Raw genomic sequence first — 57,082 nt, forward strand, 5'->3', positions numbered from 1 at the left:
AATAACGACAACGGCGCGGTGTTCACCCTCACCCTGCCCATCGATCCGGAGGCGCCTGGCGCATGCTGAATTCTGTGATGGTGGTCGACGACGAAAGCAGCATCCGCAGTGCCGTCGAGCAATGGCTGAGCCTGTCGGGTTTCGAGGTGCAACTGTTCAGCCGCGCCGATGAATGCCTGGCGCAGCTGCCGAAACATTTCCCCGGGGTGATCCTCAGCGACGTGCGCATGCCCGGCATGACCGGGCTGGAACTGCTCGCCGAAGTGCAGCGCCGCGATGCCGACTTGCCGGTGATTCTGCTGACCGGCCATGGCGATGTGCCAATGGCGGTCGATGCGATGCGCGATGGCGCCTACGACTTTCTCGAAAAACCTTTCAGCCCGGAAACCCTGCTCGGCAGCCTGCGCCGCGCGCTGGACAAGCGTCGGCTGGTGCTGGAAAACCGCGCGTTGCATGAGCAGGCCGATAACCGCGCCAAACTCGACGCAACCTTGCTAGGCGTGTCCCGTGGCTTGCAGACGTTGCGTCGGCAAGTGCTGGACCTGGCGGCGTTGCCGGTCAACGTGTTGATTCGCGGTGAAACCGGCAGCGGCAAGGAGCTGGTCGCCCGCTGCCTGCACGACTTCGGCCCGCGTGCCGACAAGCCGTTTGTCGCGCTGAACTGTGCGGCGATTCCCGAGCAATTGTTCGAGGCCGAGCTGTTCGGTCACGAGAGCGGCGCGTTCACCGGCGCTCAGGGCAAGCGCATCGGCAAGCTTGAATACGCCGATGGCGGCACGCTGTTTCTCGATGAAATCGAAAGCATGCCGTTGGCCCAGCAGGTGAAATTGCTGCGGGTGTTGCAAGAGCAGAAGCTGGAGCGCTTGGGTTCCAATCAGAGCATTCGCGTGGATTTGCGCATCATCGCTGCGACCAAACCGGATTTGCTGGATGAGGCGCGAGCCGGGCGTTTTCGCGAGGATCTGGCCTATCGGTTGAACGTCGCCGAGTTGCGCTTACCGCCGTTGCGTGATCGACGTGAAGACATTCCATTGTTGTTCGAGTCGTTTGCGCACAGGGCTGCCGAGCGGCTGGGCCGCACGTTTGCGCCGCTGAGCGGCCCGCAGTTGAGCCATCTGCTGAGCCACGACTGGCCGGGCAATGTGCGCGAACTGGCGAACGTGGCCGAACGGCAAGTGTTGGGGCTGGAAGAGCCCACGCCTGCGGGCATCGATCCGGGGCAGTCGCTGGCAGCGCAGCAGGAAGCGTTCGAAGCGCATTGCCTGCGCGCGGCGCTGACGCGGCACAAGGGTGATGTGAAAGCGGTGCTTGAAGAGCTGCAACTGCCGCGCCGCACGTTCAATGAAAAGATGCAGCGGCATGGACTGACCCGCGAGATGTTCACACTGAACCTGTAGGAGCCGGCTTGCTGGCGATGGTGTGTCAGTCGACACACCCATCGCTGACACACCATCGCCAGCAAGCCGGCTCCTACAGGATTGTGTCCGTGCGCGGAAATCCGCTTGACCACCCGAATCCAATAAGCGGATTTCCGCTCATTCAAACCTCTACCCCCCCTCTAAACCGGCCCTCCCCCCGTTGGCACAGCTCCTGCTATAGCCCTCGCAGGCTGCGTTTAAACGCGCTCCACAAAAACAATTAAACGAAGGATCCTTCAATGGATAACTCCAACGCCCTGCCCCTTGGGTCGGCTGCCGTGCCGGCCAAAGAAAGAACCACCGCCAGTCGTATCAAATCGATCTTCAGCGGTTCGGTCGGCAACATGGTCGAGTGGTACGACTGGTACGTCTATGCCGCCTTCTCCCTGTACTTCGCCAAAGCATTTTTCCCCAAAGGCGACACCACCGCTCAACTGCTGAATACCGCCGCGATCTTCGCCGTGGGCTTCCTGATGCGCCCGATCGGTGGCTGGCTGATGGGCCTCTACGCCGACAAGGCCGGGCGCAAACGCGCATTGATGGCCTCGGTGTACCTGATGTGCTTCGGCTCGCTGCTGATTGCCCTGAGCCCCGGTTATGAAACCATCGGCATCGGCGCGCCGATCCTGCTGGTGTTCGCCCGTCTGCTGCAAGGCCTGTCGGTCGGTGGCGAATACGGCACCTCGGCCACCTACCTCAGCGAGATGGCGACCAAGGAACGTCGCGGCTTCTACTCCAGCTTCCAGTACGTGACCCTGATCTCTGGCCAGCTCATCGCACTGGCGGTGCTGATCGTGTTGCAACAAGTGCTGACCACCGAAGAGCTGTACGCGTGGGGCTGGCGTATTCCGTTCGCCATCGGCGCGCTGTGTGCCGTGGTCGCGCTTTACCTGCGTCGTGGCATGGAAGAGACCGAGTCGTTCACCAAGGTCGAGAAAGAGAAAAAAGAAAGCGCCATGCGCACGCTGATGCGCCATCCCAAGGAACTGATGACCGTGGTCGGCCTGACCATGGGCGGCACCCTGGCGTTCTACACCTACACCACGTACATGCAGAAATACCTGGTGAACACCGTCGGCATGAGCATCTCCGACTCCACCACCATTTCCGCTGCCACGCTGTTCCTGTTCATGTGCCTGCAACCGATCATCGGCGGGCTGTCGGACAAGGTCGGTCGTCGGCCGATCCTGATCGCCTTCGGCATCCTCGGCACGCTGTTCACCGTACCGATCCTCACCACCCTGCACACCATTCAGTCGTGGTGGGGCGCGTTCTTCCTGATCATGGCGGCGCTGATCATCGTCAGCGGCTACACCTCGATCAACGCCGTGGTGAAAGCCGAGCTGTTCCCGACCGAAATCCGCGCCCTGGGCGTTGGCTTGCCGTATGCGCTGACCGTGTCGATCTTCGGCGGCACCGCTGAATACATCGCGCTGTGGTTCAAGAGCATCGGCATGGAAACCGGTTACTACTGGTATGTCACCGCGTGTATTGCCGTGTCGTTGCTGGTGTACATCACCATGAAGGACACCCGCAAACATTCGCGGATCGAGACGGACTAAGCTCGCCAGCGCAACAAAAAAATGGGGCAGACCTTAGCGGGTCTGCCCCTTTTTCGTTGAATAAACACAATCCCCCTGTAGGAGCCGGCTTGCTGGCGATGGAGTGTCAGCCGACATCAACGTAGCTGACACACCATCGCCAGCAAGCCGGCTCCTACAAGGGATTGCGTGCGCTGGAAATTATGGGGGCATCCTTGCACTATGAACGCCACACCAACAGGAATCCCTTCATGCCCGACGACATCCACTACTACGAACCCGCCAACGGCCACGGTCTGCCGCATGACCCGTTCAATGCCATCGTCGGCCCGCGCCCCATCGGCTGGATTTCTTCGCAGGATGCCGACGGCCGCCTGAACCTGGCGCCCTACAGTTTCTTCAACGCCTTCAACTACATTCCACCGATCATTGGATTTTCCAGCGTCGGACGCAAAGACAGCCTGAACAACATCGAGCAGACCGGCGAGTTCGCCTGGAACCTGGCAACCCGGCCCCTGGCCGAACAGATGAACCAGAGCTGCGCGATGGTCGGGCCAGAGGTCAACGAGTTCGAGTTGTCCGGGCTGACGCCCGTCGCGTCGACAATCATTCAGGTGCCACGGGTCGCCGAAAGCCCGGTGTCCTTCGAGTGCAAGGTCACGCAGATCATCCAGTTGCAGCGCGCTGACGGCAACGTGGTGCCGAGCTGGCTGATTCTCGGCGAAGTGGTCGCCGTGCACATCGCCAAATGGCTGTTGAAGGACGGGGTGTACGACACCGCCGCGGCAGAACCGATTCTGCGCGGTGGCGGACCAGCGGATTACTTTCAACTGGGCCCGGAGGCCTTGTTCAAGATGTTCCGCCCGGGAGCGGTCAAGTAATTACCAGATCAACTCGCCGTCTTCGCCGACGCCCTTGAGGTGCGTCAGTTGCAGGGCGGCAGCTTCGTCCGCATCTTTGGCGGTCTTGAAAGTCTGGTCTTCCAGCAATTTGTTGAAGCGCGGTGCGCCCGAGCCACCGATGGCTTTGGTGGCAATCGCCGCATAGTAACCGCCCTCGCGGGGCACTACGGCGGATACGGCTTCGAAGGTTTCAAAGGCTTTGCGTGCCATGTCGCGGATCCTGGCTGATTGAGAATGGCGTCATTAAACCCTCAACCCGCCAGTTTGTGTACCCGCGACCGGGACTGCCACTGCGCCTGGGCCGCCGACACGTCCTTGAAGGTATGGAAATCCAGGCTGTTGACCACCAGCTCTTGTACCAGCTCAGCGAAAATATCCATGGCCGGCGTGCTGAAATAGGCCGTCATGGCTTGCTGATGGGTCCAGAAACCGGACACCAGCCACAACTCCGGATCGCACTGCGAATGCTGCAGGGAAAAACTCAGGCAGCCAGGCGCGGTGCGCGACGGCTCGATCAAGGCGCTGAGGCGCGCACCGAGTTCCGCCGAACACCCGGCGCGGGCGCGGACAAAGGCCATATGACTGACGGGGATCTGCTTAGACATGTTCAACCCTCCCATGTACTCGAGTGGCAGCCGTGGGACGGGCTGCGACAGGATCCAAGGTTAAGCGCCCGCACGCCGCCCCGTTAGTCGATTCCTGCCGGCTTGTTGCACAATCCTGCGAGGCTGCATTCGGTACCTGTAACAATGTGTGAATACTGTCACAGGGCTGAAACACGAGGTTCGAGCAAGTTTTCCCTGCCATGGACTGTCTTGGCAGCACACCTCTTCAACCCCGTGCAGAATCAGGCAAGCTTTTCGCAGGATGTGTCTACCGCTGCGCCTTGCACAAATTTAAGCTCAGCTCATTCCCACTGCTTCGCCGAGGATGCCCTGCATGTCGTCGCTCGATCACTTTCAAGCCCCGCTGGACGCCGACATGGAGAAACAGCGCGCGGAACTGGCTGCCATCATCCGTCGCAACACGATGGAGGATGGCACTTATGCCACTGCCGTCGCCTCGCTGTTCATGGGCAAACACAGCCAGTCCCATGAGTTCGCCCCGGTATTGGCGCAACCGGCGTTGTGCATCATGGCGCAGGGGCGCAAAGAGGTCAGGCTGGCCGACGAATACTTCAATTACGACCCGCTGAATTACCTGGTGGTATCGGTCTCCATGCCCCTGAGCGGGCGGATAGTGAACGTCACCTCTGAAGAACCGATTCTCTCGGTGCGGCTGGACATTGATCCGGCGGAAATCACTGCGCTGATAGCCGACGCTGGCCCCTTGGGCGTCCCAACCCGCCCCACCGGTCGCGGTTTGTATGTCGAACGGATCGACACCGCGATGCTCGATGCGGTGTTGCGCCTGGCGCGATTGCTGGACACGCCGAAAGACATCGCCATGCTCGCACCGTTGATTCGCCGGGAGATTCTCTATCGGTTGTTGCGAAGTCAGCAGGGCCATCGCTTGTATGAGATCGCGATTGCCAATAGCCAGAGCCACCGCATCAGCCAGGCGATCAAATGGCTCAACGGCAACTATGAGCAGCCGCTGCGCATTGATGATCTGGCCAAGGAAGTGAATTTGAGCGTGTCGACGTTGCATCACCGGTTCAAGGCGATGACGGCGATGAGTCCGTTGCAGTATCAGAAGCAACTGCGCTTGCAGGAAGCGCGGCGGTTGATGCTGGCCGAAGGGCTGGAAGCGTCGGCGGCGGGGTATCGCGTCGGGTATGAAAGCCCGTCGCAGTTCAGCCGGGAGTACAGCCGGTTGTTCGGGGCGCCGCCGTTGCGGGATTTGGCGCGGTTGCGGTTGACGGTTTGATCCGGATTTTGCGGTGTTGCAAATGAAGCCATCGCTGGCAAGCCAGCTCCTACAGGGGATCCGCGTTCACCGCAAAACCCTTGTAGGAGCTGGCTTGCCAGCGATGAGGCCAGTGAATCCAGCCAATATTTATGTCAGGCACCGAGTACTCGGCAAGCCTCTGCCGGCAACGTCACCGACACAGGGTTGCCAATGCTCAACCCAAACCCCTGGCACGGCGTGCTCAACGCGGTAAACGACACCCCGGAACACTCCACGGTCGTCTCGATCGTCGCGCCGATATCACGCACGAACGTCACGGTGCCCAGCAAACGATTCCCCGCCGTCGCCTGCGGATGCGACAGTTGCAGATCCTCAGGGCGGATCAGCATCTTGACCTTCTCCCCCGCCGCAATGCTCGTGCAGATCGGCACTTGCAGCGCATCGCCCCCCGGCAGGCTGACCTGGCCGTTACCCAGCGCGGTCGCCGGGAAGATGTTGCCCGAACCGATGAAGTCCGCGACAAACTCGTTGGCCGGATGACGATAGATCTCGATCGGCGTACCCACTTGCTGCACGCGATGCTCACCCAGTACCACGACGATATCGGCCATGGTCATCGCCTCACGCTGGTCGTGGGTAACCATGATGGTGGTGATGTTCAGACGTTGTTGCAGCTGACGGATTTCCACCTGCATCGACTCGCGCAGCTTGGCGTCCAGCGCCGACAGCGGTTCGTCCAGCAGGAGGATTTTCGGGTGGTTGGCAATCGCCCGGGCAATCGCCACACGCTGGCGTTGACCGCCAGACAGTTTCGCCACCGGGCGGTCAATCATTTCCTGCAACTGGATCAGTTCCAGCAATTCCACTACGCGCTTGTGCTGGTCAGCCTTGCTGACCCCGCGCAGTTTCAGCGGATAGGCGATGTTTTCCCCAACGGTCATGTGCGGAAACAGCGCCAACGATTGAAACACCATGCCGAAATTACGCAGATGCGCCGGGGTTTGGCCGATGTCTTCACCGTCCAGGCGAATCTCGCCGCCGGTCAGGGTTTCGAGGCCGGCGATCATCCGCAGCAAGGTGGTTTTACCGCAGCCCGAAGGGCCGAGGAAACACACCAGTTTGCCTTCCGGCAAATGCAGGTTCACATCCTTTACCGCGCAGGCCGAGCCGTAATGTTTCTCGACGTTTTCCAGAATCAGACCAGACATATGAATCACCTCAAGAATCAGAACGAAACGCCACCTTCACCGACCAGCTTCTCCAACGCCCAGATCAGGACGAAGTCGATCAGCACGATCAGCACGGCAAACGAAAATACGGTAGGGTCGAGCGACGACACGGTGCGGCTGTACATCCAGATCGGCACGGTCATCACGTCGATGGTGTAAAGGAAATAGGTCACGGTGAATTCGTTGAACGAGACGATGAACGCCAGCAGCATCCCCGCCAGAATCCCCGATTTCATCAGCGGCACCACCACATCGATGATCGCCCGCGTTGGCGAAGCACCGAGCATTTGCGCGGCCTCTTCGACTTCGCTGCCGATGGACAGCATTGCCGCCGTGCAGTTTTTCACCACGAACGGCAGCGCCAGGATCACGTGGGCAATCACCAGCCGCGAGGTGGTCATCTGGAACGGCAGGCTGTCGAACACCAGCAGCAATGCCAGGCCCAATACCACCATCGGAAACACCAGCGGCAGCGACATCAGTTGCAGCGCCACCGCTTTGCCGCGGAACTCGCAACGGGTCAGCGCATAAGCCGCCGGCACCGCGATGATCGTGGCGAAGACCATGGTCAGGCACGACACCATCAGGCTGGTGGTCATGGCTTTGCCGAGGCTCAGCACATCACTCGCGTCCGGCGACACGAAGGTGTGCCAGGCGGCCTTGTACCATTGCAGGCTGTAGCTGCTCGGCGGGAAGTCGAGGTTCGACGCACCGCTGAACGACATGACGATCATGGTCAGGATCGGCAACACCGCCAGTAGCAAAATGAACCCCGAGAGGATGCCGGCAAACTTGCCGGTTTCGCCTGGCAGCAGCGAATAACGCTTCTTGATCACAGAGTTCATTGCGAAGCCTCCAGCATGCGCCGACGACGGCCAGTGATGTATTCGGACAAAGTCATGATCGCGAGCGTGGTGACAATCAGCACCACACCGGCGGCGGACGCGGCGGGCCAGTTCATCAGCGGGGCGATCTGGTCATGAACCATCACCGCCAGCATCGGCACACGTCGGCCACCCAGCAGCAACGGCACCACGAAGCTGCTGGCGTTGTAAGCGAAAACCAGTGTCGCGCCGGTGATGATCCCCGGAAAACTCATCGGCAGAACCACCTGGCGGAACACCTGAAAGCGACTGGCGCCCAGCGTGGCGGCGGCCTCTTCGTAAGTGCGGGCGACGCCGCGCATGGCGCTGGCAATCGGCAGCACGGCCAACGGGAACGCGGTTTGCACCAGGCCCATCAACACGCCGTTCTGGTTGTACAGCAGCATGATCGGGCGCTTGATCAGGCCCAGGCCCATCAGTGCCTGATTGAGCATGCCGCCCGGGCCGAGAATCACCAGCCAGCCGTAGCTTTGCAGCAGCAGGTTGACCAGCAATGGCAGCAGCACCGCAGCGAGGAAGATCCTGCGCACAAACGGCGACGTCAGGCGCGACATGGTGTAGGCCACCGGGATCGCCAGCACCACGGCGATCACTGCGCTGATCAAGGCCAGGCGCAGGGTCAGCAGCAAGGATTTGAGGTAATACGGTTCCAGCAATTGGGCGTAGCTGGCCAGGCTGAACCCGGTCCATTCCGCACCTTTGGTGCCGACGCTCATGCGCAGCACCAGCAGGCTGGCGGCAATCAGCACGCCGAGAAACAGCATCGACGGCGTAAGAAAAAACCAGGCGCGGGTCGTCGGCGAAACACCCCGGTTGGCGCGCGCCGGAGCGGTAACGACCGGATGAGTCAGAGGTTGGTGTTCCATAGCAAGGGTCTCGTCAATGGAAAGCAGCTGACAAACACAGGACCTCAAAACCACATTGGCCCCTTGTGGGAGCTAGCCTGCTAGCGATAGCGATCCGTCAGTCGACATCACTGCTGAATGTCAGACCGCAATCGCTAGCAGGCTAGCTCCCACAGGGGTTTGCAGTGTTCTAAAGACTTGTGTTCGCCACTCGATCAGGAAGAAAAGATTTCCGTGTAGCGACGAATCCATTGGTCATGCACGGAGGCCAGGAAGGCGTTGTCGTGCATGATCGCCTTCTCGGCGATCTGCTCCGGCGTGAGGATGTACGGGCTCTTGCGCGCTTCGGCGGAGATGATCGCCTTGGCATTGACCGGGCCGTTGTAAATGTCCTCAGCCATCTTGCCCTGCACCAGCGGGTCCAGAGAGTGGTTGATGAACGCGTAGGTCAGGTCGGTATCGCCCGGACGGTTTTTCGGCATCACCGACAACATCAGGTCGGTGTAGAAACCTTCTTTCATGCCGAACGTGGCGCCCAGGCCGTAGGCCGGATCACGGATCTGTTTCGGGAAGAAGGCCGGTGCGTACAAGCCACCCATGTCCAGGGAACCGGTGCGGAACAGCTCGGCGATCTGGTTCGGGTTTTCACCCAGGGTCACCACACGATCCTTCAGCTCGGCGAGTTTCTTGAAGCCGGGTTCGATGTTGTGTTCGTCACCACCGGCCAGTTTGGCAGCGATGATGATCAGGTCCATCGCTTCGGTCCAGTTCGGCGGCGGCAGGAAGATGTTCGGCGACAGCTCGGCGTCCCACAGGGCGGCGTAACTGTCCGGTGCTTCCTTGATGGTACGGGTGCTGTAGACCAGGCTGTTGCACCAGAGCAGGTAACCGATCCCGTGGCCATTGGCGCCGGTGCGGTATTTCTCCGGGACATCCACCAGGTTGGGGATGCGATTGAGGTCGGGTTTTTCCAGCAGGTTGGCGGCGGCCAGACCTTCGGCGCCAACGCCCGCCAGGGTGATGATGTCGTATTGCGGACGATCACCGCCGGCCTTGAGTTTGGCGACCATTTCCGAAGTACTGCCGGTGCGATCAGCGATGACCTTGCAGCCGTACTTGTCTTCGAACGTTGCGGCGATGTTGCGCAGTGCAGCCAGGCCGGTGTCATCGGACCAGGTCAGCAGGCGCAGGGTCTTGCCCTGGAAGCGCGTGTCGCTGGCATTGGCCTTGACGAAGGGCAAGCTCATGGCTGCCGCGGCAACCGAGGCCACGCCTACGGTTTTGATGAATTGACGTCTGTTCAGATCATGCTCGCCCATTACGGACTCCCTTTGTTTTTGTAGGTATAAGGCAGGTCGAAACTGTTGCATCCGCGCGGCCGGATCAGTGTTATCCCCCGTATTTTCGGGGGCTTGGCTGAACCAGTGAGTTCATCCTGAGGTCGTGTAAAACACCTGACTATCGATAAAAATTCATTGAAGCCATGACGCCAGCGCATGCCTCCTTTGAAGGCATGCGCTCACCTTTTTCGTGCCGTCAAACGGCGCGAATCACGTGTTTGATTTCCTGGAAAGCCTGCAAGCCCCATGGCCCCAATTCGCGACCGATGCTGCTTTGCTTGTAGCCGCCCCAGGCGGTCTGCGGGAAGATCACTTGCGGCGCGTTGATCCACACAAGCCCCGCCTGCAAAGCGTTGGCAACCCGATCCGCCGCCTCGGCGTTGCGCGTCACCACGCTGGCCACCAGGCCGAACTGACTGTCGTTGGCCAGGGCAATCGCCTCGGCTTCGGTGGCGAAACTGCGCACGCAGATCACCGGACCGAAAATCTCTTCACACCACAGCGCACTGTCGAGGGGCACTTCGGTGAAAATCGTCGGCTGCAAAAAATAGCCGCGTGGCAGGTCTGCGGGGCGATTGCCGCCGCAGATCAGCTTGGCGCCAGCACTCAAACCGCGATCGATGTGGCCGAGCACGCGCTGGTATTGCGCCTGATTGACCAGTGCGCCCATTTCCACGCTCGGGTCAAACGGGTCGGCCACGCGGATGGCTTCAGTACGCGCCTTCAGGCGCAGGAGGAATTCGTCGGCCAGTTCATCGGCGACCAGCACGCGGCTGGTGGCGGAACACATCTGCCCGGCGTTGAAGAAACCACCGCCACAGGCCACTTCCACGGCCAGTTCGATGTCAGCATCGGCCAGCACCAGCAGCGAGGATTTGCCGCCCAGTTCCAGGCTCACGCCCTTCACGGTTTCTGCCGCGCGCTGCATCACCTGCACGCCGACCGCATTGCTGCCGGTGAAGGAAATCTTGGCGATGCGCGGGTCCGCCGACATCGGCGCGCCGACCGCCAGACCGGTGCCGCAGACCACGTTGAACACGCCCTCCGGCAAACCGGCCTCGGCGATGATCGCCGCCAGTTCCAGCTCCGGCAGCGGCGTCACTTCGGAAGGCTTGAGCACCACACAGCAACCGGCGGCCAGGGCCGGGGCAAGTTTCCAGGCGGTGGTGACCATCGGGAAATTCCACGGCACGATCAGGCCGACCACACCACACGGCTCACGGCGCACACGGGCGCTGAAGTCGTCGGAGGGCAGCTCGACGTTGCTGTCCTGTTTGGCGTCGAGGCCTTCGGCCAGGCCTGCGTAGTACTCGAACGTAGCGATCACGTCATCGACGTCGATGGCCGCTTCGAACAACGGTTTGCCGTTGTTGCTCGACTGCAAGTGCATCAACTTGTCGCGACCGGCCTGCACGCCCGCAGCGATTTTGCGCAGGATGGCGCCACGCTCGGCACCGGTGGTTTGCGACCAGGCCTTGAAGGCTTCGGAGGCTGCGTTCGCGGCTTGATCGACGGCGTGTACATCGCCGCCATTCACGGTGGTCAGCAACGCTTCGGTGGCCGGGTTGATCACGCGCAGGTGTTCGCTGCCCGCCGACCATTTTCCGTCGATGAACAGACCGTCAAGCGTAGTGGGGAAAGTCATTTCGACACCGCCTTCATCCATTGGGTCTGATCGATTTCAATCAGGGTCGGGCCTTGGCGATCGGTGGCTACACGCAAGGCGCTGCGCAGTTGTTCAACACCGTTGACCGCTTCAGCCGCACAGCCCAGTGCCTTGGCGACACCGATGAAGTCCGGGGTGTAGATGTCTACGCCGACCGGCTCGATGGCGCGGTTGACCATGTATTTCTTGATCTCTTCGTAGCCCTGGTTATTCCACAGCAGGACGATCACCGGCGTGCGCGCTTCAACGGCGCTGGCCAGTTCCGGCAGGGTGAATTGCAGGCCACCGTCACCGATCAGGCACACCACCGGCGGACGTGCGCCGTTTTCAACGCTACCGCCGAGCCAGGCGCCAATCGCCGCCGGCAAGGCATAACCGAGGGTGCCGTAACCGGTGGACGAGTTGAACCAGCGGCGCGGGCGCTCCGGGTTGAAAGTCAGGTTGCCGGTGTACACCGGTTGGGTCGAATCACCAACGAACACCGCGTTCGGCAATTCGTGCAGGACGGTTTCGAGGAAACGGGTCTGGGCCAGTGTCGGCGCGTCCCAAGTGGCGGCGAGGTCTTCGCGCAGACGTGCGGCGCGGACCTGGCCCCAATCGTTGCGGCGCTCGGCCAGCGATTTGTGAGACAGCGCGCTCAGCAAGGCTTGGGCTGCGTTGCGCGAATCGGCCACCAGTGCGATGTGCGGCGGGTAGTTGCGCACGGTCTGGTCCGGGTCGATATCAACGCGCAGCAGCTTGCCGGGAATTTCGAAACCACCGGCGAAAGTGACGTCGTAGTCGGTCTCGGCCAGCTCGGTGCCGATGGCCAGCACCACATCGGCCTCGGCAACCAGGGCGCGAGTCGCGACCAGGCTCTGGGTCGAACCGATCAACAGCGGATGGCCGGACTCGAGCATGCCTTTGGCGTTGATGGTCAGCGCGACTGGCGCGTCCAACAATTCAGCCAGTTCAGTCAATTCCGCAGCGGCATCGATAGCACCGCCACCGGCGAGAATCAGTGGGCGCTTGGCGCCGGCGAGCAGTTCGGTCATGCGGCTGATGGCGCTTGGCGAAGCACCGGCGCGGTCGATGTTGACCGGCAGGCTGCTGAGCAGGTCGTCGGCTTCTTCAACCAGAACGTCCAGTGGAATTTCGATGTGAACAGGACGCGGACGACCGGCCTGGAACAGCGCGAAAGCGCGGGCCAACACGCCCGGCAGTTCGGACGCCGACATCAGGGTGTGGGAGAAAGCCGCCACGCCGCCGACCAATGCGCTCTGGTTCGGCAGCTCGTGGAGCTTGCCGCGTCCACCGCCCAACTGGCTGCGGGTCTGCACGCTGGAGATCACCAGCATCGGGATCGAATCGGCGTAGGCCTGGCCCATGGCGGTGGTGATGTTGGTCATGCCCGGGCCGGTGATGATGAAGCACACACCCGGTTTGCCGCTGGTGCGTGCATAACCGTCGGCCATGAAACCGGCGCCCTGTTCGTGACGCGGAGTGACGTGGTTGATGCTCGAACGGGCCAGCCCGCGATACAGCTCCACGGTGTGAACCCCGGGGATGCCGAACACCTGCTCAACCCCGTAATCTTCGAGTAACTTGACCAATACTTCGCCGCACGTCGCCATGTCTTTTGCCCTTTTTGTTCGTTTGAGACGCCGGGCCTGCGCAGTGTTTATGATGAGCGGGCAGGTCCAGGGATGGCCTCATTGGAACGGGCGACACGTAGCCGCAACAATGGATAAAAAGTCATACTAGCCATGTCCTCACGTCATACCTTGGATCCCAATGAAACGATTGCCTCCCCTGCCGGCGCTGCACACTTTTCTGATTACCGCGCAGTGCTGCAACTTCACCCGTGCGGCCGAACAGCTGTTCATCACCCAGGGCGCGGTGAGTCGACAGATCGCCGGGCTGGAAGAACATTTGGGTTATGAGCTGTTCATTCGCCAGGCCCGCGGCCTGGATTTGACGGCGGAAGGACGGGAGTGGCTGCCACGGGTGCAGCAGATTTTCGGCTTGATCGACGAGGCGGTGGAGCAGATCGGCGAGAAGCGCGAAACCCTGCAACTCAAGGCGCCGACCTGTGTGATGCGCTGGTTGTTGCCGCGCCTGTTGCAGTGGCAACGGGAGCGTCCGGATGTGCCGGTGGAGCTGACCACCACGGTCAAGCACGGCGTGGATTTTCATCGCGAGCAATTCGATGCGGCGGTGATGTATGGCGCGCCGCCGGACAACGCGCTGACGTCTTATCTGCTGTTCGATGAGCAACTGACGCCGGTGTGTTCGCGACCGATGCTGGAAGGGCCACAGGCCTTGCAGTCACCGGCGGATCTGCAACAGCACTTGCTGCTGCACCCGACGCGGGATGAGCGCGACTGGAATGCCTGGCTGAAAGCGGCGGATCTTCAACTGAGCAATGTCAGCAAGGGTCAGCATTTCGAAACCCTGGACCTGGCGATGTCGATGGCGTCTCAGGGGACAGGTGTGGCGATTGGCGATTGGTCGTTGATTGGCGATGACTTGAGTGCCGGGCGGCTGGTCATGCCGTTTGAATTGAAGGTGAAAACCGGGTTGGCGTATTACCTGGTATTCCCGGAGAAACCTGCACCTTCGCCGAAGTTGCGTGAATTGATGGGGTGGTTGGTGGAGCAGGCTCAATCGCGTTGAGCCCAGAAAGCTGGGCGCGTACTCCCTGTGGGAGTGAGCCTGCTCGCGATAGCGGTGGGTCATTTTACAATTATGTCGACTGACCCACCGCTATCGCGAGCAGGCTCACTCCCACATTGGTTTTCAGTGGGACTCAATACCCGACAGTAAACCGCTGACGGGAGTGCTTCGGCGCTTCCACTTCATCGAACATCGCAATCGCATAATCAGCAAACGTAATCCAGCTGCGCCCCGCCCCGCTCACCAGCAAATCATCCTTGCCAACCCGGAACGAACCCGTGCGCTCACCCTCGACAAACTCAGCCGAGGGCGACAGGAAGGTCCAGTCCAGTTCTTGTTCCTGACGCAGGTTCTGCAGAAACAAGGCACCGGCACTCGCCTCGGCTTTGTATGCTTCAGGGAAGCCTTCGCTGTCGATGACGCGGGTGCCGTTCGGCAGCAACAGCGAACCGGCACCGCCCACCACCAGCAGACGTTTCACCTCGGCCTTCTTCACCGGCGCCACAACGGCAGCGGAGGGAATCGTGGCGAAATGTGCCGCGCTGATGACCACATCATGCCCCGTCACAGCGGCTTGCAAGGCGTCACCATCCAGCACGTCGACATTCTTGCTGACCACCCCGGCACGCTGGCCGATTTTCGACGTATCGCGCGCGATGGCCGTAACGCTATGACCACGACGCAGGGCTTCTTCCAACAGTTGGCTGCCGGCACGGCCGGTGGCACCGATGATTGCGATGTTGCTCATGACGTTCTCCAGTGTGGATCAGTGTGAGTGGGTGAATCGGGTTACCACTTCATCTCGCCCTTGGCGACTTTGGCGCTCAGCTCCAGCGAGCTTTCTTCGCCCAGTTTCGGGTAGCGTTTTTTCATCGCGGCGATCAGCGCGGCGGCGTCTTTGGCCTTGGCGGTTTCTTCGTCGAAGGCTTTGATGTAATCCGCGGTGAACTGCACGGCGGCCAGGGAGCGGGCACTTTTGCCGAGGTAGTGACCCGGCACGAGGGTGTGCGGTTTCAGGGTTTCGATGGAGTGCAGCGTAGCCAGCCAATCAGCGTGGGACTGCGCGGTTTGGGTATCGGCCATCCACACGTGAATGTTTTCTGCGACGACCACGCCACCGACCACTGCCCTGATCGACGGGATCCACACAAAGGTGCGATCCGGTTGTTTGCCCTCAAGACCTACCACCTGCAACTTCTGCCCTTCGAGCATCAGGCTGTCGCCCTTGAGTACGTCCGGCACGATGGTTTTGGCCGGCACGTCGGCACCCATTTTCGGCCCCCAGAACGCCAGTTTGCTGTCGACGGTTTGCTTGATGTGGTCCACGGTCGGTTGCGAAGCGAGCACCTTGGCGTTGGGGAACGCGGCGGTCAGGGTGTCGAGGCCGAAGTAGTAATCCGGGTCACCGTGGCTGATGTAGATGGTGGTCAGTTGCTTGCCGCTGGCGCGGATTTTTTCCACCACTTGCTCAGCCTGGGATTTGCCGAATTGCGCGTCCACCAGAATCGCGTCTTTCTCGCCGCTGACCAGCACCGACGTCACCGGGAAGATCGCTTTCTCGCCGGGGTTGTAAACATCCAGCGTCAGCGTCGATGCCGCCGCATGGGCTGCGAAACCGAGGGTGGCCGTGGCCAGCAAAATACGCTTGAGGTTGAAACCGATCATCTGTTGCTCCGTTGTTTGATAGACGCCCTTTGTGTAGGAGCCGGCTTGCTGGCGATGGATTTGAAGACGCCGCGTTTATCCAGGAACTACGCGTTATCGTTAACGACCATCATCGGAACGCCGCCCGCAGCAAGCCGGCTCCTACAGAATATGGACAGAGCTTAGTTGCCTTATTCATTACAAAAAATGCGATGCTTAGACATAGTTTGTTTCTGAAAGCGGGCAAATCATGGATCGTCTACAAGCAATGCGCGTATTCGTCACGGTGGTCGACCTCGGCAGCCAGTCGGCCGCCGCCGATCACCTGGACCTGTCGCGGCCGGTGGTTTCGCGGTATCTGGCGGAACTGGAAGACTGGGTCGGCGCGCGCCTGATGCATCGCACCACACGCAAATTGAGCCTGACCGCCGCCGGCAGTGAAATCCTGCCGCGCTGTCGGCAGATGCTCGATCTGTCCACGGACATGCAGGCCGCCGTCAGTGAGCCGGACGATGCGCCGCGTGGCCTGCTGCGGATCAGCGTCAGCACCTCGTTCGGCCAGGCGCAATTGGCGGATGCGATGGCCGCCTACGTCAAACGTTACCCCGGCGTCAGCATCGACCTGCAGATGCTCGACCGCACGGTGAACCTGGTGGATGAACGCATTGATCTGGCGATTCGCACTAGCAATGACCTGGACCCGAACCTCATTGCGCGACGGCTGACGGTCTGCCGCTCGGTGATCTGCGCCGCCCCCGCTTACCTGCAGGAGCACCCGACGCCAATGCGGGTGGAAGACCTGAGCCAGCACAACTGCCTGACCCACTCCTACTTCGGCAAAAGCCTGTGGCATTTCGAGCAGGACGGCGAACCGGTCTCGGTGCCGGTGCAGGGCAACATCAGCGCCAACGAAGCGAGCACCCTGCTGCGCGCAACAATCGCTGGTGCCGGGGTGGCGATGCTGCCGAGTTATCAGGCGGGTGTGCATATCCACAGCGGCGAACTGATCCGCCTGCTGCCCCAGGCCGAACCGCGCCAGATGAACATCTACGCGGTGTATGCCTCACGCAAACACATGCCGGCGGCATTGCGCAGCGTGCTGGATTTTCTGGTGCTCAGGTTTCCGGAAGAACCGGCGTGGGATGCCGGCTTGTGAATACGTTCCCTTGTAGGAGCCGGCTTGCTGCGGGCGGCGTTCCGACGATGGCGTCCGTCCAGTCAATAAACAGGTTGACTGGCCCACCGCTATCGTCGGAACGCCGCCCGCAGCAAGCCGGCTCCTACAGGGGGTAGTCCGTGTTCTGATGCATGACTGGCAACTCACTGCCGCTGACCTATGCTGAACTTAGTACCGAAGGGTATTCGTTCAGAGGTCAACGCCATGAACACGAAAACAAGAAGATACCTCGCCATTTTCATCACCTGCGCGGTGACGCTGGTGCTGTACGGCACCGCGGCGTGGCGCGTTGAGCAATTGCGAAACCTGCCCCGTGAGTACGCGAGCTGCAACTTCGAGCGCTGCATTCCCCACAACGCGACCCTCAACGCCCTCCGGTGATGAAGGGGATCAGGCCTCGTTGTCCTGATCGGCCTTCAAGCGGTCGCGAAACGCCTTGGGTGAGATCCCCACACGACGCCGGAACAGGCGCGTGAAGTTGGTCGGATCGGAAAACCCCAACACATCGGACATTTCATAAATGGTCATGCTGGTGTAGGTCAGCAAACGCTTGGCCTCCAGCAATTGCCGTTCGTGCATGATCTGCAACGCCGGTTGTCCCGCCAGTTCACGGCACGTGCCGTTGAGGTGCGACACCGAAATCCCCAGCCGATGCGCCAGGTCTTCGACCTTGACGTGCTGGCGATACGTCTCTTCCACCAGTTGGATAAACCCGTTGAGGTATTCCCGCGCACGTTGCGGGCGCTGACTGGCCGAGCGACGCTGCAACGCCTGCCGGCTGACCCACACCATGATCACGCTGACCAGCGAATGCATGAGCATTTCCCGGGCCGGTTGATGACCGGTGTATTCGCTTTGCAGCGCAGAAAACAGGCTGTTGAGGTACTCGCTGTCGTTGCCGGCCGGATAACTTTCGGCCTGGGCCAGGGCATTCACCGAGTTGCCCAGTTGCGCCTGAAGATGGGCGACCAGCGGCGCGGCGAGGGTCACGACAAAGCCTTCGACATCCTCGGTAAAACGATAACCGTGCACCGATAACGGCGGCAGAACCAGGATCGCCGGTTCGCCCAATTGCGTACGTTTGCCTTCGATTTCAAGCTCTGCCTGACCTTTGAACACGAAGAGCAACTGGCATAAATCGGCGTGGCGATGGGGTTTGATTTCCCACTGGTGTTCGCGGCTGCGTTTGGAAATGGTTTCACAGTGCAGCAAGTCCGGGGTCGGCCAGTCCAGGCTTTCACCGTAGAGCTTGAACACCGGTATCGAAGGCAGGGCAGGCTTGTTCATAACTTCAATCCAGGCCTCGGGAAGTGACGGGCGATAATCGCACCGATTGGCAGAAAGTACAGCTATCGGCTCAGTTTTCACCTTCAATTGACAGACCCGCAAGTGAAAAATGCAAGCACTCGATCCATAAAAATTATTCACCGACGCAGGTCGTGTGGAGCTTGCGAGTCATAAAAACAATGAAAACACTGAAAACCCAAGTCGCCATCATTGGCGCCGGCCCTTCCGGTTTGCTGCTCGGCCAATTGCTGCACAACGCCGGTATCGACACCCTCATTCTCGAACGCCAGACCCCGGACTATGTGCTCGGGCGAATCCGTGCCGGTGTCCTCGAACAAGGCATGGTAGAGCTGCTGCGTCAGGCCGGCGTCGGCCAGCGCATGGACGCCGAAGGGCTGGTTCACGGCGGCTTCGAACTGGCCCTCGACGGGCGCCAGGTGCACATCGATCTGCACGCCCTGACCGGGGGCAAAACCGTGATGATCTACGGGCAAACCGAGGTCACTCGCGACCTGATGGCCGCTCGTCGGGAGGCCGGCGCGCAGACCATCTATGAAGCCAGCAACGTCGTGCCTCACGGCATGAAAACCAATGAAACGTTCGTGACGTTCGAAAAGGACGGCGAAACGTATCGGCTCGATTGCGACTACATCGCCGGTTGCGACGGTTTCCATGGTGTCGCGCGGCAATCGATTCCCGCCGACAACCTGAAGGTGTTCGAACGGGTTTATCCGTTCGGCTGGCTGGGGATTCTTGCCGACACGCCACCGGTTCACGATGAACTGGTCTACGCCCGTCACGAACGCGGTTTTGCCCTGTGCAGCATGCGCTCGGCGACTCGCACCCGGTATTACCTTCAGGTCCCTGCCGACGAGGCTGTCGAGAATTGGTCCGATCAACGTTTCTGGGATGAGCTCAAATCCCGTCTGCCTGCTGCGCTGGCCGAGTCTTTGGTGACCGGGCCGTCCATCGAAAAAAGCATCGCGCCGTTGCGCAGTTTCGTGGTTGAACCGATGCAATACGGACGGATGTTTCTGGTCGGCGACGCCGCGCACATCGTCCCGCCGACCGGCGCCAAAGGCCTGAACCTGGCGGCCAGCGACGTCAGTACGTTGTTCAATATCCTGCTGAAGGTTTACCGCGAAGGCCGTGTCGACTTGCTGGAGAAATACTCCGAGGTCTGCCTGCGCAGGGTCTGGAAAGCCGAACGATTTTCCTGGTGGATGACCTCGATGTTGCACCGTTTTGACGATCACGATGCGTTCAGCCAGCGCATCAGCGAGTCGGAGCTCGATTACTTCGTCGACTCCGAGGCGGGTCGGAAAACCATTGCAGAAAATTACGTCGGACTTCCGTATGAGGCTATCGAATAGCCTGCTACCGACTTACACTGGCGAGCATACCCGCTCGCCCTTGCCTCCTGCGGGACCCTCACTGCCCGCAGGTTCTCCCGTGACCAATCTCAACCAGCCTGAAACGCCCAAACCGGCCATCCGGAGCGTGCTGATCGCCCTGATGCTGGCCATCTTTCTCGGGGCGCTGGATCAGACGATCGTCGCTGTATCGATGCCCGCCATCTCCGCGCAGTTCAAGGACGTCAGCCTGCTGGCCTGGGTGATTTCCGGCTACATGGTGGCGATGACCGTGGCCGTGCCGATCTACGGCAAACTCGGCGACCTGTACGGTCGGCGCAAGTTGATGCTGTTCGGCATGGGGCTGTTCACGATTGCTTCGTTCTTCTGCGGCATGGCCCAGAGCATGGAGCAACTGGTGCTGGCGCGGATTCTTCAGGGCATTGGCGCCGGCGGGATGATTTCGGTCAGCCAGGCGATCATCGGCGACATCGTGCCACCTCGCGAACGCGGTCGTTATCAGGGCTATTTCAGCAGCATGTACGCGGTTGCCAGCGTCGCCGGCCCGGTGCTCGGCGGTTACATGACCGAATACCTGTCCTGGCGCTGGGTGTTCCTGATCAACCTGCCGCTGGGCCTTGGCGCCTGGCTGGTCGCCCGTCACACCTTGGTCGGGCTCCCGGTGCCGCAGCGCAAACCGATCATCGATTACCTCGGCACCGTGTTGATGATCATCGGTTTGACCGCCTTGTTGCTCGGCATTACTCAGGTCGGCCAGGGGCATTCGTGGCGCAGCACCGAGGTACTGGGTTTGCTGGGTTGTGCGGTGGTGGTCCTGGCGTTGTTCGTCGGGCATGAGCGACGTGCACGGGAGCCGTTGCTGCCGATGCACCTGTTCGCCAACCGCAACGCGATCCTGTGCTGGTGCACGATTTTCTTCACCAGTTTCCAGGCGATTTCGTTGATTGTGCTGATGCCGTTGCGCTTCCAGAGCGTGACCGGCGCCGGGGCTGACAGTGCTGCGCTGCACCTGTTGCCACTGGCCATGGGTTTGCCGATCGGCGCGTATTTCGCCGGGCGCCGAACCTCGGTGACCGGACGCTACAAACCGATGATCCTCGCGGGCGCCCTCCTCATGCCGATCTCGATCCTCGGGATGGCGTTCAGTCCGCCACAGGCGGTGGTGCTCAACAGTCTGTTCATGGTGCTCAGCGGGATCGCCTCCGGTATGCAGTTCCCGACGTCATTGGTTGGGACGCAGAATTCGGTGGAACAACGGGACATCGGCGTGGCGACCAGCACCACCAACCTGTTCCGCTCCCTGGGCGGCGCGGTGGGCGTGGCGTTGATGTCGGCGTTGTTGCTGGCATTGCTGCAAGACTCGAGTTTCGCCCATCTGGCCGGCTCGACGCTGATTGCCGAGGGCAGCTCCGGGAACGTCTTGCTGGATGGCCTGAACGCCGCGCCGGGGGATGCACAGAACGCCTTGCGCGCCGAACTGCTGCTGACCTTCCGGCATTTGTTGATGGTCAGTGCGGCGGTGTCGTTGCTTGGGTTGGCCGCGGCGATTGCCATGCCGAACCGGGTGTTGCGTGGGCGGGAAGACAAGGCTCGGTAGTTGAACCGAGTCGCGGCCTTCGCGGGCAAGCCTCGCTCCTACAGGATCGCGTAGTCCTTGTAGGAGCGAGCGGTGCGGCGATCCGACTTGCCCGCGAAGACGTCATCCCATGTGATAGAGATTCAAGGGCTGTAATACCCCACAGCCACCAGAAAATGCCCGACCTTCTTCAGGTACGCATGCTTGTCTTCGACCTTGCCGGTCACCGGGTTTTTCCACCGGTACGCGTATTCGCCATAATCCTGCCCGGCCATCAACGCCAGGATCGGCTCGCCGACCGGCTTGCCTTCAGGGTCCTTGATCTTGCCGAAATCGGTGTTGATCAAGCGCAGATTGGTGCCATGGGCGACATATCGCTGGGTATCGAGGTTGACGACGAACACATACAAGTCATCCTGCAAATAACCGCCCTTGAGCGAGTTGATCGACGTGAGTGTGCCCTTCTCATCCTTGGCCAGATCGGTCGCCGCTTTGTTCAGCAACGCCATCGCCTGCTCTGCCGACGCCCTTGGCAAGTAGTACCCCACCGCCAGAATCCGCTGGCCGACCCGTTGGTAGAACACATGCTTGCGTTCGACCTTGCCGTCGGACCAGTTCTGCCAGCGATACTCCGCTTGCTGAATGCCATTGCCCTCCGGCACTTTCAACGCGTCCTTGAAAGCTTTCTGCAAATCCGGCCCGAGCACATCCGATACATCACGCCCGATCAACGCCGAAGAAGGCCCTCCGCTGGCGAGCATCACGCCTTTGGTATCGAGCACAAACACGTAGCGGTCCTTGTCGACAAACTCGCCCTGACGACTGAAGGCCGCGAACGCCTTGTCGCCATTGTCGTGGTAATAGGCCAGGGCTTTTTCCAGCAAGGCGATGGCGGCCTGGCTGTCGTCCTTCTCGGTGCCGGCGGCTTGTGCCTGCCCCAGGCACAGCAACAGCATCCCGCCCAGCAGGGCCAACCTGTGCAAAAACCCCATTGCGCATCCCTCGTTCTCTTCGGTGTTTGAAGAGCGTAGACGGCAATGGGGCATGTATGGATATTCAGCGAACCGCAGTCTGCAAAATGGTATTGCAGCGAATTACTGCGCCTTCAGCCTCAAGGCCTGGCCCGCAACTGCTGCTGCAAATTCTGAATCTGTGCCTGAAGGGTGTTGATGTTGCGGGTGACCTGGCTACGGAAGGCGTCGAACTCGGCGGTACTGGATGGGCCTGACGCGGCGGCCGGGCGGTTGTCCTGTTCGCTTTTGAGCACGATCATGTCTTGCTCAAGGCGTTCGATGGCGGCGCTCGGGTTGCCTTGTTTTTTCAGCGCGGTGATGTCGGCGCCGAGGCTTTTTAGCTGGGCATCAAATTTGTCAGTGTCCGCCGGGGCGCTTTTCAGGGCGGCCAGTTCACTGCTCAGGGCTTTGACCTGGGCCTGCAATTGCGTGTTGGCAGTCTGGTGCTCGGTGTTCTGGGCGGTGGCTTGCGCCAGGCGCTTGTCCAGATCGGCGGTTTGCGCAGTCATTTGCGCCAGACGCTTGTCCAGGTCCGACGTCTGGCCGGCAACGCCCTGCTGCTGTTTGCTCTGGTCCTGGAGTTTGCTTTCCAGCTGCCTGATTTGCAGTTTCAGCGCTTCGCTGTCGCTGGTGACGTTGGTCTGACTGGCGACCACCTTGCCGGAAATGTCCTGCAAGCGCCCCGCTGCATCCTCACTGATACGCGCGAAACTTTCCTGGGTCGCCACCAGTTGCTGTTCCATCAGCGAGATCTGCTGAAAGCTCCACCACGCAAGGCCGGCAAACGCAAAGAACAAGGCGCCGACCAGCGCCCACAACGGACCGGTGCTGGCCGCCCTGACCTTGACCACCGGCGGCGTGCGCGAATGCACGGCGGTGCGGGCGGTGGGCACAAAATCATCGTCGTCGAGGCTGTCGGCACGCAGGCTCGGTACATCGTCGAAGTCGTCGTTGGCATCGTTACGCATGGACATTGAGTCAACCTTTGTGGAACGCGGTGATGGCTTGATGGGGCGAAGTATAAACCCGTCAGCCGCATCGATTGACCCTGAACCCCACTCTGCGTTCAGTAACGGGATTTGTCAGTGAATGTCCTGAGCCTTCCACCAGCCGCAGAATTCATCGAGGGCCGTCCAGAGACTGACCTTCGGGTCGTAGTCCAGATAATGCCGCGCGCGGCTGATGTCCAGGGTGAAATTTTTGTTCATCACTTGCATACCCAGGCGCGATAGGGTCGGCTCGGGACGACCCGGCCACAGTTTGCACGCGCCCTCGTTAAGCGCCGCTACGGCGTAGGCCAAGCCGTAGGAACGGTAGCGGGTCACCTGTGGAACGTCCATTTTGCGCATGACGTAGTTGACCACGTCCCACAACGGAATCGGTGTGCCGTTGCTGATGTTGTAGGCCTTGCCCAACGCCGAACCGCTGGCCAGCAAGCTGCTGAGCAACGCTTCGTTGAGGTTTTGCACGCTGGTGAAATCAACCTTGTTCAAACCGTTTCCGATGATTGCCAGGCGACCTTTGCGTTGCATGTTCAACAGTCGCGGGAAGATGCTCATGTCACCGGCACCGGTCACGAAACGCGGGCGCAGGGCCAGGGTTTCGAGGCCGAACTCCTGGGCGCCGAAGACCTTTTGCTCGGCCAGGAATTTGGTCGCGGCGTAGGGATGCTTGAAGCGCTTGGGCACCTGTTCTTCGGTCAATCCGAGGTGATCGCGGCCGTCGAAGTAGATCGACGGCGAGGACAAATGCACCAGTCGCCGCACACGTTGCTTCAGGCAGGCTTCGACCACGTTTTCGGTGACCTGCACGTTGCCTTGATGAAAGTCCTGATAACGTCCCCACACGCCGACAGCACCGGCGCAATGCACCACGGCTTCGACATCGGAACACAGATCGCGCGCCAGTTGCGGGTCGCTCAAGTCGCCCGCAATGAACTCGGCGCCACGGCGCACCAGATGTTCGACGCTTTCGGCCCGGCGACCGTTGACCCGCACGTCCAGGCCCTGCTCCAGGGCGAAACGCGCAAAGCGCCCGCCGATGAAGCCGCTTGCGCCGGTGACCAGAATCTTCATGTAGTGCTCCGAATATTTCGTTTTGCGTAGTGCGTGAGGTCTTGACGCTGCCGGTCAGGTCAACGGCACCAGCCATTGCTTCGACGAGCGCACCAATTGATCGGTCAGCAACCCCAGCAACTGACCGCCATTGCGCCAATGATGCCAGTACAGCGGCACATCGATGGGCTTATCTGGCAAAAGCTCCACCAGAACGCCGCGCTCAAGTTGCTCGCGCACCTGCAATTCCGGCACCAGTCCCCAGCCGAGACCGGCTTCCGCCAGGCGAATGAAGCCTTCGGATGACGGGCATAAATGGTGTTCGAAACCGCCGTCTACGCCGAGGGACGCGAGGTAGCGATGCTGTAGGAAATCGTCCGGCCCAAACACCAGCGCCGGCGTTTTCGACAACTGATCGGCGCGCACGCCATGCGGAAAATGCCGGGCGATGAACGCCGGGCTGGCCAGCGCGCGATAACGCATGGCGCCCAACAGGACGCTGCGCGCCCCGGCCACCGGACGTTCGCTGGCACAGACACACGCCGCCACTTCGCCTGCACGCATGCGTTTGAGGCCGACGGTCTGGTCCTCGACCACCAGGTCGAGCAGCAAATGTTGCTCGGCACAAAAGTCGCCGACCGCCTCGGCCCACCAGGTGGCGAGGCTGTCGGCGTTCAGCGCGATGCGCAGACGTTCCGGCAGGCCTTCTTCATCCAGCGCCGGCACCAGTGTCTGGAGGTCGCGCTCGAGCAAGCGCACCTGCTGCACGTGGTTGAGCAAGCGCCGACCGATTTCAGTCGGTGTCGGCGGCGTTACCCGCACCAGCACCGGTTGGCCGACCCGCGCTTCCAGCAGTTTGATGCGCTGCGAGATCGCCGATTGCGACAACCCGAGAACCTGCGCGGCACGTTCGAAGCCGGCCTGCTCAACCACCGCGGCCAAGGCAGACAGCAATTTATAGTCGAACATCAGTTCTCCTAATGAGCGATCAGCATGATTGGTTTTTCTTATACAGGTTAGCAGCAGAGAATGCCCGGCAAGAACTCTTGAACAAGGATTACCGACATGGCTGGCGAAACTTCACTGGCAACACTGCTACGCAGCATGAGCCCGCAACTCAACGCTGGCGAATACGTGTTCTGCACCCTGCGGGACGGTCAATTGCCATCGAACCTTGAGATTGTCGGCAGCTTTCGCGAGCAGGAAGGTCTGACGGTGATTCTGGAACGCTCCCACGCAGAACGGGCCGGTTTCAGCTTCGACTACGTCGCAGCCTGGATCACCCTCAACGTGCATTCGGCCCTGGAAGCCGTCGGCCTGACCGCCGCGTTCGCCACCGCGTTGGGCCAGGCCGGGATCAGTTGCAACGTGATCGCCGGTTACTACCACGATCATTTATTCGTCGGCCAGGCCGATGCCGAACGCGCCCTGCAAGTGTTGCGGGATCTGGCAGCCAACGCGGAGTAAAACTTATGTGGCAAAGCTATGTGAACGGCCTGTTGGTGGCCGCGGGGCTGATCATGGCGATCGGCACTCAGAATGCGTTTGTGCTGGCCCAGAGCCTGCGACGTGAACATCACCTGCCGGTGGCAGCGCTCTGCGTGACCTGCGACGCGTTGCTGGTAGCGGCCGGCGTATTCGGTCTGGCGACCGTTCTGGCGCAAAACCCGACCTTGCTGGCCATCGCTCGCTGGGGCGGCGCGGCGTTTCTGCTGTGGTACGGCAGCCTCGCGCTGCGCCGGGCCTGCTCGAAGCAAAGCCTGCAACAGGGTGAAAACCAGACGGTCCGTTCACTGCGCGCGGTGATGCTCAGCGCCTTGGCGGTGACCTTGCTCAACCCGCATGTTTATCTGGATACCGTGTTGCTGATTGGCTCTCTCGGTGCGCAACAAACCGAGCCAGGGGCTTACGTTGTCGGTGCGGCCAGCGCTTCGCTGCTTTGGTTTTTCACGTTGGCGCTGGGCGCCGCATGGTTGGCGCCATGGCTGGCTCGGCCAAGTACATGGCGGATTCTTGATTTGTTGGTGGCAGTGATGATGTTCGCCGTTGCCGGCCAACTGATCATCGCTACCTGATATTCCAAATGGCTCTGGAACCTCTATTCCACACAGTTGTTGCGTGGTTATGCCGCACCCCCGGTGCTATGATCCGGTTCGATGCGCCGCAAAGAGTACAAACTCCCCGGCGCTTGTCTGGCCGCCCGTGATCGGCCTTGCGCTCACCGCAACTGACCTGATTAGGAGAATCATCATGGCTTTCGAATTGCCGCCGCTGCCTTACGCACACGATGCCCTGCAGCCGCACATTTCCAAGGAAACCTTGGAGTACCACCACGACAAGCACCACAACACCTACGTCGTGAACCTGAACAACCTGGTGCCAGGCACCGAGTTCGAAGGCAAGACCCTGGAAGAGATCGTCAAGTCTTCCTCGGGCGGTATCTTCAACAACGCCGCTCAAGTCTGGAACCACACTTTCTACTGGAACTGCCTGGCGCCAAACGCCGGCGGTCAACCAACCGGCGCACTGGCTGAAGCCATCAATGCTTCCTTCGGTTCGTTCGACAAGTTCAAGGAAGAATTCAGCAAGACTTCCATCGGCACCTTCGGTTCCGGTTGGGGCTGGCTGGTGAAAAAGGCTGACGGTTCCCTGGCCCTGGCCAGCACCATCGGCGCCGGCAACCCGCTGACCAACGGCGACACCCCGCTGCTGACCTGCGACGTCTGGGAACACGCTTACTACATCGACTACCGCAACCTTCGTCCAAAATACGTCGAAGCGTTCTGGAACCTGGTCAACTGGAAATTCGTGGCTGAGCAGTTCGAAGGCAAAACCTTCACCGCTTAAGCTCGACGCCAGTCAAAAAACCCGGCTTTTGCCGGGTTTTTTTATGGGTTTGGAAACGTACAAAGCCAGGTGTTTCCGTAGAACGGGTCGGCTGTAAGGCCGCCATCGCCGGCAAGCCGGCTCCTACACAAGCAGACCCGCGCCCCCACCCGCTTCTCACCACTCATCAGGCCGAGCGTTAGCTCGCCTTCAGCTTTTGATCTGAGCGCCCCTTCGGGAGGCCGAGTGGAGGTTCTGCGCAGTGGGCACCGCGGCAAGGATGCCGCGGTAGCCGCCCCCGGCCATGGATGGCCGATGGCGGCGGGCCCACGGAGCAGGACCGGAGCGAGGGAACGCCGAGCCTAAGCGAGGGGCCGGACGCCGGGGCGAAGCCTTTTGCTTACTTTTCGGCGTTTGGAAAAGTGAGTCGCCGTAAGGGCGAAACCCTAAGTGGCCGTTACCGCAGCAATGGATATGTACACCCCAAAAAAAGGGTCCGCCATGACGCCGCCATCGCCGGCAAGCCGGCTCCTACAGAGAAACAAGTTGAATCCAGAGAAGGCCGATTTCCGATAATGAAACCAGTCTTCCCCCCCTTGCCCCAACGCCATACCCGTCTACCATCAACCAAATGGAAAATAAGTCCAAATCCCCCTCAAGTTGAAGGACTCGACTACCGACACAGTACTAATAGGGCAAATACTCCAGGCAACAGCATTTCGGCCAACCCACAGGCAAATTCCCCTGTGTTTGATTGTCCCTTTGACTGCCATCACCGGATTGCCAATACTCATGGCAACTTGATGCTACCTGCACGGAACAAGGAATGACTCTTTGAAGCTGGAACTCAAGAACAGCTTGTCGGTGAAGTTGCTCCGGGTCGTGCTCCTGTCGGCATTGATCGTCGGCGTGGTCTTGAGCTGCGCGCAGATCGTTTTCGATGCCTATAAAACACGCCAGGCCGTGGCAGGCGATGCCCAGCGCATCCTCGACATGTTCCGCGACCCCTCGACCCAGGCCGTCTACAGCCTGGACCGGGAGATGGGCATGCAGGTGATTGAAGGCCTGTTTCAGGACGACGCCGTCCGCCAGGCCTCCATCGGCCACCCCAATGAAGCCATGCTGGCGCAAAAATCCCGCGAGTTGCAGCAATCCAACAGCCGCTGGCTGACCGACCTGATCCTCGGCAAGGAACGCACCTTCACCACTCAACTGGTGGGTCGCGGCCCGTACAGCGAGTACTACGGCGACCTGAGCATTACCCTCGACACCGCCACCTACGGACAAGGGTTCATCGTCAGCTCGGTGATCATCTTCATTTCCGGAGTATTGCGCGCCCTTGCCATGGGGCTGGTGCTGTATCTGGTCTACCACTGGCTGCTGACCAAACCGCTGTCGCGGATCATCGAGCACCTGACCGAAATCAACCCGGACCGCCCCAGCGAACACAAGATTCCACAGCTCAGAGGCCACGAGAAAAACGAACTGGGCATCTGGATCAACACCGCCAACCAGTTGCTCGAGTCCATCGAGCGCAACACCCACCTGCGCCACGAAGCGGAAAACAGCCTGCTGCGCATGGCCCAGTACGATTTCCTCACCGGCCTGCCCAACCGCCAGCAATTGCAACAGCAACTGGACAAGATCCTCGTCGACGCCGGCAAACTGCAACGCCGGGTCGCGGTGTTGTGTGTCGGCCTCGATGACTTCAAGGGCATCAACGAACAATTCAGCTATCAGACCGGTGACCAACTGCTGCTGGCGCTGGCTGATCGCCTGCGGGGCCACAGCGGTCGCCTTGGCGCCCTCGCCCGACTGGGCGGCGATCAGTTCGCCCTGGTTCAGGCCGATATCGAGCAACCCTACGAAGCCGCCGAACTGGCGCAAAGCATTCTCGATGACCTGGAAGCGGCATTCGCCCTCGATCATCAAGAGATTCGCCTGCGCGCCACCATCGGCATCACCCTGTTCCCCGAGGATGGCGACAGCACCGAGAAGCTGCTGCAAAAAGCCGAGCAGACCATGACCCTGGCCAAGACTCGCTCGCGCAACCGCTACCAGTTCTATATCGCCAGTGTCGACACCGAGATGCGTCGCCGTCGCGAATTGGAAAAGGACCTGCGCGACGCGTTGATCCGCGACCAGTTCTACCTCGTCTACCAACCGCAGATCAGCTACCGCGATCATCGGGTGGTGGGCGTCGAAGCATTGATTCGCTGGCAACATCCCGAACACGGGCTGGTGCCGCCGGACCTGTTCATCCCGCTGGCCGAGCAGAACGGCACCATCATTGCCATTGGCGAATGGGTGCTGGATCAGGCCTGTAAACAATTGCGCGACTGGCATGACCAGGGCTTCACCGACCTGCGCATGGCGGTGAACCTGTCCACGGTGCAGTTGCACCACGCCGAGCTGCCGCGGGTGGTCAATAACCTGCTGCAAATGTACCGCCTGCCACCGCGCAGCCTGGAGCTGGAAGTCACCGAAACCGGCCTGATGGAAGACATCAGCACCGCCGCCCAGCATCTGCTGAGCCTGCGTCGTTCCGGTGCGTTGATCGCCATCGACGACTTCGGCACCGGTTACTCATCGCTGAGCTACCTGAAAAGCCTGCCGCTGGACAAGATCAAGATCGACAAGAGCTTCGTACAAGACCTGCTCGATGACGACGACGATGCAACCATCGTTCGGGCCATCATCCAGTTGGGCAAGAGCCTTGGCATGCAGGTCATTGCAGAGGGGGTGGAAACCATCGAGCAAGAGGCCTACATCATTTCCGAAGGCTGCCACGAAGGTCAGGGCTACTTTTACAGCAAGCCGCTGCCGGCGCGAGAACTCGGCGCCTATCTCAAGCAGGCCCAGCGCAGCAACGCGGCTATTTTGTAAAAATCAAAAGAGATCGCCGCCTCGTTTCACTCGACAGCTCCTACATTGGACCTCGTGCGCCTGTAGGAGCTGTCGAGTGAAACGAGGCGGCGATCTTTTGATCTGCGACACAATCACTGTCTGAATAAGAAATATTTCCAAGAACAACTCTTTACACATAATGCGAAAGATTTGCATTATGTCGCAGTTTTGCGCGCTAGCTGCGCCATTCCACCCCCTCTCGAAGCAGGATGTTCGCCATGATTCGTATGCCTCTGGCTACCGCCAGTCTGTTGGCCATCGCTATTTCCCTCGCCGGTTGTGGCGAAGGCAAAGACAAAGCTGCCGCCCCAGCGCCTACGCCAGCCGCCACTACCACGGCCCCGGCCGCTGCGCCTGCGCCAGCTGCTGCCGGCAAAGTCGACGAAGCCGCTGCCAAAGCCGTTGTCGCGCATTACGCCGACATCGTCTTCGCCGTTTACAGCGATGCCGAATCCACCGCGAAAACCCTGCAAACCGCCGTCGACGCCTTCCTCGCGAAGCCGAACGCCGACACCCTGAAAGCCGCCAAGGCTGCCTGGATCGCTGCTCGCGTTCCTTACCTGCAGAGCGAAGTGTTCCGCTTCGGCAACACCATCATCGACGACTGGGAAGGTCAGGTGAACGCCTGGCCACTGGACGAAGGCCTGATCGACTACGTCGACAAATCCTACGAGCACGCACTGGGTAACCCGGGCGCGACCGCCAACATCATCGCCAACACTCAAGTTCAGGTCGGCGAAGACAAGATCGACGTGAAAGACATCACCCCGGAAAAACTCGCCAGCCTGAACGAGCTGGGTGGTTCCGAGGCCAACGTCGCCACCGGCTACCACGCCATCGAATTCCTGCTGTGGGGCCAGGACCTGAACGGCACCGGCCCTGGCGCCGGCAACCGTCCAGCCTCCGACTACCTGGAAGGCAAAGGCGCCACCGGCGGTCACAACGATCGTCGTCGCGCTTACCTGAAGTCCGTGACCCAACTGCTGGTCAGCGACCTGGAAGAAATGGTCGGTAACTGGAAGCCGAACGTGGCCGACAACTACCGCGCCACCCTGGAAGCGGAACCGGTGGATTCCGGCCTGCGCAAAATGCTGTTCGGCATGGGCAGCCTGTCCCTGGGCGAATTGGCGGGCGAGCGCATGAAGGTTTCCCTGGAAGCCAACTCCCCTGAAGACGAACACGACTGCTTCAGCGACAACACCCACAACTCGCAGTTCTACGATGCCAAAGGCATTCGTAACGTGTACCTGGGCGAATACACCCGTGTCGACGGCACCAAAATGACCGGCGCCAGCCTGTCCTCTCTGGTGGCCAAGGCGGACCCGGCGGCCGACACCGCGCTGAAGGCCGACCTGGCTGCGACCGAAGCCAAGATGCAGGTCATTGTCGATCACGCCAACAAGGGTGAGCACTACGACCAGTTGATCGCTGCCGGCAACACCGCTGGCAACCAGATCGTTCGTGACGCCATCGCTTCGCTGGTCAAGCAGACCGGTTCGATCGAAGCCGCCGCTGGCAAGCTGGGCATCAGCGACCTGAACCCGGACAACGCTGATCACGAATTCTGATCAACGCTGGCTGAGTGATTCAAAGAGGCGACCTTCGGGTCGCCTTTTTCATGCCTGCCAGATACCGCCCCCCTGTAGGAGCGAGCCTGCTCGCGATGGTGTGTCAGCCAAGCAAGTGTCGACTGACACACCATCGCGAGCAGGCTCGCTCCTACAAGGGATCGGAAGAAACCCTGCCCCACATCAACCAAACGATAATTCCTCTTATTCAATCTCCCCTGCCCTGTTAGACTTTGCGCCCTTGTTTTGCTCGTCTTGCAGGATGTCTGATGCCCTCGCTGCCTCTTCGCTTGTCCGCACTGTTTCTGGCCCTGGGCCTGAGTGCCTGCGATGACGCCCCGCGTTTTACCCAGGCCGAACCCGGTGAAGCCAGGTCCGGTGGCAGCGCGACCGTGCGCAAGACCGATCAGAACGCCTTTTCCCTGCCCTCCGCCAACCTGCCGCCGTCACGGCGCGTGGACTTCAGCGTCGGCAACAGCTTCTTCCGCAACCCCTGGGTGATCGCCCCGTCGACCACCACGGCCCGCGACGGCCTCGGCCCACTGTTCAACACCAACGCTTGCCAGGGCTGCCATATCAAGGACGGTCGCGGTCACCCGCCTGCACCTGATGCGGTGAACGCCGTTTCGATGCTGGTGCGCCTGTCGATACCGGATTCACCGACCTACGCCAAAATCATCGAGCAGCAAGGTGTCGTGCCCGAGCCGGTCTACGGCGGCCAGTTCCAGGACATGTCGGTGCCCGGTGTGGCGCCGGAAGGCAAGGTTCGGGTTGATTACACGCCGGTGCCGGTGCGCTTCAAGGACGGCACCGAAGTCGAGTTGCGCAAGCCGACATTACAGATCACCCAACTCGGCTACGGCCCGATGCACCCGGACACGCGTTTCTCGGCGCGCGTCGCCCCGCCGATGATTGGCCTCGGTTTGCTCGAGGCGATCCCGGAAGAAGCGATCCTGGCCAATGCCGCTGCGCAGGCCAAAGAGAAAAACGGCATCAATGGCCGACCGAACCAGGTCTGGGATGACGCACAACAGAAAACCGTCCTCGGCCGATTCGGCTGGAAGGCCGGGCAGCCGAACCTCAATCAACAGAATGTTCACGCGTTTTCTGGTGATATGGGCCTCACGACCAGCCTGAGACCCTTTGATGACTGCACCGAGGCGCAAACCGCCTGCAAACAGGCGCCGAACGGCAACGGCCCGGACGGCGAACCGGAAGTCAGCGATAACATTCTGCGTCTGGTGCTGTTCTACAGCCGCAACCTTGCCGTACCGGCTCGCCGCGATGTCGGCACACCGCAAGTGCTGGCCGGCAAGACCCTGTTTTTCCAGGCTGGTTGCCAGTCCTGCCACACACCGAAATACACCACCGCCGCCAACGCGGCAGAACCTGAACTGGCCAATCAAGTGATTCGCCCTTACAGCGATCTGCTGCTGCACGACATGGGCGACGGCCTGGCCGACAACCGCAGCGAATTCCAGGCCAGTGGCCGCGACTGGCGCACGCCGCCGTTGTGGGGCATCGGCCTGACGCAGGCAGTCAGTGGCCACACCCAGTTCTTGCATGACGGCCGCGCCCGCAATCTGCTCGAAGCCGTGCTCTGGCATGGCGGCGAAGCAAAAGCGGCCCAGCAACAGGTTTTGTCTTTCAATGCCGAGCAGCGCGCGGCGTTGCTGGCGTTTTTGAATTCCCTTTAAACGTATTCCTTAGCGGGAGCCCTAAATGTTCCGTCCCAAGTTGTTGTTCACCAGCCTTGCCGCACTCGCCCTCGGCGCCTGCTCACCGCAGGATCCGCAGGCTGTCACGTCGGCGGCCATCGCCAAATCGGTGATCCTGCCGACCTACACGCGCTGGGTTGAAGCCGACCGCCAGTTGGCCGTCAGCGCGCTGGCCTATTGCGAAGGCAAGGAAAACCTCGACACCGCCCGTGCCGATTTCCTGCATGCGCAGAAAGCCTGGGCCGAGCTGCAACCGTTGCTGATCGGGCCGCTGGCCGAAGGCAATCGCGCCTGGCAGGTGCAATTCTGGCCGGACAAGAAAAACCTGGTGGGCCGTCAGGTCGAGCAACTGGTGACCGCGCAACCGCAGATCGATGCCGCCGCCCTGGCCAAATCCAGCGTTGTGGTGCAAGGCCTCTCGGCTTACGAATACATCCTGTTCGACAGCAAACCTGACGTGGCCAACGAGGCGCAAAAAGCCAAGTATTGCCCTCTGCTGAAAGCCATTGGCGAGCGTCAGAAACAGCTGGCCGAAGAGATTCTGAAAACCTGGAACAACACCGACGGCATGCTCGCGCAGTTGAGCAAATTCCCGAACCAGCGCTACGCCGACTCCCACGAAGCGATTGCCGATCTGCTGCGTGTACAGGTCACCGCTCTCGACAGCCTGAAGAAAAAACTCGGCACGCCGATGGGCCGCCAGACCAAGGGTGTGCCGCAACCGTTCCAGGCTGACCAGTGGCGCAGCCAGTCGTCCCTGACGAGTATGGAAGCGAGCCTCGCCGCCGCCAAAACCGTGTGGGAAGGCGTCGACAACAAAGGCCTGCGCGGCTTGCTGCCAAGCGAGCAGAAACCCTTGGCCGACAAGATCGACGCCGCTTACGCCGCGTCCCTGAAACTGTTCGCCAGCAACCAGCGTTCGCTGACTGAAATGCTCAACGACGACGCCGGTCGCCAGCAGCTCAACGACATCTACGACAGCCTCAATGCCGTCCACCGCCTGCACGAAGGCGAACTGGCCAAGGCGCTGGGCATCCAACTGGGCTTCAACGCCAACGACGGTGACTGATGAGGGCAAGTGCCATGCTGCGACGACAGGCTCTGACGTTAGGTAGTTTGCTGCTGGGAGCAGTGACACTGGGCGGCTGGACGCTGTTCAAGCAAAAGGACAAGAGCCCGCTGCTGCTTTCGGCGCGGGACGATGGCGACGGCAAGCACTACGCCGTCGGTTATCGGCTGGACGGTACGCGGGTGTTCGCCACCCAGGTCGGCCAGCGTTGCCACGACATCATCAACCACCCGACGCTGCCGATCGCGCTGTTCGTCGCCCGGCGTCCGGGCACCGAAAGTTACCTGATCGACCTGCGCGACGGCACGCTGCTGCAAACCGTGGCCTCGCAACCGAACCGGCACTTCTACGGTCACGCGGTGATTCACCAGAGCGGCGACTGGCTGTACGCAACCGAGAACGACACGTCCGATCCCGGTCGCGGCCTGCTCGGTGTGTACAAGTTCGAAGGCGAGCGCCTGGTACACAGCGGCGAGATTTCGACCCATGGCATCGGCCCGCATCAGGTGTCGTGGATGCCCGATGGCGAAACCCTGGTGGTGGCCAACGGCGGCATTCGCACTGAGGCTGAAAGCCGCGTCGAGATGAACCTCAACGCCATGGAACCAAGCCTGGTGCTGATGCAGCGCGACGGTACATTGCTGAGCAAGGAAACCCTCGCGCAACAGATGAACAGCGTGCGGCACCTGGGGATCGCCAGTGATGGCACCATCGTCGCCGGTCAGCAATTCATGGGGCCGTCCCATGAGTCGTCGGAACTGTTGGCGATCAAGCGTCCGGGGCAACCGTTCGTGGCGTTCCCGGTGCCCGAGCATCAGTTGCAGGCCATGGGGCATTACACCGCCAGCGTCGCAGTGCACAGTGATTTGCGCCTGGTCGCGTTGACGGCACCACGGGGCAATCGCTTTTTCATCTGGGACATGGACAGCGGTGAAGTGCGCCTGGATGCGCCGCTTCCCGATTGCGCCGGGGTGGGTGCAGTGGCCGACGGTTTTGTCGTGACCTCGGGTCAAGGCCGATGCCGGTACTACGATTGCCGCCAGACAAACCTTGTTGCAAAACCCCTCGAACTGCCTGCAGGGCTCTGGGATAACCACCTGCATTTGATGGCGTAATGACGCCGTTCCTCCAGCAAACGTACCCCCTGTAGGAGCCGGCTTGCTGGCGATGGCGATCTAGAGATCACCGCACCGTTTAATGGCCAAATCGCCAGCAAGCCGGCTCCTACAGGTTTTGCAGTGGCCTGTAAAAAGTGGCAGTTGGAATACCCTGTGCACTCGCGGTAATGTGCCCGACTGTCTCACCTGATTTTCTCCAAGGAAGTGGAAATATGCTGCGTCGCCGCATGCTGATCATGTTGGGTGTTGTTTTGCTGATCGTGCTGGTTCTGGCCGGTTACAAAGCCTTCTCCATCTATACGATGATTCAAGGCTTCGCTGTGCCGAAACCGCCGATCAGCGTCGCCGTGGCTACTGCTACCGAGCAACCGTGGCAGGAACGCCTGCCTACCGTCGGCACGCTCAAGGCGCTGCAAGGCGTAGACCTGAGCCTTGAAACCGACGGCACCGTCATCGATTTGCAGTTCGAGTCAGGGCAGAAGGTCAAGGTAGGTCAACCACTCCTGCGCCTCGACAGCGCCGTGGAAAGTGCCTTGCTGGAAACCGCCCAGGCCGACCTCGGGCTGGCCCAGCTCGATTACGGTCGCGGTAGCCAACTGGTGGGCAGCCAGGCCATTTCCAAAGGTGAATTCGACCGACTTTCGGCGGTGCTGAAAAAAAGCAAAGCCACGGTCAATCAACTCAAGGCTGCGCTCGGTAAAAAAAGCATCGTTGCCCCCTTCAGCGGGACCATCGGCATTCGGCAGGTGGACGTTGGCGACTACCTTGCCAGCGGCACCATGATTGCCACCCTGCAAGACCTCAGCAGTCTCTACGTCGACTTTTTCGTGCCCGAACAGTCGGTGCCGAAGATCGCCATCGGCCAGCCGGTTGAAATCATCGTCGCGGCCTACCCGGCGCAGACCTTCCCCGGCACCATCAGCGCGATCAATCCGAAAATCGAAAACAGCACGCGCAACATGCAGGTCCGCGCGACCCTGGCCAACCCCGACGGCAAACTGTTACCGGGCATGTTCGCCAGCCTGCAGGTGATGCTGCCCGACCCGCAGCCGCGCATCGTCGTGCCGGAAAGCGCGATCACGTACACGCTGTACGGCAATTCGTTGTACGTGGCAGCGCAGAAAAAAACCGAAGACGGCAGCCTCGAAAAAGACGACAAGGGCCAACCGATCCTGATCGCCGAACGCCGGTTCATCGAAACCGGCGAGCGACGCGATGGGCAAGTGATGATTACCAAAGGCGTGAAGAACGGCGAAAAAGTGATCACCGCCGGCCAGATCAAACTGGACAACGGTGCGCACATCGCCATCAGCGACGACAAGACCCTGGCCGAGAAGAACAGTCAGCCACGCGCTGACTGATCAAGGAACCCCCAATGGCTTTTACCGACCCGTTCATCCGCCGCCCGGTGCTCGCCACCGTGGTCAGCCTGTTGATTGTGCTGCTGGGCTTTCAGGCCTGGAGCAAGCTGCCGCTGCGCCAATATCCGCAAATGGAAAACGCCCTGATCACGGTGACCACCGCGTACCCCGGGGCGAACGCCGAAACCATTCAGGGCTACATCACCCAACCGATGCAGCAGAGCCTGGCAAGCGCCGAGGGCATCGACTACATGACCTCGGTCAGTCGCCAGAACTTCTCGGTGATCTCGATCTACGCGCGCATCGGTTCCAACAGCGACCGCTTGTTCACCGAGTTGCTGGCCAAGGCCAACGAAGTGAAAAACCAGTTGCCTCAGGACGCGGAAGACCCGGTGCTGAGCAAGGAAGCCGCCGATGCGTCGGCGCTGATGTACATCAGCTTCTTCAGCAAGGAAATGAGTAACCCGCAGATTACCGATTACCTGTCGCGAGTGATTCAGCCAAAACTGGCGACCCTGCCAGGCATGGCCGAAGCCGAGATTCTCGGCAACCAGGTATTCGCCATGCGCCTGTGGCTGGACCCGGTGAAACTGGCGGGTTTCGGCCTCAGCGCCAGCGATGTGACCGATGCCGTGCGCAAGTACAACTTCCTCTCCGCCGCCGGCGAAGTGAAAGGCGAGTACGTGGTCACCAGCATCAACGCCAACACCGAGCTCAAATCCGCCGAAGCCTTCGCCGCGATTCCGCTCAAGGTCGACGGTGACAGCCGGGTACTGCTCAGCGATGTCGCGCGGGTCGAGATGGGCGCGGAAAACTACGACACCATCAGCTCCTTCGGTGGCACGCCCTCGGTGTACATCGGCATCAAGGCAACGCCCGGCGCCAACCCGCTGGACGTGATCAAGGAAGTGCGCAAGATCATGCCGGACCTGGAAGCCCAGCTGCCGCCGAACCTCAAGGGTGAAATTGCCTACGACGCCACGCTGTTCATCCAGGCCTCGATCGACGAAGTGGTGAAAACCCTGTTCGAAGCGGTGTTGATCGTGATCGTCGTGGTGTTTCTGTTCCTCGGTGCGCTGCGTTCGGTGGTGATCCCGGTGGTGACCATTCCGTTGTCGATGATCGGCGTGATGTTCTTCATGCAGATGATGGGCTACTCGATCAACCTGCTGACCCTGCTGGCGATGGTATTGGCCATTGGCCTGGTGGTGGACGACGCCATCGTGGTGGTGGAAAACATCCACCGTCACATTGAAGAAGGCAAGACGCCGCTGGACGCCGCGATTGAAGGCGCCCGGGAAATCGCCATGCCGGTGGTCTCGATGACCATTACCCTGGCGGCGGTCTACGCCCCGATCGGCTTCCTGACCGGCCTCACCGGGGCGCTGTTCAAGGAGTTCGCCCTGACCCTGGCCGGGGCGGTGGTGATCTCCGGCATCGTCGCCCTGACGTTGTCGCCGATGATGTGCGCCTTTCTGCTGCGCCACGACGAAAACCCCAGCGGCCTCGCTCACCGGCTGGACCTGATTTTCGAAGGTCTCAAGCGCCGCTACCAGCGCATGCTGCACGGCACGCTCAACACGCGGCCGGTGGTGCTGGTGTTCGCGGTGATCGTGCTGTGCCTGATTCCGGTGCTGCTCAAGTTCACCAAATCGGAACTGGCACCGGACGAGGACCAGGGCGTCATTTTCATGCTGGCCAACGCCCCGCAGCCGACCAACCTTGATTACCTGAACACCTACACCGACGAGTTCGTCAGCATCTTCAAGGCGTTTCCCGAGTACTACTCCTCGTTCCAGATCAACGGCTTCAACGGCGTGCAATCGGGGATTGGCGGTTTCCTGCTCAAACCGTGGAACGAGCGTGAGCGCACGCAAATGCAGATCCTGCCTGCGGTCCAGAGCAAACTGGAAAGCATTCCAGGGTTGCAGATTTTCGGCTTCAACCTGCCTTCCCTGCCGGGAACCGGCGAAGGGCTGCCGTTTCAATTCGTCGTCAATACCGCCAACAATTACGAGTCGTTGCTGCAAGTGATGGACCGGGTGAAAAAACGCGCGATGGAGTCCGGCAAGTTTGCCTTCGTCGACGTTGACCTGGCCTTTGACAAACCCGAAGTCGTGGTCGATATCGATCGGCCGAAGGCTGCGCAGATGGGCGTGTCCATGCAGGATCTGGGCGGCACGCTGGCGACGTTGCTGGGCGAGGCGGAGATCAACCGGTTCACCATTGAAGGTCGCAGCTACAAAGTCATCGCGCAGGTCGAACGGCCTTTCCGGGACAACCCCGACTGGCTGAACAACTATTACGTGAAGAACACCAAGGGCGAACTGCTGGCCCTGTCGACCCTGATTACCGTGACCGACCGGGCACGCCCACGGCAACTGAATCAGTTCCAGCAGCTCAACTCGGCGATCCTGTCCGGGGTCCCGCTGGTGAGCATGGGTGAAGCCCTCGACGCGGTGCGTCAGATTGCCCGGGAAGAGGCACCCGCAGGTTTTGCCGTCGACTATGCCGGTGCATCTCGGCAGTACGTGCAGGAAGGCAGTGCGCTGTGGGTCACTTTTGCCTTGGCATTGGCGATCATTTTCCTGGTGCTGGCGGCGCAGTTCGAAAGCTTCCGCGACCCGCTGGTGATTCTGGTGACCGTGCCGCTGTCGATCTGCGGCGCTCTGATTCCGCTGTTCCTCGGCTGGTCGAGCATGAACATCTACACCCAGGTCGGGCTGGTGACGTTGATCGGATTGATCAGCAAGCACGGGATCCTGATCGTCGAGTTCGCCAACCAGTTGCGCAAGGACAAGGGCCTGACGCCGCGTGAAGCGGTTGAGGAAGCAGCGGCCATTCGCCTGCGTCCGGTGCTGATGACCACCGCGGCGATGGTGTTTGGCATGGTGCCGTTGATCATCGCCACGGGCGCGGGCGCTGTCAGCCGGTTCGACATCGGCACAGTGATCGCCACGGGGATGTCGATCGGGACGTTGTTTACGCTGTTTGTGCTGCCGTGCGTGTACACGTTGCTGGCCAAACCCGATAAACCAGCACACGCATAACTTCTGTAGGAGCCGGCTTGCTGCGGGCGGCGTTCCGACGATGGTGTGTCAGTCGACATCAGCGTGGCTGACCCACCATCGCCAGCAAGCCGGCTCCTACAGGGGGTGCGTGAATTGACACGAAAATGAAAAAGGCCTCGCATTTTGCGAGGCCTTTTATTTGGGCTTCAATCTGGTCAACTCTGTGGCCTCAGTCCTTGAGAAAGTCCGAACATGAACAGCAATAAATCATGATCGGGTTGGGTTGCAACGGTCGCCTTCGCAACCCGCGGCATCGGACAACGCACGTCCCCGTTCACTGAACCGAGGACCTGCGTGCGGGGCTGCTCCCAAGCCGCCACCGCCAGTGAAGCAACTGCCAAGGCTCCTATCAGGAACAAACCTCTAGCAATTTCGAGTTTCATTGCTATAAACCTTTGATAGCGCTGCCAAACGCCGTCTCATAAAGGTAGACGAGATTTTTCCAGTCCGTGTCGCTGAACGATGAGTGGCGGCGCAGTTGCCGCATGTCATGGGTAGCGGCGCGACGGGCGGTCAAACGCCGCCGACTCTTCTCCAGATCGAGCATGGCAATCTCGACGTTGGCGGTCTCGCCCTCACCAGTGACGCGCACAAATACGTGCTTCATATAGAGGCAGCCGTGCTGCCAGCGGCCCTTGTGCATGCGAGCCAGATTCTCGGCCAGATCCTTCAGGACCCGATCATGCACCGCCTCGCCATGACGCTCGCGACCACCACCTGCATACCAGTGTTCGATTTCCTCGAAACCATCCAGTGCCTTGGTCACCAGCAATGCGCGCCACTTGTGAACCGGGTCATGCTGCGCACCGCAGAAAACGATTTCCGGAACGCGCACGTCGATCAGGCGCATGCCCATGAGTGCATCTCGCTCACGCAACACCGTCGGCCGACCGAAAGGATGCAGCCAACTCCGATAGATATGTCCGGTCTGACGTTTGACGTAGAGCAGTTGTCCCTTGCTGCTCTTGATACGCTGCACGCCACTTTCGCCGCCACGACGGACGTTGGGTTCTTCAACCCATTCACCGCGCTGATTCCAGAAATAGTCAAAGCGGTCCTGGGAAGCGACGTCCGTTTCTGCTGCACACTGCACTGCCATTGAGTTACCTCTTGCGTAATACATAAACCCGCCACATGGCATAGAGCGGTAAAAAGTCCAGTTGTTCCTGGACTCGAAAACCCGCCTGCTCGAACTCCTTTTCGACCGTAGCCGCCGGTAACACAAATCGGTTTTGGTAACCGAGATGCCCACGTGTTTTTTCAAGCCGCCTGCGTTTCCAGGCTTTGAAGTTGCCGTCCACCCACAACGAAATAATCACGCTGTCACGCGTGACGCGTTCGAACTCACGCAGAATCGCCAGTCGATGCTCGGCTTCACCGATGTGGTGCAGCAAGCGCATACAAAAAATGCTGTCGACGGCGTTATCAGGCAAGGCAATGTCGAACGCAGATGTGTGCAAGGGTTGTACCCGTTTCACCACATCGGCCGGTTGCGCCTTCAAAGCGATTTTCAGCATGGACTCGGAGTTGTCCGCACCGATAATCACCCGATTGGCTTTTTCCGCCAGTAGTGGCCAGAAGCGCCCGGCACCACAGGGTAAATCGAGAACCAGGCCAGGTTCACCGGCCAGTGTCAAAGCCTTGCGCGCCAGTTGCTCGTCACGCCAATGGGACAGTCGGCGCCCGAGTCCGTCCTGATGTTTGCGCAGGTATTTCTGAGCGTGTTGATCGTCGTATTTTTCGGAAAAATCAAGTTTGATCGGGCCAGCCATCACGAAGGGCTCCTGCGTTTCTGATGACCACTACCCTAAGGAATGGTGTGTCAGCGCCAGGTCATGCCTTCGTGAAAAAATCGTGGTGTAAAACCCCGACTTATTTCGAGGTTTTACAGGTTGATGGCAGTGGCCGAGGGCCACCAACGAAATCAACTATCGCGCTGACTCAACGTCACCTGAAAACGACAGCCATTGGGCTCCATGTTCGTCAGGCTGACATTCCACCCCTGGTTCTCGCAGATCCGCTGCACCAGCGACAGGCCCAGCCCCAGGCCTTCACCGCGTTTCTCGTTGCCACGCACGAACGGCTCGAACATCGCCTCGCGTTTTTCCTCGGGAATGCCCACACCACTGTCCTCGACCGTGAAACCGGCGGTCGTCAGCGTCAAACGGATGAAGCCCCGTTCGGTGTAATGCAGCGCGTTACGCAGCAGGTTACCCATGACGGCGTGCAACAGGGTTGCGTTGTAGCAGGTGCTGGCCGGATTGCCCGGTTCAAATATCAGCGACAGCCCTTTTGCCTCGATCGGTTCGCGCCACAAACTGAGCAGCCCGCCGGCGACCTGGCTCAAGGACTGCTGCGGCGCCATGCTGGCGTCTTCATGTTGGGCGCGGGCCAGCATCAGGAAGGTTTGCACAAGCTCACGCATCTCTTCGCAGGCGCGGGCGATTCGTTCAACCTGAGCCCGCCCCCGCTGGTCGATGCCGGGGTTTTCAAGCAACAGCTCACAGGAACTGGCCAGCACCATCAACGGCGTGCGCAATTCGTGGCTGACGTCGCTGGTGAACAATCGCTCGCGGGTCAATGCCTGCCGCAAGCGCCCGAGGGTGGCGTCGAAGGCGACCGCCAGCTCGCCCACTTCATCAGCGGCGTAGTCCGGTGCCAATGGAGGTGCCAGCCCCAGGAGCTGATCGCGGTGACGGACCTGCCGGGCGAGGCGCACCACCGGCGCCATCACTTTGCGCGCGAGGACCCAGCCGAGGAACACCGCCAACGCCAGGCTCAGGACGAAGCCCACCAGCACCACCGCGAACAGCACCCGCTCGCGCTCTTCGAAATCACTCTGGTCTTGCAGCAGCACATAATGCCGGCCGTCGACGACTTCGACCATCGCGTGATACGACAGCTGCTCCCGGAACACCTCGTGAAAACCCGGCTCCAGATGACGCAAATCCTTGGGCAAGTCGAAATCGCCCGGCCCGCCGCTGAAGTAGAACAGCTGGTCTGGTTCGGGGCGATGGCTCCAGTCCGAGACACTGTCCATCAACAACAGACGTTGCAGATCGCCACCCAGACCTGCCGAAATCAGTTTTTCTTCCACCAGGTGCACGGTTGCCACAATGCCCATGGCGAAGGCGCCTGCCACCAATGCGCTCATCAGCGCAAAGGCGATGATGATCCGTTGAGCAAGGCTCTGTTTAAACTCCATCACGGCCCTCGGCCAAGCGATAACCCACACCGTGTACGGTTTGCAGCAACGGCTTGGCGAACGGCTTGTCGATCACCTGACGCAATTGGTGGACGTGGCTGCGCAGGCTGTCGCTGTCCGGGCAGTCATCGCCCCACAGGGCCTCTTCGAGAATTTCCCGGCGCAAGACGTGCGGGCTTTTCTGCATCAGCACGGCCAACAGTTTCAGGCCGACCGGGTTGAGTTTCAGCAAGCGCCCTTCGCGGGTGACTTCCAGGGTATCGAGGTCGTAGCTCAGATCGCCGACTTGCAGGGTACGACGACCGCCACCCTGAGCCCGGCGCATCACCGCTTCGATCCGCGCGGCCAGTTCAGACAGGGCGAAAGGTTTGATCAAGTAATCATCGGCGCCGGACTTGAAGCCTTGCAGCCGGTCGTCCAGTTGATCGCGAGCGGTCAGCATGATCACCGGGGTGTCACGGCGAGCGTCTTCGCGCAGGCGTTTGCACAGGGTATAGCCGTCGATGCCGGGCAACATGATGTCGAGCACGATCAAGTCGTAGTGCTCGGTGGCCGCCAGGTGCAGGCCAGACAAACCGTCCTGCGCGCAATCCACGGTGTAGCCTTTGAGCCCCAGGTAATCGGCCAGATTGGCCAGGATATCGCGGTTGTCTTCAACCAATAGAATTCGCATGGGCACCTCCTCCGTACACAGTAACGGCCGTCTTGGCCCGCGCAGCTTAAGGCCTGGCGTGGCGCAGAGCCAGAACTGTGTGCAGTGGTCAAACCCATTGATAAACCCGGTGTGACGTTGACGATTTTTTCACTATCGATTCACACGGCAGCGACAGAAACAGGCCCAAACTCCGCGCGGCTGCGCTCTCAAGAACATTTAACCGACCAAGGAACTGCCATGGTTTCGACCACTGCCCGCCCCGCCTCTCGCCCTCTGAACTTCTGGGTGTGCCTGGGTGTGCCCGCCGTTGCGGCGATCATTCTGGTGCTGCTCGAACTGACGTCCGTGGACATGGACCTGGCGAGGATGTTCTATGACCCGGCTGCGGGGGATTTCATCGGACGGCACAGCTACTTCCTCGAAAACATCCTGCATGACCGCGCCAAACAAGTGGTCATCGCGTTTTCGGTTTTGGCCATCTTCGGCTTCATCGGCGCCTTTTTCATCGACCGGCTCAAACCGTTCAAACGGGAACTGGGCTGCCTGGTGCTGTCCCTTGGCCTGGCGACCTCTTTTGTCACGCCCGTCAAAGCGGTGACCGCGGTTCAATGCCCATGGAGCCTGGAGCAATTCGGCGGTCATGAAACCTACAGCGAACTGCTCAGCCCGCGCCCACCTACCGAAAAACCCGGCCGTTGCTGGCCGGGGGGTCATGCCGCCACCGGTTTCACGTTGTTTGCGCTGTTTTTCGTGCTGCGCGACCGACGTCCGCGCCTGGCGCGCAAGGCGCTGGTGTTCGCGTTTGCGCTGGGCACGGTGTTTTCCATCGGCCGGATGCTGCAGGGCGCGCATTTTTTCTCGCACAACGTGTGGACAGCTATTTTCTGCTGGCTGATTTGTCTGGGGTCGTATTACTACATCCTTTATCGACCGGCGTTGAAGGCTGATCGAGTAACCAAGGCAGAACCTGTCGGCGCCTGATCTGACGCCTTCGCGGGCAAGTCGGATCGCCGCCCGCTCGCTCCTACAAGGATCGCGCTGAACCTGTAGGAGCGAGGCTTGCCCGCGAAGGCCGCGACTCGGTCTTCCGACATACCAAATCGAGGCAATAAAAAACCCCGCCTGCTTTCGCAGGCGGGGTTTTTTCGTACGGGGTAAGGCTGGCTTACATCATGCCGCCCATGCCGCCCATACCGCCCATGTCTGGCATGCCGCCGCCAGCTGGTGCGTCTTCCTTGATCTCGGCGATCATGGCTTCGGTGGTGATCATCAGGCTGGCAATCGACGAAGCCGCTTGCAGAGCCGAACGAGTCACTTTGGCCGGGTCCAGGATACCCATTTCGATCATGTCGCCGTATTCGCCGGTGGCAGCGTTGTAACCGTAGTTACCCGAACCCTGCTTGACCTTGTCCACAACTACGCTTGGCTCGTCGCCGGAGTTGGCAACGATCTGGCGCAGTGGCGCTTCAACAGCGCGACGCAGCAACTGGATGCCAACGTTCTGGTCATCGTTGTCGCCTTTCAGCTCGGAGATAGCCTGCAGAGCGCGAACCAGTGCCACGCCGCCGCCAGGTACCACGCCTTCTTCAACGGCTGCACGGGTAGCGTGCAGGGCGTCTTCAACGCGGGCTTTCTTCTCTTTCATTTCAACTTCGGAACCAGCGCCAACCTTGATCACTGCAACGCCGCCGGACAGCTTGGCCAGACGCTCTTGCAGTTTTTCACGGTCGTAGTCGGACGAAGTGTCGGCCACTTGCTGACGGATCTGCAGAACGCGAGCCTGGATGTCAGCCTCAACGCCGGCACCGTCGATAACGGTGGTGTTTTCTTTCGACAGGATCACGCGCTTGGCATTACCCAGGTGTTCCAGGGTAGTGCTTTCCAGGCTCAGACCGATCTCTTCGGAGATAACGGTACCACCAGTCAGAACAGCGATGTCTTGCAGCATGGCCTTGCGACGGTCGCCGAAGCCTGGAGCCTTGACGGCTGCGACTTTAACGATGCCACGCATGTTGTTCACAACCAGAGTCGCCAGGGCTTCGCCTTCAACGTCTTCGGCCACGATCAGCAGTGGACGGCCGGCTTTGGCAACGGCTTCCAGTACTGGCAGCATTTCGCGGATGTTCGAGATCTTTTTGTCGACCAGCAGGATCAGCGGACCGTCCAGCTCGGCAGTCATGGTCTCTGGCTTGTTGACGAAGTACGGGGACAGGTAGCCACGGTCGAACTGCATGCCTTCAACAACCGACAGTTCGTTTTCCAGGCCCGAGCCTTCTTCAACGGTGATCACGCCTTCTTTACCGACTTTTTCCATGGCTTCGGCAATGATGTCGCCGATGGAGTTGTCGGAGTTGGCCGAGATGGTGCCGACCTGAGCGATTGCCTTGGTGTCAGCGCATGGCTTGGACAGGGCTTTCAGCTCTTTGACGATAGCGATGGTCGCTTTGTCGATACCGCGCTTGAGGTCCATCGGGTTCATGCCGGCAGCGACGGCTTTCAGGCCTTCGTTGACGATCGATTGAGCCAGAACGGTAGCGGTGGTGGTGCCGTCGCCTGCGTCATCGTTGGCACGGGAGGCAACGTCTTTGACCAGCTGCGCGCCCATGTTTTCGAAGCGATCTTTCAGCTCGATTTCTTTGGCAACGGACACGCCGTCCTTGGTGATGGTCGGAGCGCCGAAGCTCTTCTCGATGATCACGTTACGGCCTTTAGGGCCCAGGGTCGCTTTTACTGCGTCAGCCAGGACGTTTACACCGGCGAGCATTTTCTTGCGGGCGGAATCGCCGAATTTAACTTCTTTAGCAGCCATGATCGATATTCCTTAAATACTTTGTAGTAGCGGGAAAATGAGCGGGGAATCAGCCTTCGACTACAGCGAGGATTTCGCTCTCGCCGATGACCAGCAGGTCTTCGCCGTCAACTTTCACAGTGTTGCTGCCGGAGTAAGGGCCGAAAACAACCTTGTCACCCACTTTCACGGACAGCGCACGCACTTCACCGTTTTCCAGAACTTTGCCTGGGCCTACAGCGAGGACTTCGCCCTGGTTTGGCTTTTCAGCAGCCGAACCTGGCAGGACGATACCGCCAGCGGTTTTCTTTTCTTCTTCGCTGCGACGGACGACGACGCGGTCATGCAGAGGACGAAGCTTCATTGTCGATCTCTCCTAATTGTGGTTTTCATCGGCCGGTGTAGTCCCGGCGGGTTTAACAAATCCGGCGGTGCCGGGTGCGGTTCGTCAAGCGAACCGCGGAAGTCTGTCTGGCGTGATTGCCAGAAACCTTGCGGTGACCGTTACATAAGGGCGCATAAGCTTATTACAAGGGCGGGGATCGAAATTTTTTACGTTGATGCCCCGAAAACGAACACGGCACCCGAAGGTGCCGTGCAGGTGAAACGATTTACTTGGAATCGCGGTGTTCGAACTCGCCTTCGATCACGTTCGGCTCTCGGCCCAATGGCTCGCGCGGGGCAGGACCGCCACGCGGCTGAAGATCATCGGCGAACGCACGCTGACGGATCGCCGCCTCTTCGGCGCGCTGGCGCATTTTATTGGCCAGCAGTCGACGCGAGATCGGCAGCAGCATGATCAGGCCCAGCACGTCGGTGACGAAGCCCGGCAGAATCAACAGACCGCCGGCCAGGGCCAGCATCAAGCCTTCGAGCATGGTCTGGGCTGGCAGTTCGCCGCGGTTCAGACTTTCACGCGCACGCAGCGCAGTTGCCAGGCCGGCGATGCGCAGCACGAACACGCCGAGCATCGAGCCGAGAATGACCAGCAGCAGCGCCGGGAAAAACCCGATCGCACCGCTGACCTTGACGAATACGAACAGCTCCAACACCGGAAACAGTACAAAGAGCAATAAAAAAGGGCGCATCAAATGGTTCCTCAACGCAAGAATGCCTTGCCAGTCTTCCCTAGATGACGTCGCCCTTTCGTGAATTCAAGCGCCGGCCACTTCATTTTTCGGCCAATGTTCGGCGTGAGCCAGGAAAACCAAGGCCTCCCGAACTTGTGTCGGCGTATTACACGGAGCTTGAAACGGTAGCCAGTACAGCGCCTGACCAATGCGCAGGTGCATGCCTTCAGTGTCGATCCCGGCCAGTTGCGCCGGCTCGGTTTTCGGCAGCCCCGCCAGTTCGACGTAGTGGGCGATGGCTTTGGCGTGATCGGCGTTCATGTGCTCGACCATGCTCACCTCGGCCTTGCCGGCGAACGGATTGGCCAACGTCAGTTGATCGACCCAATGAATCGCGCCGAAGCCGCCGATGTAGCGGTGACGCACGGGTTTGAGCACCCAGAAATCGAAATCGTGGGCTTTGTGATAATTCTGCGAATCCGGGAAGTAACGGTAGTAGCGCTCGGCGGCCGCTTCAATCGCAGCCACTTCCTCGAGTTTTTCGGCTTCGGCGAGGTACGTCAGGCGGCCGACCGCTTGCACGTCTTCGGCCCCGCGCTCACCGACGAACAGCGAACACTTCGGGTCTTTCTGCAGGTTGTGGGTGTGCTGGGCGATGCGGCTGATCAGGATCAGCGGCCGGCCCTGCTCGTCCAGACAGTAAGGAACCACGGAGCCAAACGGGAAACCGGGCATTGCCTTGGAGTGCGTCGACAGCACTCCGCGGTATTCCTTGAGAAGCAATTCTCGGGCATTCTTGGCCGCTTCAACGCTCAATTTATGACTCCTTATATAGAATCCGTCGAAAAAACGGACAGGCGACTGCTGAAAGTTCCAGTCCGCCATCGGGGCAGTTCTCATGTGCAGCCAGGCCACATCAGGTGCAGATCGAGAGGCTCTCTAGAAGGAAGACCACTCCAACCTGCAACTGGGGCACGCGAATGCAACTCACTGACAAAGTAATCATTATCACTGGCGGTTGCCAGGGTTTAGGCCGTTCGATGGCCGAGTATTTCGCCGGCAAAGGCGCGAAGCTTGCACTGGTTGATCTGAACCAGGAAAAGCTCGATGACGCGGTTGCCGCGTGCAAGGCCAAGGGTGTCGAGGCCCGCGCCTATCTGTGTAACGTGGCCAACGAAGAGCAAGTGACGCACATGGTCGCCCAGGTGGCCGAAGATTTCGGCGCGATCCATGGCTTGATCAACAACGCCGGGATCCTGCGTGACGGGCTGCTGTTGAAGGTCAAGGACGGCGAGATGACCAAGATGAGCCTGGCCCAATGGCAGGCGGTCATCGACGTCAACCTGACCGGCGTGTTCCTGTGCACCCGCGAAGTCGCGGCGAAAATGGTCGAGCTGAAGAATAGCGGCGCGATCATCAACATCTCGTCGATCTCGCGCGCCGGCAACGTCGGCCAGACCAACTACTCGGCGGCCAAGGCCGGGGTTGCTGCGGCGACCGTCACATGGGCAAAGGAATTGGCGCGTTACGGCATCCGCGTGGCGGGCATTGCACCGGGCTTTATCGAGACCGAGATGACGCTGGGCATGAAGCCTGAAGCGCTGGAGAAAATGACGTCCGGGATTCCGCTCAAGCGCATGGGCAAGCCGGAAGAGATCGCCCATTCGGCGGCGTACATTTTCGAGAATGACTATTACACCGGCCGGATTCTGGAAATGGATGGCGGGCTGCGCATCTAACCAACACCGCAAAACCAATGTGGGAGCTAGCCTGCTAGCGATTGCGGTGGTTCAGCCAACATATTTGTTGAATGTGAATCCGCTATCGCTAGCAGGCTAGCTCCCACAGTTGATTATGTTTCAGGTCATCAATCGTCGCTGATGGTGATGTTCGGCATCGCCGGGGTTGCCGCTTCCTGCAACACGATCCGCGCGCCGACATGGCGGGCGAGTTCCTGATACACCAGCGCGATCGGGCTGTCCGGCTCGGCAATGACCGTTGGCTTGCCGCCATCGGCCTGTTCACGAATGGCCATCGCCAGCGGCAACGACGCCAGCAGCTCGACGCCATATTGGCTGGCCAGCTTCACGCCCCCGCCCTCGCCGAACAGATGCTCGGCATGCCCGCAGTTCGAGCAGATGTGCACCGCCATGTTTTCCACCACGCCCAGCACCGGGATGTTGACCTTGCGGAACATCTCCACACCCTTGCGCGCGTCCAGCAACGCCAGGTCTTGTGGGGTGGTAACGATGACAGCGCCGGCCACCGGGACTTTCTGCGCCAGGGTCAGCTGGATGTCGCCGGTGCCTGGCGGCATGTCGATGACCAGGTAATCCAGATCGCCCCAGGCGGTTTGTGTCACCAGTTGCAACAGTGCACCAGAGACCATCGGCCCGCGCCAGACCATCGGCGTGTTGTCGTCGGTCAAAAACGCCATGGACATCACTTCGACGCCATGGGACTCAATCGGCACAAACCACTTCTGATCCTTGACCTTTGGTCGGGTGCCTTCGGGAATGCCGAACATGATGCCCTGGCTCGGACCGTAAATGTCCGCATCCAGAATCCCCACCTTCGCGCCTTCGCGGGCCAGGGCCAACGCGAGGTTGGCGGCGGTGGTGGACTTGCCCACGCCGCCCTTGCCGGATGCCACGGCCACAACGTTCTTGACGTTGGCCAGGCCCGGAATCTGTGCCTGAGCCTTGTGTGCGGCGATCACACTGGTGATATCAACGCGGGCGCTGGTGACGCCGTCGAGGCCTTCGATGGCCATTTGCAGCATCTGCGCCCAGCCACTTTTGAACAGGCCGGCGGCGTAACCCAACTCCAGCTGGACGCTGACGCGATCACCCTGGATGTCGATGTTGCGCACGCACCCGGCGCTGACCGGGTCCTGGTTCAGGTAAGGGTCGGTGTATTGGCGAAGGACGGCTTCCACCGCTGCGCGATTGACGGCGCTCATGGGCAACTCCGATAGCAAGACTGGAAAATCAGGCGGGTATCGTACCTGTTCTGATCGTTTGGCGGGATGCCGAAAAGATCTGTAGGAGCCGGCTTGCCGGCGATAGCTGACTTGCCGGCGATAGCTGACTTGCCGGCGATAGCTGACTTGAAGGCGCCATCGCCGGCAAGCCGGGCTCCTACAGGAACGCGGCGCATCGCATGAATCCACGTCAGTCATCCAATGAAACAGGCGCACGGGGTGAAAAATATGCGCCGGCGCTTTATAGTGGCCGACCTCCGTTTCATCAAGTAGCCGAGCCCCATGTCCGAGCCACGCAAGATCCTCGTCACCAGCGCCCTGCCCTATGCCAATGGTTCGATCCATCTTGGCCACATGCTGGAATACATCCAGACCGATATGTGGGTGCGCTTCCAGAAGCACCGCGGCAACCAATGCATTTATGTCTGCGCCGACGACGCCCACGGTTCGGCGATCATGCTGCGCGCGGAAAAGGAAGGCATCACCCCGGAACAACTGATCGCCAACGTCCAGGCTGAACACAGCGCCGACTTTGCCGAGTTCCTGGTGGACTTCGACAATTTCCACTCCACTCACGCCGAAGAAAACCGTGAGCTGTCGAGCCAGATCTACCTGAAGCTGCGCGACGCCGGGCACATCGCCACGCGCTCGATCACGCAGTATTTCGACCCGGAAAAGAAAATGTTCCTGGCCGACCGCTTCATCAAGGGCACCTGCCCGAAATGCGGCACCGAAGACCAGTACGGCGACAACTGCGAGAAATGCGGCGCGACCTACGCACCGACTGACTTGAAGGATCCGAAGTCGGCCATCTCTGGCGCCACCCCGGTGCTCAAGGATTCCCAGCACTTCTTCTTCAAACTGCCGGACTTCCAGGAAATGCTGCAAACCTGGACCCGCAGCGGCACGCTGCAAGACGCCGTCGCGAACAAGATCGCCGAATGGCTGGATGCCGGCCTGCAACAGTGGGACATCTCCCGCGATGCGCCGTACTTCGGTTTCGAAATCCCAGGCGAGCCGGGCAAGTACTTCTACGTCTGGCTGGACGCGCCAATCGGTTACATGGCCAGCTTCAAGAACCTGTGCAACCGCACGCCGGAGCTGGATTTCGATGCGTTCTGGGGCAAGGATTCCACCGCCGAGCTGTACCACTTCATCGGCAAGGACATCGTCAACTTCCACGCCCTCTTCTGGCCAGCGATGCTCGAAGGCGCCGGTTTCCGTAAACCGACCGGCATCAACGTGCACGGCTACCTGACCGTCAACGGTCAGAAAATGTCCAAGTCCCGCGGCACCTTCATCAAGGCCCGGACCTACCTCGATCACCTGTCGCCGGAATACCTGCGTTACTACTACGCGGCCAAGCTGGGACGTGGCGTCGACGACCTCGACCTGAACCTCGAAGACTTCGTGCAGAAGGTCAACTCCGACCTCGTCGGCAAAGTCGTCAACATCGCCAGCCGCTGCGCCGGTTTCATCCACAAAGGCAACGCCGGCGTGCTGGTGGCCGGCAACGCCGCGCCAGAACTGACCGAAGCCTTCCTCGCCGCAGCGCCAAGCATTGCCGAAGCCTACGAGGCTCGCGACTTTGCCCGTGCCATGCGCGAAATCATGGGCCTGGCCGACCGCGCCAACGCCTGGATCGCCGACAAGGCGCCTTGGTCGCTGAACAAACAGGAAGGCAAGCACGACGAAGTCCAGGCGATCTGCGCGCTGGGCATCAACCTGTTCCGCCAACTGGTGATCTTCCTCAAACCGGTGCTGCCACTGTTGGCCGCCGATGCAGAGGCGTTCCTCAACGTCGCGCCGCTGACCTGGAACGATCACGCGACTTTGCTCAGCAACCATCAGTTGAACGAGTTCAAGCCGCTGATGACCCGCATCGACCCGGTGAAAGTGCAAGCCATGACCGACGCTTCGAAAGAAGACCTGACCGCCAGCCAGACCGACACCGGCGAAGCTGCACCTGCCGGCAATGGCGAACTGGCGAAGGATCCGCTGTCGCCGGAAATCGACTTCGACACCTTTGCCGCCGTCGACCTGCGCGTGGCGCTGATCATTAAGGCCGAAGCCGTGGAAGGCGCCGACAAGCTGTTGCGCCTGACCCTCGACATCGGTGACGAGCAACGCAACGTGTTCTCCGGGATCAAGAGCGCTTACCCGGATCCGTCCAAGCTCGATGGTCGCCTGACCATGATGATCGCCAACCTCAAGCCGCGGAAAATGAAGTTCGGCATCTCCGAAGGCATGGTGATGGCGGCCGGTCCTGGCGGTGAAGAAATCTACCTGCTCAGCCCCGACAGCGGTGCCAAGCCAGGTCAGCGTATCAAGTAAGATCCTGCGGCAAACCGATCCCACAGTCGTGCCCGACGCGACTGTGGGATTTTCATGTCTGGCCCCCCCTCCTTCCTTGCCGGATAATGCCTAACCTTGTTAGCAAGGCTTCTTTCTTCCGGCACGATCATGACCGAGATGCTTCTTACGCTTATCAGCGCTGCCCTGATCAACAACGTCGTGTTGCACTGGCCGCTGGGCGTCGATCCGCTGCTGGGCTCCGAGCGCCGTCAGGTGCATGCGCTGGGCATTGCGACGACGTGCCTGATGCTGATCGTCGGAATGCTCGGCTACGCGCTCTATTACTGGCTGCTGGCGCCGCTGGAGCTGACTTCGCTGCGTTTGTTCGCGTTTCTGCCGCTGAGCGTGTTGTTGATCACACCGCTGCTGAAGCTGCTGCCGAAAGTGTTTTCGACGCTTTCGTTCGAAGGGCTCTGGCCGCTGCTGCTCGGCAATGCCGGCGTGCTTGGTCTGGCGCTGATCAACGCCCAGGAAAACCACGGTTTTTTCCACGCCACAGCCCTGAGCCTCGGCGCCGGGCTGGGGTTCTGGCTGGTGCTGAGTCTGTTCAGCGACTTGCGCCAGCGCACCCTCGATAACGATGTTCCCCTGCCCTTTCGCGGCCTGCCGATCGACCTGATCGGCGCCGGACTGATCGCAGTGGCTTTTCTCGGTTTCAGCGGACTGATCAAAACATGAGTCTGATTCAACGCATCGACGCCCTCTTGCCGCAGACCCAGTGCGGCAAATGTGGTCACCCCGGATGCAAGCCGTACGCAGAAGGCATCGCCAGCGGCGAGCCGATCAACAAATGCCCGCCCGGCGGCAGCGAAACCATCGCGGCCCTGGCTGAGTTGCTGAAAGTGCCGGTGCTGGAGCTGGACGTCAGTCGCGGTTCGGCCCCGGCGCAAATCGCCTACATCCGCGAAGCCGAGTGCATCGGTTGCACCAAGTGCATTCAGGCGTGCCCGGTAGACGCCATCGTCGGCGCAGCGAAATTGATGCACACGGTGATCATCGACGAATGCACCGGTTGCGACCTTTGCGTGGCTCCTTGCCCGGTGGACTGCATCGAAATGCGGCCGTTGCCGCTGGCCACGGTGTTGCCGATTGTCGGCGGCCTGGCGTTCAGCCCTGAAGAACAACAGGCGCGTACCGCCAAACGCAATCACGCCCGGCGTCGCTTTGAACAGCGCAACGCCCGCTTGCACCGCGAAGAAGAACAGAAACTCGCCGAACGTCAGGCCCGGGCACATCGCGCCGCGCAACAGCAGCACAGTGAAGTGACAACGCTCGACCCGGTTCAAGCCGCGCTGGAGAGAGTTCGTGCGCAGAAAGCGGCCAATGCCGATGCGGCGTTGAAGAAAGCCAAAATCGATCTGGCGATGAGCCGCGCACAACTGAACAAATCGCTCAAGGCGTTCGGCCATCCGCCGACCTTCGAACAGCAGTCGCAACTGATCGTCCTGCAACAGCAATTCGACGCCGCTGAACACGCCTTGGCGCAGTTGGAAAACAGCGCACCACCCGCCGCTGCGCCGGCGGCGCCAGTGAAGGACGCGGATCTGAAGCGGGCGAAAATACGGTTGGCCATGCGCCGCGCCGAACTCAAGAAAGCACAAACCAGTGACGCGCCGGCCGAGCAAATCGAAGCCCTGGAGCATGCACTCGGCGACGCTGAAAAAGCCCTGCACGCGGCAGAAACTGCAAGCGAGCAGCCTTTACCTGACCTGGCGCGTATAGAAAAACGCCCCATCGACAGCCAGCTTCGACAGCTGAAAACCGAATTGGCCTACGCTCGCGCCGATGTCAGCAAACTCGAACGTCGCACTGACACCCCCGCCGAGGTAATGGACAAGGCACGCGCCCGCCTGCAAGAAGCCGAGCGTCAGGTGGATGCCTATGTCACCCCTTGAATCGGTCGACGAGCGCCTTCAGCAGGCCATGAAGCTGGTGTTGCTGGCCACCGTGCCGGGAATGCTGGTGCTGTTCTGGTTGTATGGCTGGGGCGTGTTGATCAATTTGATCCTGGCCGGCGTTACCGCGCTGGCCGTTGAAGCGGCAGTGTTATGGCTGCGCAAACGCCAGATCAAACCGACCTTGAGCGATGGCAGCGCGCTGGTCAGTGCGACGTTGCTGGCCCTGGCTTTGCCGCCGTATTGCCCATGGTGGCTGACGGTCTGCGCCGCGGCATTCGCACTGCTCGGCAAACAACTGTATGGCGGCGTGGGGAAAAACCCGTTCAACCCGGCGATGCTTGGTTTCGCTTTGGTGCTGGTGACCTTTCCCCAACCAATGACTCACTGGCCTTCGTCCCACGGCATGGACCTGCTCGGTGGTCTGCAGCAAGTGTTCGGTTTCAGCCTCAGCCAGACGCCGGATGCGTGGGTCCAGGCCACGGCGCTGGACAGCTTGCGAATCAACAAAAGCCTGACCATGGACGAACTCTTCGCCAGCAATCCGGCGTTCGGTCACTTCGGCGCGCGCGGCGTGGAATGGGTCAACCTGGCGTTTCTGGCGGGCGGTTTGTTTCTGCTGCAACGGCAGGTGTTCAGCTGGCATGCGCCGGTGGGCATGCTTGCCAGCCTGTTCGTCATCAGCCTGCTGTGCTGGAACGGCTCGGGCTCCGACTCCCATGGTTCCCCCCTGTTTCATCTGCTCACGGGCGCGAGCATGCTGGGCGCATTCTTTATCGTCACGGAGCCGGTGTCCGGCGCAAAAATCCCTGGCGCCCGACTGCTGTTCGGTGCGGGCGTGGGATTGCTGACGTACCTGATTCGCACTTGGGGCGGCTATCCGGACGGCGTTGCGTTTGCAGTGTTGTTGATGAATCTTTGCGTGCCAGCGCTGGAGCGGTTTGTCGCGTCCAGGCAGGAGCAGCTTTCGCCATGAGCCGAACGTCGAGCGTTGTGATTCTGCTGTTGCTGGCAAGCCTGGGGATTGGCGCGACCTACCTTGTGCAGTACAGCAGCGCGCCACGTATCGCAGCCGAACAACGACGGATCGACAGCCGTAATCTGCTCGACTTGCTGCCTTCCGACAGTTACGACAATCAACCGCTGGAGCAGCCGCTGCAACTCGGCAACCTGGCGTTGACCAACAGCACCTTGCTGGGCGGCTACCTCGCGACCAAGGCCGGCCAACCCGTTGCGGTCCTGCTGCGCAGCCAGACGATCGGGTATGCGGGCGCCATAGACTTGCTGATCGCCATTGACGCGAACGGCAAGTTGCTGGGGATCAAGACCCTGAAACAATCGGAAACCCCGGGCCTGGGGGCGCGTATCGCCGACTGGCCCAATACCTGGCTTCAGGCGTTCACTGGCAAATCCTTGAATGAACCCGCCGACAGCGATTGGGCGTTGAAAAAAGATCAGGGTCAATTTGATCAAATCGCTGGCGCGACCATTACCTCCAGAGGCGTGATCAATGCGATCCACGAGGCTCTGCGCTACTTCGATGAACACTCGCGCCAGCTGATCGGGAGCGGCCGCCATGAATAAGTCCGCGAATTTACAGAACTCGCTAATGCTCGCGCCGCTGATCGGCGCCACTGACTCGTTAGTGACCGCACTGGGTGTGTGGTTGATGTTCATCGTGGTGATCAGTGCGTTTGGTGCGAGCATGGCTGCCTTGCGATCCCGACTGATCCCGGCGTCCCGCTTGCTCGCAGGCGTCCTGCTGGCGGCCACGCTGACCGGTTGCGCAGAGCTCGCCGCGCAGGTCTGGTCACTTCAATGGCACCAGCATTCGGGGTTTTATGCAGCACTGATCGCTTTGCAGTGCGTCGTGTTGGAACATACCGGTTTTTTCCAGAGTACATGGCGTGAACGCCTGCGCCTGTGTGTCCTGTTCGGCGCGCTGATGGTCGGCTTGGGCCTGCTGCGCGAACTCCTCGGCGACGCAGGCTTGCGCCTGGCCACGTTGGCACCTGGCGGATTCATTCTGCTGAGCCTG

The 57,082-nt window shown here is 60.4% G+C and carries 53 protein-coding genes (2 of these 53 only partly in view); 28 read left to right on the plus strand and 25 right to left on the minus strand.

Features of this window, described 5'->3' with window-relative positions:
• The 4 genes from IB254_RS09490 to IB254_RS09505 all read left to right on the plus strand — a co-directional run.
• Positions 1–69, plus strand: partial view of a sensor histidine kinase gene (locus IB254_RS09490; RefSeq protein ID WP_192417119.1) — the 3' end only. The gene continues 1,698 nt to the left of window position 1, outside the view; 69 of the gene's 1,767 nt are visible here — the last part of the coding sequence; its start codon lies off the left edge, out of view; its stop codon occupies positions 67–69.
• On the plus strand, positions 63–1,397 hold the full coding sequence (locus IB254_RS09495; RefSeq protein WP_192417120.1) for a sigma-54-dependent transcriptional regulator: 1,335 nt from the start codon (positions 63–65) through the stop codon (positions 1,395–1,397). The genes IB254_RS09490 and IB254_RS09495 overlap by 7 nt, the downstream gene beginning before the upstream one ends.
• 260 nt (positions 1,398–1,657) lie before the next feature.
• Positions 1,658–2,980 (plus strand): MFS transporter, encoded by a 1,323-nt coding sequence (locus IB254_RS09500; protein ID WP_192417121.1) that lies wholly within the window; start codon positions 1,658–1,660, stop codon positions 2,978–2,980.
• A gap of 230 nt (positions 2,981–3,210) precedes the next feature.
• Entirely contained in the window at positions 3,211–3,840 is a 630-nt protein-coding gene (locus tag IB254_RS09505) for a flavin reductase family protein (protein WP_192417122.1), read from the plus strand.
• Here IB254_RS09505 and IB254_RS09510 read toward each other — a convergent pair whose 3' ends face one another.
• Positions 3,841–4,071 carry a hypothetical protein gene (locus tag IB254_RS09510; RefSeq protein WP_192417123.1) on the minus strand — a complete coding sequence of 77 codons (231 nt, stop codon included), beginning with the start codon at positions 4,069–4,071 and terminating at the stop codon, positions 3,841–3,843.
• A 41-nt stretch (positions 4,072–4,112) separates the two neighbouring features.
• A complete protein-coding gene (locus IB254_RS09515; protein ID WP_008034309.1) occupies positions 4,113–4,466 on the minus strand; it encodes a putative quinol monooxygenase in 354 nt (117 codons plus the stop codon).
• A 334-nt stretch (positions 4,467–4,800) separates the two neighbouring features.
• Here IB254_RS09515 and IB254_RS09520 point away from each other — a divergent pair, with 334 nt between their 5' ends.
• On the plus strand, positions 4,801–5,730 hold the full coding sequence (locus IB254_RS09520) for an AraC family transcriptional regulator (RefSeq protein ID WP_192228607.1): 930 nt from the start codon (positions 4,801–4,803) through the stop codon (positions 5,728–5,730).
• 134 nt (positions 5,731–5,864) lie between these two features.
• On the opposite strand, the gene IB254_RS09525 is transcribed toward IB254_RS09520, so the two are convergent.
• The 6 genes from IB254_RS09525 to IB254_RS09550 form a co-directional block, all read right to left on the minus strand.
• Positions 5,865–6,920, minus strand: a complete 1,056-nt coding sequence (locus IB254_RS09525) for an ABC transporter ATP-binding protein (RefSeq protein ID WP_008034313.1) — start codon at positions 6,918–6,920, stop codon at positions 5,865–5,867.
• 17 nt (positions 6,921–6,937) lie between these two features.
• On the minus strand, positions 6,938–7,786 hold the full coding sequence (locus IB254_RS09530) for an ABC transporter permease (RefSeq protein WP_192417124.1): 849 nt from the start codon (positions 7,784–7,786) through the stop codon (positions 6,938–6,940).
• Positions 7,783–8,691 (minus strand): ABC transporter permease, encoded by a 909-nt coding sequence (locus tag IB254_RS09535; RefSeq protein ID WP_192417125.1) that lies wholly within the window; start codon positions 8,689–8,691, stop codon positions 7,783–7,785. The genes IB254_RS09530 and IB254_RS09535 overlap by 4 nt, the downstream gene beginning before the upstream one ends.
• A gap of 194 nt (positions 8,692–8,885) precedes the next feature.
• On the minus strand, positions 8,886–9,989 hold the full coding sequence (locus tag IB254_RS09540; protein WP_008034320.1) for an extracellular solute-binding protein: 1,104 nt from the start codon (positions 9,987–9,989) through the stop codon (positions 8,886–8,888).
• 217 nt (positions 9,990–10,206) lie between these two features.
• On the minus strand, positions 10,207–11,655 hold the full coding sequence (locus IB254_RS09545; protein ID WP_192417126.1) for an aldehyde dehydrogenase family protein: 1,449 nt from the start codon (positions 11,653–11,655) through the stop codon (positions 10,207–10,209).
• A complete protein-coding gene (locus tag IB254_RS09550; protein WP_192417127.1) occupies positions 11,652–13,289 on the minus strand; it encodes a 5-guanidino-2-oxopentanoate decarboxylase in 1,638 nt (545 codons plus the stop codon). The genes IB254_RS09545 and IB254_RS09550 overlap by 4 nt, the downstream gene beginning before the upstream one ends.
• Positions 13,290–13,449: 160 nt before the next feature.
• On the opposite strand from IB254_RS09550, the gene IB254_RS09555 reads away from it, so the two are divergent.
• Positions 13,450–14,331, plus strand: a complete 882-nt coding sequence (locus IB254_RS09555) for a LysR substrate-binding domain-containing protein (RefSeq protein WP_008034326.1) — start codon at positions 13,450–13,452, stop codon at positions 14,329–14,331.
• A gap of 133 nt (positions 14,332–14,464) precedes the next feature.
• On the opposite strand, the gene IB254_RS09560 is transcribed toward IB254_RS09555, so the two are convergent.
• Positions 14,465–15,079 (minus strand): NAD(P)-dependent oxidoreductase, encoded by a 615-nt coding sequence (locus IB254_RS09560; RefSeq protein ID WP_192417128.1) that lies wholly within the window; start codon positions 15,077–15,079, stop codon positions 14,465–14,467.
• A gap of 41 nt (positions 15,080–15,120) precedes the next feature.
• The gene (locus tag IB254_RS09565) at positions 15,121–15,996 is read right to left on the minus strand and encodes an MBL fold metallo-hydrolase (RefSeq protein WP_192417129.1); all 876 of its coding nucleotides are present in this window, start codon (positions 15,994–15,996) and stop codon (positions 15,121–15,123) included.
• Between the two features lie 229 nt (positions 15,997–16,225).
• Here IB254_RS09565 and IB254_RS09570 point away from each other — a divergent pair, with 229 nt between their 5' ends.
• On the plus strand, positions 16,226–17,131 hold the full coding sequence (locus IB254_RS09570; protein WP_225602300.1) for a LysR family transcriptional regulator: 906 nt from the start codon (positions 16,226–16,228) through the stop codon (positions 17,129–17,131).
• A 225-nt stretch (positions 17,132–17,356) separates the two neighbouring features.
• Complete coding sequence (locus IB254_RS09575; protein WP_192417130.1) at positions 17,357–17,533, plus strand: hypothetical protein; 177 nt, start codon at positions 17,357–17,359, stop codon at positions 17,531–17,533.
• 9 nt (positions 17,534–17,542) lie between these two features.
• Here the strand turns inward: IB254_RS09575 and IB254_RS09580 are convergent, their stop codons facing one another.
• Complete coding sequence (locus IB254_RS09580) at positions 17,543–18,439, minus strand: helix-turn-helix domain-containing protein (protein ID WP_192417131.1); 897 nt, start codon at positions 18,437–18,439, stop codon at positions 17,543–17,545.
• A gap of 188 nt (positions 18,440–18,627) precedes the next feature.
• On the opposite strand from IB254_RS09580, the gene pobA reads away from it, so the two are divergent.
• Positions 18,628–19,812: a 4-hydroxybenzoate 3-monooxygenase gene (gene pobA, locus IB254_RS09585; RefSeq protein WP_192417165.1), complete on the plus strand. Its 1,185-nt coding sequence runs from the start codon at positions 18,628–18,630 to the stop codon at positions 19,810–19,812.
• A 79-nt stretch (positions 19,813–19,891) separates the two neighbouring features.
• Entirely contained in the window at positions 19,892–21,409 is a 1,518-nt protein-coding gene (locus tag IB254_RS09590) for an MDR family MFS transporter (RefSeq protein ID WP_192417132.1), read from the plus strand.
• Between the two features lie 122 nt (positions 21,410–21,531).
• Here IB254_RS09590 and IB254_RS09595 read toward each other — a convergent pair whose 3' ends face one another.
• From IB254_RS09595 to IB254_RS09610, 4 genes are all read right to left on the minus strand, one after another.
• Positions 21,532–22,380: a cache domain-containing protein gene (locus IB254_RS09595; protein WP_008034341.1), complete on the minus strand. Its 849-nt coding sequence runs from the start codon at positions 22,378–22,380 to the stop codon at positions 21,532–21,534.
• A 119-nt stretch (positions 22,381–22,499) separates the two neighbouring features.
• Complete coding sequence (locus IB254_RS09600) at positions 22,500–23,375, minus strand: ATPase (protein ID WP_192417133.1); 876 nt, start codon at positions 23,373–23,375, stop codon at positions 22,500–22,502.
• Positions 23,376–23,483: 108 nt separating this feature from the next.
• Positions 23,484–24,476, minus strand: a complete 993-nt coding sequence (locus tag IB254_RS09605) for an NAD-dependent epimerase/dehydratase family protein (RefSeq protein WP_008034350.1) — start codon at positions 24,474–24,476, stop codon at positions 23,484–23,486.
• Positions 24,477–24,530: 54 nt separating this feature from the next.
• Entirely contained in the window at positions 24,531–25,424 is an 894-nt protein-coding gene (locus tag IB254_RS09610) for a LysR family transcriptional regulator ArgP (protein ID WP_192417134.1), read from the minus strand.
• 96 nt (positions 25,425–25,520) lie between these two features.
• Between IB254_RS09610 and IB254_RS09615 the strand changes: the two genes are divergently transcribed.
• The 10 genes from IB254_RS09615 to IB254_RS09660 all read left to right on the plus strand — a co-directional run bounded on the left by IB254_RS09615 (position 25,521) and on the right by IB254_RS09660 (position 40,072).
• Complete coding sequence (locus IB254_RS09615; RefSeq protein WP_192228598.1) at positions 25,521–25,922, plus strand: ACT domain-containing protein; 402 nt, start codon at positions 25,521–25,523, stop codon at positions 25,920–25,922.
• A 5-nt stretch (positions 25,923–25,927) separates the two neighbouring features.
• Positions 25,928–26,530 (plus strand): LysE/ArgO family amino acid transporter, encoded by a 603-nt coding sequence (locus IB254_RS09620; RefSeq protein WP_008034357.1) that lies wholly within the window; start codon positions 25,928–25,930, stop codon positions 26,528–26,530.
• 175 nt (positions 26,531–26,705) lie between these two features.
• The gene (locus tag IB254_RS09625; RefSeq protein WP_192417135.1) at positions 26,706–27,302 is read left to right on the plus strand and encodes a superoxide dismutase; all 597 of its coding nucleotides are present in this window, start codon (positions 26,706–26,708) and stop codon (positions 27,300–27,302) included.
• An 813-nt stretch (positions 27,303–28,115) separates the two neighbouring features.
• On the plus strand, positions 28,116–30,167 hold the full coding sequence (locus IB254_RS09630) for a putative bifunctional diguanylate cyclase/phosphodiesterase (RefSeq protein WP_008036514.1): 2,052 nt from the start codon (positions 28,116–28,118) through the stop codon (positions 30,165–30,167).
• Positions 30,168–30,406: 239 nt separating this feature from the next.
• Positions 30,407–31,756 (plus strand): imelysin family protein, encoded by a 1,350-nt coding sequence (locus tag IB254_RS09635; protein ID WP_008032101.1) that lies wholly within the window; start codon positions 30,407–30,409, stop codon positions 31,754–31,756.
• Between the two features lie 269 nt (positions 31,757–32,025).
• The gene (locus IB254_RS09640; RefSeq protein ID WP_192417136.1) at positions 32,026–33,453 is read left to right on the plus strand and encodes a di-heme oxidoredictase family protein; all 1,428 of its coding nucleotides are present in this window, start codon (positions 32,026–32,028) and stop codon (positions 33,451–33,453) included.
• A 25-nt stretch (positions 33,454–33,478) separates the two neighbouring features.
• The gene (locus IB254_RS09645; RefSeq protein WP_192417137.1) at positions 33,479–34,543 is read left to right on the plus strand and encodes an imelysin family protein; all 1,065 of its coding nucleotides are present in this window, start codon (positions 33,479–33,481) and stop codon (positions 34,541–34,543) included.
• 14 nt (positions 34,544–34,557) lie between these two features.
• Positions 34,558–35,658 (plus strand): DUF1513 domain-containing protein, encoded by a 1,101-nt coding sequence (locus tag IB254_RS09650; protein WP_008032105.1) that lies wholly within the window; start codon positions 34,558–34,560, stop codon positions 35,656–35,658.
• A gap of 215 nt (positions 35,659–35,873) precedes the next feature.
• Positions 35,874–37,022 (plus strand): efflux RND transporter periplasmic adaptor subunit, encoded by a 1,149-nt coding sequence (locus IB254_RS09655; protein WP_192417138.1) that lies wholly within the window; start codon positions 35,874–35,876, stop codon positions 37,020–37,022.
• A 14-nt stretch (positions 37,023–37,036) separates the two neighbouring features.
• Entirely contained in the window at positions 37,037–40,072 is a 3,036-nt protein-coding gene (locus IB254_RS09660; RefSeq protein ID WP_192417139.1) for a multidrug efflux RND transporter permease subunit, read from the plus strand.
• A gap of 176 nt (positions 40,073–40,248) precedes the next feature.
• On the opposite strand, the gene IB254_RS09665 is transcribed toward IB254_RS09660, so the two are convergent.
• From IB254_RS09665 to colR, 5 genes are all read right to left on the minus strand, one after another.
• The gene (locus IB254_RS09665; protein WP_192417140.1) at positions 40,249–40,476 is read right to left on the minus strand and encodes a hypothetical protein; all 228 of its coding nucleotides are present in this window, start codon (positions 40,474–40,476) and stop codon (positions 40,249–40,251) included.
• 2 nt (positions 40,477–40,478) lie between these two features.
• The gene (locus IB254_RS09670; RefSeq protein ID WP_192417141.1) at positions 40,479–41,192 is read right to left on the minus strand and encodes a lipopolysaccharide kinase InaA family protein; all 714 of its coding nucleotides are present in this window, start codon (positions 41,190–41,192) and stop codon (positions 40,479–40,481) included.
• A gap of 4 nt (positions 41,193–41,196) precedes the next feature.
• Positions 41,197–41,865, minus strand: a complete 669-nt coding sequence (locus IB254_RS09675) for a class I SAM-dependent methyltransferase (protein ID WP_192228591.1) — start codon at positions 41,863–41,865, stop codon at positions 41,197–41,199.
• Positions 41,866–42,017: 152 nt separating this feature from the next.
• Positions 42,018–43,298 carry a sensor histidine kinase gene (locus IB254_RS09680; protein ID WP_192417142.1) on the minus strand — a complete coding sequence of 427 codons (1,281 nt, stop codon included), beginning with the start codon at positions 43,296–43,298 and terminating at the stop codon, positions 42,018–42,020.
• Positions 43,288–43,971, minus strand: a complete 684-nt coding sequence (colR, locus tag IB254_RS09685) for a two-component system response regulator ColR (protein ID WP_008032118.1) — start codon at positions 43,969–43,971, stop codon at positions 43,288–43,290. The genes IB254_RS09680 and colR overlap by 11 nt, the downstream gene beginning before the upstream one ends.
• 219 nt (positions 43,972–44,190) lie before the next feature.
• On the opposite strand from colR, the gene IB254_RS09690 reads away from it, so the two are divergent.
• A complete protein-coding gene (locus IB254_RS09690) occupies positions 44,191–44,934 on the plus strand; it encodes a phosphatase PAP2 family protein (protein ID WP_192417143.1) in 744 nt (247 codons plus the stop codon).
• A 184-nt stretch (positions 44,935–45,118) separates the two neighbouring features.
• On the opposite strand, the gene groL is transcribed toward IB254_RS09690, so the two are convergent.
• From groL to IB254_RS09710, 4 genes are all read right to left on the minus strand, one after another.
• Positions 45,119–46,762, minus strand: a complete 1,644-nt coding sequence (gene groL, locus IB254_RS09695) for a chaperonin GroEL (RefSeq protein ID WP_008032122.1) — start codon at positions 46,760–46,762, stop codon at positions 45,119–45,121.
• 49 nt (positions 46,763–46,811) lie between these two features.
• Positions 46,812–47,105, minus strand: a complete 294-nt coding sequence (locus tag IB254_RS09700) for a co-chaperone GroES (protein WP_017340553.1) — start codon at positions 47,103–47,105, stop codon at positions 46,812–46,814.
• A gap of 247 nt (positions 47,106–47,352) precedes the next feature.
• Positions 47,353–47,829, minus strand: coding sequence for an FxsA family protein (locus tag IB254_RS09705; protein ID WP_008032127.1), 477 nt, complete (start codon positions 47,827–47,829; stop codon positions 47,353–47,355).
• A gap of 66 nt (positions 47,830–47,895) precedes the next feature.
• Complete coding sequence (locus tag IB254_RS09710) at positions 47,896–48,627, minus strand: HugZ family protein (protein WP_192417144.1); 732 nt, start codon at positions 48,625–48,627, stop codon at positions 47,896–47,898.
• Between the two features lie 164 nt (positions 48,628–48,791).
• Here IB254_RS09710 and IB254_RS09715 point away from each other — a divergent pair, with 164 nt between their 5' ends.
• The gene (locus IB254_RS09715; RefSeq protein ID WP_150709817.1) at positions 48,792–49,550 is read left to right on the plus strand and encodes an SDR family oxidoreductase; all 759 of its coding nucleotides are present in this window, start codon (positions 48,792–48,794) and stop codon (positions 49,548–49,550) included.
• 128 nt (positions 49,551–49,678) lie between these two features.
• Here IB254_RS09715 and apbC read toward each other — a convergent pair whose 3' ends face one another.
• Complete coding sequence (apbC, locus tag IB254_RS09720) at positions 49,679–50,773, minus strand: iron-sulfur cluster carrier protein ApbC (RefSeq protein ID WP_192417145.1); 1,095 nt, start codon at positions 50,771–50,773, stop codon at positions 49,679–49,681.
• 303 nt (positions 50,774–51,076) lie between these two features.
• Here apbC and metG point away from each other — a divergent pair, with 303 nt between their 5' ends.
• The 6 genes from metG to IB254_RS09750 form a co-directional block, all read left to right on the plus strand.
• Positions 51,077–53,128: a methionine--tRNA ligase gene (metG, locus tag IB254_RS09725; protein WP_192417146.1), complete on the plus strand. Its 2,052-nt coding sequence runs from the start codon at positions 51,077–51,079 to the stop codon at positions 53,126–53,128.
• Positions 53,129–53,257: 129 nt separating this feature from the next.
• Positions 53,258–53,827, plus strand: a complete 570-nt coding sequence (locus tag IB254_RS09730) for an electron transport complex protein RnfA (protein ID WP_192417147.1) — start codon at positions 53,258–53,260, stop codon at positions 53,825–53,827.
• Positions 53,824–55,044, plus strand: a complete 1,221-nt coding sequence (gene rsxB / locus IB254_RS09735; RefSeq protein ID WP_192417148.1) for an electron transport complex subunit RsxB — start codon at positions 53,824–53,826, stop codon at positions 55,042–55,044. The genes IB254_RS09730 and rsxB overlap by 4 nt, the downstream gene beginning before the upstream one ends.
• Positions 55,031–56,020: an RnfABCDGE type electron transport complex subunit D gene (locus tag IB254_RS09740; RefSeq protein ID WP_192417149.1), complete on the plus strand. Its 990-nt coding sequence runs from the start codon at positions 55,031–55,033 to the stop codon at positions 56,018–56,020. The genes rsxB and IB254_RS09740 overlap by 14 nt, the downstream gene beginning before the upstream one ends.
• Entirely contained in the window at positions 56,017–56,628 is a 612-nt protein-coding gene (locus IB254_RS09745; protein WP_192417150.1) for an RnfABCDGE type electron transport complex subunit G, read from the plus strand. The genes IB254_RS09740 and IB254_RS09745 overlap by 4 nt, the downstream gene beginning before the upstream one ends.
• Positions 56,621–57,082: the 5' portion of an Rnf-Nqr domain containing protein gene (locus IB254_RS09750; protein WP_192417151.1), read on the plus strand. 48 nt of this gene lie beyond the right edge of the window; only the first 462 of its 510 coding nucleotides appear in the window; its start codon is at positions 56,621–56,623; its stop codon lies off the right edge, out of view. Before IB254_RS09745 ends, IB254_RS09750 begins: the two co-directional genes overlap by 8 nt.

This window comes from Pseudomonas sp. PDM03 (genome assembly GCF_014852385.1).
Classification (GTDB): domain Bacteria; phylum Pseudomonadota; class Gammaproteobacteria; order Pseudomonadales; family Pseudomonadaceae; genus Aquipseudomonas; species Aquipseudomonas migulae.

What these genes read in the sequence shown, in the direction of transcription:
- IB254_RS09580 (WP_192417131.1), bottom strand. Translation starts at nt 18,439, where the DNA reads ATGAACAAGCCTGCCCTGCCTTCGATACCGGTGTTCAAGCTCTACGGT.
- IB254_RS09700 (WP_017340553.1), bottom strand. Translation starts at nt 47,105, where the DNA reads ATGAAGCTTCGTCCTCTGCATGACCGCGTCGTCGTCCGTCGCAGCGAA.
- IB254_RS09510 (WP_192417123.1), bottom strand. Translation starts at nt 4,071, where the DNA reads ATGGCACGCAAAGCCTTTGAAACCTTCGAAGCCGTATCCGCCGTAGTG.
- IB254_RS09690 (WP_192417143.1), top strand. Translation starts at nt 44,191, where the DNA reads ATGGTTTCGACCACTGCCCGCCCCGCCTCTCGCCCTCTGAACTTCTGG.
- IB254_RS09525 (WP_008034313.1), bottom strand. Translation starts at nt 6,920, where the DNA reads ATGTCTGGTCTGATTCTGGAAAACGTCGAGAAACATTACGGCTCGGCC.
- IB254_RS09600 (WP_192417133.1), bottom strand. Translation starts at nt 23,375, where the DNA reads ATGTCCATGCGTAACGATGCCAACGACGACTTCGACGATGTACCGAGC.
- rsxB (WP_192417148.1), top strand. Translation starts at nt 53,824, where the DNA reads ATGAGTCTGATTCAACGCATCGACGCCCTCTTGCCGCAGACCCAGTGC.
- IB254_RS09715 (WP_150709817.1), top strand. Translation starts at nt 48,792, where the DNA reads ATGCAACTCACTGACAAAGTAATCATTATCACTGGCGGTTGCCAGGGT.
- IB254_RS09605 (WP_008034350.1), bottom strand. Translation starts at nt 24,476, where the DNA reads ATGAAGATTCTGGTCACCGGCGCAAGCGGCTTCATCGGCGGGCGCTTT.
- IB254_RS09740 (WP_192417149.1), top strand. Translation starts at nt 55,031, where the DNA reads ATGTCACCCCTTGAATCGGTCGACGAGCGCCTTCAGCAGGCCATGAAG.
- IB254_RS09530 (WP_192417124.1), bottom strand. Translation starts at nt 7,786, where the DNA reads ATGAACTCTGTGATCAAGAAGCGTTATTCGCTGCTGCCAGGCGAAACC.
- IB254_RS09550 (WP_192417127.1), bottom strand. Translation starts at nt 13,289, where the DNA reads ATGGCGACGTGCGGCGAAGTATTGGTCAAGTTACTCGAAGATTACGGG.
- IB254_RS09595 (WP_008034341.1), bottom strand. Translation starts at nt 22,380, where the DNA reads ATGGGGTTTTTGCACAGGTTGGCCCTGCTGGGCGGGATGCTGTTGCTG.
- IB254_RS09680 (WP_192417142.1), bottom strand. Translation starts at nt 43,298, where the DNA reads ATGGAGTTTAAACAGAGCCTTGCTCAACGGATCATCATCGCCTTTGCG.
- IB254_RS09655 (WP_192417138.1), top strand. Translation starts at nt 35,874, where the DNA reads ATGCTGCGTCGCCGCATGCTGATCATGTTGGGTGTTGTTTTGCTGATC.
- IB254_RS09495 (WP_192417120.1), top strand. Translation starts at nt 63, where the DNA reads ATGCTGAATTCTGTGATGGTGGTCGACGACGAAAGCAGCATCCGCAGT.
- IB254_RS09650 (WP_008032105.1), top strand. Translation starts at nt 34,558, where the DNA reads ATGCTGCGACGACAGGCTCTGACGTTAGGTAGTTTGCTGCTGGGAGCA.
- IB254_RS09730 (WP_192417147.1), top strand. Translation starts at nt 53,258, where the DNA reads ATGACCGAGATGCTTCTTACGCTTATCAGCGCTGCCCTGATCAACAAC.
- IB254_RS09745 (WP_192417150.1), top strand. Translation starts at nt 56,017, where the DNA reads ATGAGCCGAACGTCGAGCGTTGTGATTCTGCTGTTGCTGGCAAGCCTG.
- IB254_RS09515 (WP_008034309.1), bottom strand. Translation starts at nt 4,466, where the DNA reads ATGTCTAAGCAGATCCCCGTCAGTCATATGGCCTTTGTCCGCGCCCGC.
- IB254_RS09570 (WP_225602300.1), top strand. Translation starts at nt 16,226, where the DNA reads ATGGATCGTCTACAAGCAATGCGCGTATTCGTCACGGTGGTCGACCTC.
- IB254_RS09505 (WP_192417122.1), top strand. Translation starts at nt 3,211, where the DNA reads ATGCCCGACGACATCCACTACTACGAACCCGCCAACGGCCACGGTCTG.
- groL (WP_008032122.1), bottom strand. Translation starts at nt 46,762, where the DNA reads ATGGCTGCTAAAGAAGTTAAATTCGGCGATTCCGCCCGCAAGAAAATG.
- IB254_RS09520 (WP_192228607.1), top strand. Translation starts at nt 4,801, where the DNA reads ATGTCGTCGCTCGATCACTTTCAAGCCCCGCTGGACGCCGACATGGAG.
- IB254_RS09500 (WP_192417121.1), top strand. Translation starts at nt 1,658, where the DNA reads ATGGATAACTCCAACGCCCTGCCCCTTGGGTCGGCTGCCGTGCCGGCC.
- IB254_RS09615 (WP_192228598.1), top strand. Translation starts at nt 25,521, where the DNA reads ATGGCTGGCGAAACTTCACTGGCAACACTGCTACGCAGCATGAGCCCG.
- IB254_RS09565 (WP_192417129.1), bottom strand. Translation starts at nt 15,996, where the DNA reads ATGATCGGTTTCAACCTCAAGCGTATTTTGCTGGCCACGGCCACCCTC.
- IB254_RS09670 (WP_192417141.1), bottom strand. Translation starts at nt 41,192, where the DNA reads ATGGCAGTGCAGTGTGCAGCAGAAACGGACGTCGCTTCCCAGGACCGC.
- IB254_RS09610 (WP_192417134.1), bottom strand. Translation starts at nt 25,424, where the DNA reads ATGTTCGACTATAAATTGCTGTCTGCCTTGGCCGCGGTGGTTGAGCAG.
- IB254_RS09635 (WP_008032101.1), top strand. Translation starts at nt 30,407, where the DNA reads ATGATTCGTATGCCTCTGGCTACCGCCAGTCTGTTGGCCATCGCTATT.
- IB254_RS09640 (WP_192417136.1), top strand. Translation starts at nt 32,026, where the DNA reads ATGCCCTCGCTGCCTCTTCGCTTGTCCGCACTGTTTCTGGCCCTGGGC.
- IB254_RS09560 (WP_192417128.1), bottom strand. Translation starts at nt 15,079, where the DNA reads ATGAGCAACATCGCAATCATCGGTGCCACCGGCCGTGCCGGCAGCCAA.
- IB254_RS09620 (WP_008034357.1), top strand. Translation starts at nt 25,928, where the DNA reads ATGTGGCAAAGCTATGTGAACGGCCTGTTGGTGGCCGCGGGGCTGATC.
- apbC (WP_192417145.1), bottom strand. Translation starts at nt 50,773, where the DNA reads ATGAGCGCCGTCAATCGCGCAGCGGTGGAAGCCGTCCTTCGCCAATAC.
- colR (WP_008032118.1), bottom strand. Translation starts at nt 43,971, where the DNA reads ATGCGAATTCTATTGGTTGAAGACAACCGCGATATCCTGGCCAATCTG.
- IB254_RS09675 (WP_192228591.1), bottom strand. Translation starts at nt 41,865, where the DNA reads ATGGCTGGCCCGATCAAACTTGATTTTTCCGAAAAATACGACGATCAA.
- IB254_RS09535 (WP_192417125.1), bottom strand. Translation starts at nt 8,691, where the DNA reads ATGGAACACCAACCTCTGACTCATCCGGTCGTTACCGCTCCGGCGCGC.
- IB254_RS09665 (WP_192417140.1), bottom strand. Translation starts at nt 40,476, where the DNA reads ATGAAACTCGAAATTGCTAGAGGTTTGTTCCTGATAGGAGCCTTGGCA.
- IB254_RS09575 (WP_192417130.1), top strand. Translation starts at nt 17,357, where the DNA reads ATGAACACGAAAACAAGAAGATACCTCGCCATTTTCATCACCTGCGCG.
- metG (WP_192417146.1), top strand. Translation starts at nt 51,077, where the DNA reads ATGTCCGAGCCACGCAAGATCCTCGTCACCAGCGCCCTGCCCTATGCC.
- IB254_RS09545 (WP_192417126.1), bottom strand. Translation starts at nt 11,655, where the DNA reads ATGACTTTCCCCACTACGCTTGACGGTCTGTTCATCGACGGAAAATGG.
- IB254_RS09555 (WP_008034326.1), top strand. Translation starts at nt 13,450, where the DNA reads ATGAAACGATTGCCTCCCCTGCCGGCGCTGCACACTTTTCTGATTACC.
- IB254_RS09705 (WP_008032127.1), bottom strand. Translation starts at nt 47,829, where the DNA reads ATGCGCCCTTTTTTATTGCTCTTTGTACTGTTTCCGGTGTTGGAGCTG.
- IB254_RS09660 (WP_192417139.1), top strand. Translation starts at nt 37,037, where the DNA reads ATGGCTTTTACCGACCCGTTCATCCGCCGCCCGGTGCTCGCCACCGTG.
- IB254_RS09625 (WP_192417135.1), top strand. Translation starts at nt 26,706, where the DNA reads ATGGCTTTCGAATTGCCGCCGCTGCCTTACGCACACGATGCCCTGCAG.
- IB254_RS09540 (WP_008034320.1), bottom strand. Translation starts at nt 9,989, where the DNA reads ATGGGCGAGCATGATCTGAACAGACGTCAATTCATCAAAACCGTAGGC.
- IB254_RS09645 (WP_192417137.1), top strand. Translation starts at nt 33,479, where the DNA reads ATGTTCCGTCCCAAGTTGTTGTTCACCAGCCTTGCCGCACTCGCCCTC.